Here is a 57,671-nt window from a genome sequence, read left to right as displayed (position 1 = left end):
TGCAGCAGCTCGGGTTCGGCCGTGGTCAGCAGGTCGAACGGGGCGGTGAAGGCGGGCAGGCCGCCGCCGGCCATCTCCGCCGGGAAGCCCTCGGGCGGATGGGCGAGGAAGTGGCCGAGCAGGCGCTCGGGTTCGAGACGGGTCACGAAAGACATGTGCAAGGTTGGCCGGCTAGAGTCCGCCATGGGCAGGGCCGGCCCGGCCGCGTCTCGCGCCGGGCCCGGACCGCCGAACGCGAGCCCCCGCAAGCGACACCAGGAGCGTCAGCATGAACGAATCCGTCGAACGGCAGTTGTACGAGATCATCGCCAAGCAAAGCGGCATCGACGTGGCGACGATCACCCCGCAGTCCACGCTCAAGGACTTGGGCGTCGACTCGCTGACCGCGATCGAGACCATCTTCGAGATCGAAGAGCACTTCGGCGTGACCCTGCCCGACCGCGATCCCAACTTCGACACCGACTCGGTCCAGGGCCTGGCGACCGCGTTGCAGCAGGCGCTCGACGGCGCCGCCGCGGCGCCCGGTGCGGCCTGAGCGGCGGCAAGCCGAATTCAGGCGCGAACCCAGATACAGTACCGACATCGTCCGCCGGAGACCCGGATGCGCAGAGTAGTCATCACCGGCATGGGCGCGATCGGCGCGCTCGGCCACACCGCGGCCGAGACCTGGCGCGAAATGCTCGCCGGCCGCAGCGGCATCGGCCCGATCCAGGCGATCCCGGCCGAGAAGCTGCGGGCCAAGGTCGCCGCCGAAGTGCGCGATTACGATCCGGCCCGGCACTTCGACGACAAGCGCCTGCCGATGCTGGACCGCACCTCGCAGTTCGCGCTGATCGCCGCGCGCGAGGCGGTGCGGCAGTCCGGCATCGACTTCGACCAGGGCGACCTGCGCGAGCGCAGCGCGGTCATCGTCGGCACCGGCGTGGGCGGCGAGACCAGCCACGACGAGGCCTTCCGCCGGCTCTACGGCGACAACAATCCGCGCGTGCATCCCTTCACCATCGTGCGGGTGATGGCCAATGCGCCGGCCTGCCAGCTGAGCATCGAATTCGGCCTGACCGGCCCGGCGTTCGGCGTGGTCAGCGCCTGCGCCTCGTCCAACCACGCCTTCGCCCAGGCGCTGCAGACCATCCGCGCCGGCAGCGCCGACGTGGCCCTGGCCGGCGGCGCCGAGGCCTGCATCACCCTGGGCCTGACCAAGGCCTGGGAAGCGATGCGGGTGCTGGCCGACGACACCTGCCGGCCGTTCTGCCTGCAGCGGCGCGGGCTGGTGCTCGGCGAGGGCGCGGCGATCTTCGTGCTGGAAGAGTACGAACATGCGCGCCGCCGCGGCGCGCACATCCTGGCCGAACTGGCCGGCGCGGGCCTGTCGGCCGACGCCAGCGACCTGGTCCTGCCCTCGCAGGCCGGCGCGGTCGCGGCGATGCGCCGCGCGCTCAAGGACGCGCAACTGCCGCTGGAGCAGGTCGGCTACATCAACGCCCACGGCACCGCCACGCCGGCCAACGACCCCAGCGAAACCCGGGCGATCCGCGAGACGTACGGCGCGCTGGCCGGGGTGATCCCGATCAGCTCGACCAAGGCCGTGCACGGCCACGCGCTGGGCGCGTCCGGCGCGCTGGAGATGGTCGCCGCGCTCGGCGCGCTGCGCGAGCAGATGGTGCCGCCGACGGCGAACTTCCTCGATCCGGACCCGCAGTGCGACCTGGACTACGTGCCCAACGTGGCGCGCGAGGCCAAGGTCGGCGCGGTGATGTCCAACTCGTTCGCGTTCGGCGGGTTGAATGCGGTGGTGGTGGTGCGCAGCTTGCGCTGAGGGTTGCGCGTTGAACGGGGGGGTAACGTCGCCCCCCCGGCCCGAACGCAGAGCGTTCGGGCGTTCGCGGTCGCGCGAGCCAGTGGCTCGCAAGCGCGACCGCTCACCCCGCAACGCGGGAGAGGGAAATGCGAGCGCAGCGAGCGATGGTGAGGACCGCGCGCCCCTACGCCGCGACGCAACCGCCGCGGCGACCGGTAAACGAGGAAACACGGTCGCCGCGGCCATCGCGAGCGGTTACAGCGAGCGCTTGGCGCGCGTCAGCAACTGGTCCAGCAGCGCCAGCGCCTGGTCGATCTCGGCGCCGGAGATATGCAGCGACGGCGCCAGGGTGATCACGTTCTTGTAATAGCCGCCGACGTCCAGCACCAGGCCCATCTTCTTGCCGTTGTGCTCCAGTTCGCCGGCCAGGCCGATGTCGCACATGCGGTCGAGCAGCTTCTTGTTCGGGGTGAAGCCGTCGGCTTCGCAGATCTCCGCGCGCAGCGCCAGGCCCAGGCCGTCGACGTCGCCGATTTCCGGATGGCGCGTCTGCAGATCCTTCAGCCCGGCCAGGAAGTGCGCGCCGGCGCGCATCACCCGGTTCTCGTAATCGCCTTCGGCCAGCATCTTCATCGTCTCCAGGCCCACCGCGGTGCCGAGCGGGTTGGAGGCGAAGGTCGAATGGGTCGAGCCCGGCGGGAACACGGTCGGGTTGATCAGTTCCTCGCGCGCCCAGATGCCGGCGAGCGGGTTGAGCCCGTTGGTCAGCGCCTTGCCGAACACCAGCACGTCGGGCTGCACGCCGAAATGCTCGATCGCCCACAGCTTGCCGGTGCGGAAGAAGCCCATCTGGATTTCGTCGACCACCAGCAAGATGCCGTACTTGTCCAGCACGCGCTTGAGGCCGGTGAAGAAGTTCGGCGGCGGAATCACGTAGCCGCCGGTGCCCTGGATCGGCTCGACATAGAACGCGGCGTACTCGCACTGGCCGACCTTGGGATCCCACACGCCGTTGTATTCGGTCTCGAACAGGCGCTCGAACTTGGCCACGCAGTGCTCGCCGTACTCTTCCTTGCTCATGCCCTTGGGGCCGCGGAAGTGGTACGGGAATTCGATGAACTGGGCGCGGTCGAAATGGCCGTAGCGGCGGCGATAGCGATACGAGGACGTGATCGCCGAGGCGCCCAGGGTGCGGCCGTGGTAGCCGCCTTCGAAGGCGAACATCAGGCTCTTGCCGCCGCTGGCGTTGCGCACCAGCTTGAGCGAATCCTCCACCGACTGCGCGCCGCCGACGTTGAAGTGGACGCGGCCCTTGCGGCCCCACTTGTTCTGCGCGTCGACCGCGATGGTCTTGGCCAGCTCGATCTTGGTCGGATGCAGGTACTGGCTGGCGACCTGCGGCAGGGTGTCGATCTGGCGCTTGAGCACTTCGTTCAGGCGCGGGTTGCGGTAACCGAAGTTGACCGCCGAATACCACATCTGCAGATCGAGGAATTCGGTGCCGGCCGAGTCGTACAGATAGCTGCCGTCGGCGCCGGTGAAGATCTTCGGCGGATCGCTGTAGTGCACGGTGTCGCCGAAGGAGCACCAGGTCTCTTCGTCGGCGAGCAGCGCGGCGTCGGAACCCGGCGCGGCGGCGTCGGACAGGTCGGTGGTTTGGGCGGCGGCGTCGCGGAAAGCCGCGTCGTCGGCGAGCAGAGCGGAGTGGGTCATGGAGTGCTAGCCCGGGAGGGGAGGGGGAGGACGGAGACGGTTTCGCGCGGCGTATCGAGCAGCCCGTCGAGCAGGCTCGGCAGCAGCGCCAAGGCTTCCAGGAAGCCGCCGATCGGCGCATGGGCGATGCGCTGCTGGCGGCAGTGTTCGATCAACTTGGCTTTGGCGAAGACGTAATCGGCGCGCGCGGCGACGCAGAAATCCGACTGGCCGTCGCCGATCAGCAGGTTGCGCAGGCGCGGCGGCGCGGCCGCGGCGACCGCGCATTTGCAGGTGCCGCTGCCGACCCGGCAGTCCTGACGCGAATGCGGGAAATCCAGGCGCCAGCCGCGTTCGCCGTCGGCGACCAGGCGGTTGGCGATCACCGGCAACGGGCCCAGGCCGTGGCGGGCGAGGATGCGTTCGATCGCGTAGTCCAGGCCGTCGCTGACCACGGTCAGGCGGCAGCCGGCGGCGTGCGCGGCGCGCACGAATTCGGGGAATGCGGGATCGATGCGGATGCCGTCGAGCAAGGCGTCGAGCTCGTCGCGGCCGGCGTCGAGCAGGGCGACCTGCTGGCCCATGCACTCGCGCGAGGTGATGCGGCCGGCCTTCCACGCCGCCTCGATCAGCTCCCAGCCGGGCCGGGCGTAACGCACCAATACGGCATCGGTCACGTCCTGCAACGCGATGGTGCCGTCGAAATCGCAAAGGATGTTCCAGCCCAGGCTCATGCGCGGTCCTGCGGATAGTCGTTGGCCGCAGCCTAGGGGGCTTTCCTTTCGCAGCCCTTTCGCCGGGCGCCAGCGGCGGACGCGGCGTTCAGCCGCGGTGGGCGGGGCCGGGCGCGCGCCTCGTCATCGCGCTGCCATCGCATTGCGACCGTGCCCCGACCTCGCCGCCGCCACCCTGGGCCGCACGCGCCGCCGCCCGCCGCGGCGGCGCGCTCCCCCGCCGTTCCGGTTCGGATTCATGAACGAAACGTTTTCGCCGCCGGCCGATGCATCGACGGCCGACACGCGCCGCGCGCCGTTGCTGCCGCGCTGGCTGCTCGCCGCCGTCTGCCTGGTCCTGGCGTTCGGTTTTCTCGACGCGCGCGGCATCTGGGACCCGGACGAAGGCCGCTATACCAACATCGCCCTGACCATGCTCGACCGCGGCGAGTGGCTCACGCCGATGCGCAATCTCGAGACCGGGCACTGGACCAAGCCGCCCGGCGCGTACTGGCTGATCGCCGCCAGCGTGTCGGCGTTCGGCGAAACCGCCTGGGCCGCGCGCCTGCCGATCGCCTTGTCGTATCTGGCCTGCGTGTTGTTGGCCGCGGGCTGCGCGCGGCGGCTGGCGCCCGGCAGCGGCCGGCTCGCGGCGCTGATCTACGCCACCTGCTTGCTGCCGGCCGGCGCGGCGCAACTGATCACCGCCGACTATCCGCTGGCCGCGGCGCAGGCGTTGGCGATGTACGCGTTCGTGCGCTATCGCTTCGCCGATGCGGGCGCCAGCGCGGCCGCGCGCGGCGCGTGGCTGCCGGCGATGTGGGCCGCGTTCGCGCTCGGATTCATGATCAAGGGGCCGCCGGCGCTGTTGCCGCTGCTGGCGGTGGCCGCGCTCGGCGCGCTGGCGCCGGGGCCGGGCGGCGCGTGGCGCTGGCATGCGTTGGGCGCGGCGCTGTTCGCGGCGCTGGCGCTGCCGTGGTATCTGACGATGGGGCTGCGCCACGAAGGCCTGATGGAGTATTTCCTCGGCGCCGAAGTGGTCGACCGCGTCGCCAGCGACCGCTTCGGCCGTCATCCCGAATGGTACGGCTGGCTCAAGATCTACCTGCCGACCTTGCTGTTGGGCACGCTGCCGTGGACCGGCGAACTGCTGCGCTGGGCGCGCGCGCTGCCGGCTCGCGCGCTGGCTTGGCGCGCACGCCAGGCGCGCGTCGGCGAGGCGGGAGCGCTGTTCCTGGCGTTATGGATCGCGCTGCCGCTGCTGGTGTTCTGCCTGGCCCAGTCGCGCCTGCCCTTGTACCTGCTGCCCACCTTCCTGCCGCTGGCGGTGGCGATGGCGGCGACCCGCCACGCCCGCGGCCGCGGCGTACCGGACCTGCGCTGGCTGCTGCTGTGGGCCTTGCTGCTGCTCGGCCTGCGCTACGCCGCGGCGCAGTGGGACACCCACAAGGACGCCAGCGAATGGGCGCAGGCGATCCGCGCGCGCAGCGCGGCGCCGGTCGAGGAAGTGTTGTTCGTCGAAGACATGGCTCGCTACGGCCTGCGCCTGCATCTGGGCGCGGAGGTGGAGAAGCTCTCGCGCCAGCCGCGCGAGCAACCGCGCTTCAATCCCGAATACGACGAACCGCTGCGGCGCGAACTCGAACACGCCGGCGACGCGCCCGGCTCGGTGTTCGTGGCCAAGCAGGCGCTGTGGCCGCCGCTGCGCCGGCAGATCGCCGGCTACGGCTATCGTGCGCAGGCGCTGGGCGCGCCTTATCGCGGCCGGGTGATCTTCCGGGTCGAACGCGCGCCGCCCGCCGCGCCGTCGCCGACCCGCGAGTGAGCGCGCGGCTCAGCCGCGGTCGAAGCCGAACATCAGATCGTGGAACCAGCCGATGCCGAGATAGGCGGCGACCATCGCCAGCGCGGACAGCAGACAGGTCGCGAAGACGGCGATCCAGGTGAACCTGCGTTCGTTCATGCGCGCCCTCGTCCGTGTCGCCACGACGATAGCGCCTGAGCGCGGACGCGTCGTCGACGCCGGTCAAGCGCGAAGCGTGGCGCGCTGCGCATCGAAGCGCTCGCTCACTCCCGCTCACCGCCACAGCGAACGAGCGTTCGCACGCGACGCCCTTACCTGGCCCCCTGTAGGAGCGGCGCAAGCCGCGACCGCGCCACCCCACCTACCGCGCCCCGCGCCAACGCCCGCGCCAACCGCGCCCGCTCACTCGTCCCCGCGCACCGTCGCCAGCCGCAGAAAGCTCTCATGCTGATACCGGCTCATGCGCAAACGCTGCCCATCGTCCATCGTCACCACGTGGTAGCCGTTGAACCACGGCTGGATGCTGCGCACCCGGCGCACGTTGACGATGGCCGAGCGGTGCACGCGGGCGAAATCGCGCGGGTCCAGGCGCGCGGCCAGCGCGCTCAGGGTCTCGCGCAGCTCGTGCACGCGGCCGCCGGCGTGGATCTGCACGGTGTTGCGGTTGGCCTTGATCCAGACGATGTCCTCGACCGCGATCAGCACCACTTCCTCGCCGTCGCGCACCGGAATGCGTTGCAGGTGATCGTGCTTCTGCCGCAGCGCGTCCAGCGCCTGCAGGATCTGGCTGCCCAGCCCGGCCTGTGCGGCCAGGCGCAGCTTGGCGCGCTGCACGGTGGCGGCGAAACGCTCGCGGCTGAACGGTTTGACCAGGTAATCGACCGCATTGGCCTCGAACGCGCGCACCGCGTACTGCTCGTAGGCGGTGACGAACACCGTGGCCGGCATGCGCGCCTCGCCGACCGCGGCGATCACGTCCAGGCCGGTCATCGCCGGCATCTGGATGTCGAGGAACACCAGGTCCGGCCGCAGCTGCGCGATCGCGCGCACCGCGCTGGCGCCGTCGCCGCATTCGCCGAGCAGGCGCAGCTGCGGGTCTTCGCGCAGCAGGCGGACGATGGCCAGCCGCGCCAACGGCTCGTCGTCGACCACCAGCACGCCCGGACTCATGCGCGCGCGGCTCCGGCGTCGGCGGGCGGCGCGGCTTCGCCGTCGGCGATCTCAACCTCTTCGTCGATGTCGCGCGCCGGCAGCGCGATGCGGCAGGCCACGCCCTGCGGCCACAGCGCGTCCAGGCGCAGTTGCGCCCGCTCGCCGTACAGCTCGCGCAGGCGCAGGCGGGTGTTGGACAGGCCGATGCCGTGGCCCTGCGCGCTTTCGCCCGGGACCAGTTCGCTGTTGTGGTTGCGCACTTCGATGCGCAGCTCGCCGTCCTCGCGCCGGCATTCGATCTCGACCCGGTCGGCGCCGACCCGGCGGCCGATGCCGTGGCGGATCGCGTTCTCGACCAGCGGCTGCAGCAGCAGGCTCGGCACCGCGCAGTCCAGCGCTTCGGGATCGGCGTAGATGCGCGCGTCCAGACGGTCCTGGAAGCGCTTGCGCTGGATGCCCAGGTACAGCTCCAGCAAATCCAGCTCGCGCCGCAGCGAAATCTCCTGGCCGTCGTAATCCTCCAGGAACGCGCGCAGCAGCTCGCTCAGGCGCAGCAGCATGTCTTCGGCCGAACGCTGGTCCTCGTCGAGCAAGGTCACGATGGCGTGCAGGGTGTTGAACAGGAAGTGCGGCTGCAGCTGGGTCTTGAGCACCTGCAGGCGCGACTGCGCCAGCTCGCGCGCGAGCCGGCTGGCTTCCAGCTCGCGCCGGCTTTGCTCGGCGCGAAAATGCAGCGAGTGCTGGATCGCCAGCAACGCCCAGTAGGTCAGCAGGCCGGTGGCGGCGTGCTGGCCGACGAAATACACCAGTTGCTGGGCGAAGCCGCTGGGTTCGAACAAGGTCGATACCGCCGAGCCGATCGCCAGCGCCAGCGCGGTCACGCCCACGCTCAGCAACGCCTGCCGGCCGAGCCCGCGCAGGCGCAGCGGCGGGCGGATCGGATGCCGCGCCGACAAGCGGAACACCCACGGCGCCAGCGCGGCCCAGGTGAACCACTGGATCAGCGACCAGCGCAGGTAGTCGAACGGCGACCACACCTCGGGGCCGACCACCGCGTCGAAGAGCATGTGCTGCACGGCGAAGGCCAGCGCCACCACCGACCACAAGGTCAGGTAGCGGCCCAGGCCGATGGAGGTGTCGCCCAACTGGATCTGCATCGGCGCGGCCCGGAATCGCTTCGCCGGCATCGTAAGCGCGGCGAAGCGCGCGGCAAAGCGCAGGCGCCGGCGGCGACGATCCGTCCCGCCGCGGCGACGATTCGTCCCGCAGCCGTGGCCGCGCGCGCCATCGCCGCGCTGGGATGTGCGCGAACCGGTCCGCGCGCGCGGGTCGGGCCCGCCCACATCGACTCCGGAGCACCGTCATGCCCGCGATCCGCACCGCCGCCCTCGCTGTCGCCGCGTTGGCCGCCGCCTCCACCGCGCAGGCCCAGGCGCGCTATTTCGAACTGAGCAACCGCGGTGGCGACAGCATCGTCGCGGTCGCCGCGTCCCCGGCCGGTGCGGCCGCGTTCGTCGACAAGCCGATCGGGGCGTCGCTGCCCGGCGGCGGCGCGGCGACCACGATCCAGCTGGCCGGCCCGGATTGCCGCTACGACCTGCGCTTCTCGCTCGCCGACGGCCGCGTGCTGGAGTACGCCGACATCGACGTATGCCGCCACCGCGGCCTGCGCGTGGCCGCGCCGCGGCGCGCGCCGGCGCCGGCGGCCGGGCTGGCGAAGGGGCCCTGAGCGGCCGTAAGCGGCAGCGCGTCACTGTCCGCGAACCCGCGCCTCGACAGCGCCCCGCGCCGGGGTTAGAGCGGAGCGCAGCGGCCGCGCGCCATCCCGGCGCGCGCCGCCTCCAGGGAGAAGGACATGCGCAAGTTGGGTAGCAGGGCAAGGCTCGCCGCGGTCGCGGCGCTGTGTTCGCTGGCAGTGGCCGGCGCGGCGTTCTCGCAGACCGGGCCGGGCGGCCCGTACGTGGAAATCCGCACCTACACCGACGCCGCCGGCGAGGTGATCGGCATGCAACTGATCAGCCGCGGCTGCGCCGACCCGCAGCCCGCGGGCTGGGGCGTGTGGAACGGGCGCTATACGGTCGATCGCGGCCGTTGCTTCGTGATCGCGCCGCCGGGCGGCGGCGAGCAGAACTGAGGCCGGCCGCAGATCGCGGCCGCAGCCGGGCGCCGAGCGCCCGGCTGCGGAATCTTTACATTCCGCATGCGCGGCGGTGCCAGAATCGGCCTTCGCCTGAACGCTAAGGAGTGGTGTCATGGGTGATCCGAACCGCGATCCCAACCGCGTCCCGCCGCCCGCGCCTCCGCCGGCCAACCGGACCGCGCCCGACGCCGACCCGGTCGACGCCACCGTCGGCCCGGTGCTCGGCACCGTCTCGGGCGCGCGCCCGATCGCACCCGGCCCCGGCGGCACGTCCACCGGCATCGTCTGGGACGCCAACCGCCCGTTCCAGTCCTATAACGAGCGCCAGAGCTTCACCGGCCCGGACGGCGCCGGGCTGCGGCTCGGCGGCAGCCTGTCCACGCCCGGCGTGGCCGAGCAGCGCCTGTTCATCGGCACCGCGGTCGGCGGCACCTCGCTCGGCTTCGCCGGCGACCAGGCCACCGGCGCGTTCGCCTTCGGCCTGCGCCAGCACAACGACAGCAACGGCCTGGCCCTGGGCTACGCGCTCAATCCGCAGACCCGCACCCAGGCCGGCTTCCTGCGCCTGGACGCGGACAACCTGCAGGTCACCGGTACCGGCAGCATCGCCCCGGCCGGCGGCCAGTTCGGCCTCGACGCGAACCTGCGCCTGCAGGGCGACCGCACCATCACCGGCACCGGCAGCTACAACCTGGGCACCGGCGAAGGGCGCGTGGGCGCGGGCTACAACGGCGGCGCGGACGGCATCCGCGCCAACGGCGCGGTGATCTTCAACCCACAAGGCGTCGGCGGCACCGCTTCGTTTTCCGGCCCGTTCGGGGAGCCCGGCAGCGGCCTGCGCCTGGGCGCGCAGGGCACGATCCAGCCCGGCGGCCAGGTCTGGAACCTCGGCGCGAACCTGGAGCTGCAGCGCAACAACTGGAACCTCACGGCCGGCGCCGACTACGGCCGCGACGCGCAGCAGCGCCTGGGCGCCAATCTGCGCGCGGGCGCGGGCTACACCGATCCGAACAACGGTGTGCGCCTCGGCGTGGAAGGCAATTACGACACCCGCACCGGCGGCGTCGGCGGGCGCGCCACGCTGACCGTTCCGATCGAAGCGATCTTCGGCGGCGGCCGCCGTTCGCTGCCGGAGCCGCGCGGCGGCCTGAGCGAGCCGCCGTCGCTGCGTGGCCTGCCCGGCCACAGCGCGCTGCAGCCTACGCCCGGCTCCGACGCGGCGTTGCCGCGCACCGCCAGCGTCAGCGATACCAACGCGCTGCTCGACGGCCTGATGGCGCGCCAACCCGGCGCGATGGCCGCGGCGCGCAATCACCCGGAGGCGCAGGCGATGGTCGCCGGCGCCAGGGACGAGGCCAATCGCCTCGAAGCCGCGCGCGCACCGACGCCGGCCGCACCGACGGCCGAACAGGCGCCGGAACAGGCCAATCCGACCCGCGGGGCGCGCGCGCTGGGCTGAGGCTCGCGCGCGTGACGGCTTCGCGCGAACGCGGGCTGCGGCGGGCGCCGCGGCGCCGCGCGTGGCAGCGCGTACGGAAGGCATCGAAAAGGCCGTTGCGGCTGCCTGCCGGCGCAAGAACCGGCCGCAGGATCCGCGCGGCCGCCGTGGCCGCAATCGGCCCGCGGCAATGACAGCGGCAAACGCGGCGCCGCGCGAAAGGCTGGCAATACCGACAGTGCGAACGTACGTCCGCGCGAAACATCGAAGCGGTGTCTCATTCCCTCCGCGAGCGCGGTGCTAGCGTGCGCTGGCCCGGTCCTGGGCCTCTAAGGAGAGAGGTCATGACCCGTACCACCCGTTGGATGGCGCTGTGCGCGTTCGCGTTCGGACTGAGCTTCGCGTCGGTCGCGTTCGCCGCCTGCAACAGCCGGTGTTTCGAAACCTGCAAGGACAACGCCATCGCCAACTGCGTGGCCAGCGGCGGCGGCGATCGCTGCTACACCGATGCGACTTACGGGCGCTGCTACCGGCAGTGCGGCTGCATCATTCCCTGATCGCGCATCGCCGCGACTGCGACGCCCCGTCCGCACGGGCGGGGCGTTCTTGCCGGCGCCGGCGCACAGTCGACAAGTCCCGCGCTTGGGCGGACCATGCACTGGCCCTCCCCGCCGAGACCCCACGATGAACGCAGATCGCAAGACGCTCACGTCCCGCGCCGCGCCGATGTTGTTGGTCTGCGCCTGCGCGCTGGCCGCCGCCTGCTCGCAGGCGCCGTCGCGTCCCGACCTCGGCGGCCGCTGCGACGCCAGCGCGCTGGGCTGGGCGGTCGGCAAGCCGCTGGACGAAGCCGCCGGCCGCAAGCTGTTCAAGCAAAGCGGCGCCGGCCTGTGGCGCGTGGTCGCGCCGGACAACACCTTCAGCAACGACCAGCGCGACGACCGCCTCAACGTGCGCGTCGACGCCGCCAACGTGGTGACCGGCGTCGACTGCGGCTGAGCCGGCCCCGCCGGCAACGCGCGCCGCCGCGTCGCGCGCGGCGCCATTTCATCGCCATCGCTTTGCCTTGCCGCTCTGGGCTGCGGATCGCGGCCCGCGAACGCTCGTGCGCTTCGGCGATCCGACGCCAGCGTTCGCAGCGCAGCGGCCCGCGCGCCGCATTGCCGAATCGTCGCGATGTTGAGCGAATTCATATTCGCAGATGAACGAAAGCGGCAGGCGATGGTGGGGTGACGAGCGAAAACAGCGTTTTTGTTAGTAAACGGACACGCATTTTTTGTGACTCGATAATCGGCCGAGCGCCCAGGCGCAGCGGTATCGGCGCGGCGTGCGCGGCTCCGGCGATGCGCAGATCCGGCGAATCGCGGATTCGACGACGCACGCATCCGGCGATCCGCGGGCAGCGATCAGCGGGGAGAGCGCGAATCCGCGCGCGGTGTCCACGAGGACGCCGCCGCGTGCGCGTGCGCGCCGTCGGCCGCGCGAACGCATCCGTCGGACGCTGCAGCCGCAGCGCGGAAGCAGCGCCCGCGGCGAGCCCGCGGGCGCGGGGAGGACATGAGGACAGCGCGATGCGGATAGAACTGAGCCTGTGGCAGTGGCAGCGGATCGCCGACCGGCTGCCGCCGACCTTGCGGCGGCGCGCGGATCGCAATGCCGCGCGCTACAAGCGCTTCGTCGAAGAGGTGCTGCAGGTGGCGACCGGCGACATGCGCTGGCGCGAACTGAAATCGCCGAACGGAAGCTGGCGCACGGTGTATGTGCGCTTCCATCGTTGGAGCGAGGACGGCGTGTGGGATCGGGTGATCGCCGCGCTGGAACCGAGCCCGGAGCTGTCCGGCGCGTTGCAGCGGCGCGTGGGCGAGCACCGGCGCGCCAGCAAGCGGCGCAAGCAGCGTTCCGCGGAGCCGGCGCGCGACGAGCCTTAGCGCCCCGCGCATGCGCCCGGCACCGCCGGCGCGACGCTGCGCCGTGCAACGCTGCCGGCGCGCACGCGAATCCAAGGTCGCTATTCATCGCCTGCGGCGCCGCCGCACAGGCCGATCGAGCTATCGCCGCTGCCGCCGCGCAGCGCGCGCTCGCATGCGCCGCCCGCGCAAGAGCGCAAATGTTACCCGGACTACATTTGCGCGCGATGCGTAGGGACACCGCGCGATCGGCGCGTTTGAGTTAGCGATGGCTCGCGCACCGCGCGAACCTCCTTCGCCTCGCACGCAGCTGCATGCAGCGCCCGGGCGCGCCGCAACCGGCGCGCCACGGCCCGCGGCGGTTCGCGGCGCGGCGCTCACCTTACGTTTCGGAGCATACGAATGAAGCGAGTTTCCGCCTTGCTGTTCGCCGTCGCCCTGGCCGCCCCCGGCCTCGCCCTCGCCGCCGACGGCACCGTCCACTTCGAAGGTTCGGTGATCGCGCCGACCTGCGTACTCACCAACGGTCCGACCCCGGCCGACATCCGGGTCAAGCTGCCCGCGGTCGCGGTGTCGGCGCTGTCGGCGTCGGGCCAGACCGCCGGGCGCACGCCGTTCTTCATCCGCGTCGCCGATTGCGGCGCCACCGTCGCCCAGGTCCAGACCTTCTTCGAGCCGGGCCCGACCATCGACACCAGCAGCAACAACCTGACCCTGCAGGGCGGCACCGGCATCGCCGGCAACGTCCAGCTGCAGTTGCTCAACGCCGACCACTCGCAGGTGCTGCTCGGCAATCCGCTGGGCCTGCAGAACACCCAGTCGGTCGCGGTGGAAGGCGGCGGCGCGGCGCTGCGCTACTACGCGCAGTACGTGGCCACCGGCGCGGCGACGGCCGGCTCGGCCAACAGCAGCGTCACCTTCACCATGATCTACCAGTAAACCCATCCCCCAACGTGCGTGCGGCCCGCGTCGGCCGGAGCGAGCGCTCCGGCCGCGTCGGGCGCGGCATGCCCGAAGAACTTCAGGAGTCGGCGGTATGCATCGACACATCGGCAAAAGGACGGTCCTCAGCGTGGCGACTTTGCTCGCCCTCGCGGCCGGCGCGGCGCAGGCGCAGCAGAACGACCCGCTGTATCGCTATCAGTGGCACCTCATGAACTACGGTCAGAGCGTGCTGGGCGACACCAAGCCCGTATCCAGCGTCGATCTGGGCATCGATGACCTGCACGACTACAACATCCGCGGCAAGGGCGTGGTGATCGGCGTGCTCGACGACGGGCTGGAGATCGATCATCCGGATCTGGCCGCCAACGTGGTGCCCAACGGCTCCAAGAACTTCTTCGTCACCGCCACCCGCGGCGAGCACGACACCGGCCCCAACAGCTTCGGCCAGGACGGCCACGGCACCGCGGTCAGCGGCATCATCGGCGCGGTCGGCTGGAACGGCATCGGCGTGCGCGGCGTGGCGCCCGCGGCCAAGCTGCGCGGGTTCAACTTCCTGGTGACCACGTTCTTCCTGGACTTGGGCCCGTTCGGCTCGTTCTCGCGCAACGACCAGGCCACCGACGCCAACATCCGCTACGCCTGGTGGGACGGCGCGGAGTCCAAGGACGTGCAGGTCTCCAACAACAGCTGGGGCGGCATGGGGCCGTGGCCGGACGCGTTCTCGGAAAACCAGATCGCCGCGTTCGAGCGGCCAATGTCGGCCACGCGCAACGGCCTGGGCATGATCTATGTCAAGGCCGCCGGCAACGACTTCAACAGCGTCAACAAGGACCAAGGCGCGGTCAAATGCAACGCCGACACCAAGCTGCGCAATGTCGGCTGCATGCAGGCGTTCCTGGATCCGCGCAACAACCTGTTCAACGTGATGACCATCGCCGCGGTCAACGCCGCCGGCCGCCGCGCCAGCTACTCCACGCCCGGCGCGGCGCTGTGGGTGTCGGGACTGGGCGGCGAGTCGGGCGTGCAGCGCCAGGTATTGCTGGACCAGGGCATCGCCCCTGAACGTATCGACCAGGTGCTCGGCCCCGAGGCGTTCGACCCGGCCATCGTCACCACCGACCTGGCCGGCTGCGCGATCGGCTTGAACACCAACGGGCTCGGCTTGAACCGCCTGGACAGCTCGCGCTCGGCGATCGACGCGAGCTGCAACTACACCGGCGCGATGAACGGCACCTCCGCGGCGACGCCGACGGTGAGCGGCGTGGTCGCGCTGATGCTGCAGGCCAATCCCAAGCTGACCTACCGCGACGTCAAGTACATCCTGGCCACCACCGCGCGCCGCATCCATCCGGATCAGCCCGCCGCCACCGCGGCCGATGGCACGGTGCTGGTGCCGGGCTGGACGCGTAACGCCGCCGGTTATTTCTTCAGCAACTGGTACGGCTACGGCCTGGTCGACGCCACCGCGGCGGTGACCCGCGCCAACAACTTCAAGTCGCTGGCGGCGCTGGTCGACAGCGGCTGGCAACGCAGCGCGGCGCAGCCGGCGGCGATCGGCAACGCCGCCGCGCCGGCGCGCCTGAGCATTCCGGTCGCCGGCATCCGCCGGGTCGAAAGCGTGCAGATCGGCCTGACCACCGACTACGCCGTCGCGGCGCCGCCGGTGAACCAGACCAGCTCGCCGCTGCCGCTGTCGGTGGCCCTGGTGTCGCCGCAAGGAACCCGCAGCGTGGTGGTGCCGGCGTCGATGGCCGTGGCCAGCGGCGGCGCGGCGTTCACCCTCGATCTGGCCGCGAGCAACGCCTTCCTCGACGAAGACGCCACCGGCAACTGGACCTTGGAAGTGGCCGACATTCCGCTCGCCGCCGGCGCCGCATCGGCCGGCAACCTGACCTCGTTCAAACTCCGCGTTCTGGGGCGCTGACATGACCAATCACAAGACTCTCATGTGCCTGGCGCTGACCGCGCTGATCGCCGCCGCGGCGCATCCGGCGCAGGCGCAGACCTACACCAAGCAGGCCGAACTCGAACTGGCCGCCACCGGCGATGCGTTCCAGGTCGGCAGCCGGCGTTTCCGCGTCGCGCCGTCCGCGGTGCCCGCACCGGTCAGCGACCGCACCGACCCGGCCAAGGACGTGATCGTGGCCGGCTACGAAGTGAAGCTGCGCGCGCCGGACGCGGCCGCGCCCAAGAGCCGCAGCAAGCGCGATCTGAGCGCGACGGCGACCACGGCAGCGGCAGGGCCGGTCGCCGACGGCGGCGCGCTCGGCGTGGCCGTGGCCGAAGAAGGCGGGCGCGCCGTGCTGGTGACCCAGCGCCTGAATGTCTACGTCGGCGACATCGGCGTGGTCGCCGGCCTGGCCAGCGCCACCGGCGGCAAGGTGACCTATTCCTCCGCGCTGGGCGGCAATGCGGTCATCGAATACGCCTCGGTGGATGCGGCGCTGGCGGCGATGAAGCGCATCCAGGGCGCGCGCGGGGTCAAGGAAGTCAGCCCCGAAATCATCCAGAGCCGGATCATGACCCGCTAAGCCCGCCGCGCATCCGCGCCGGCGAGCGTTCGCCGGCGCGGATGCGCAACGCGACGCGCGCGCTTGCCTCGCCGCTTGCGCACGCACGCGGCTGCGGCGATCGCCGCGCCGCCCACCTTCGATGCAAGGAGTCTGCGACGATGACCCCCGTTTCCCTCCCGCGCGCTGCGCTGTGCGCGGCGCTGCTCGCCGCGCTGCCGTCGGTCGGCCTGGCGCAACAGGCGAACAACGACCCGTTGTACCGCTACCAATGGCATCTGATGAACTACGGCCAGAGCGTGCTCGGCGACGCGCGGCCCGCGTTCGGCGTCGATCTGGGCATCGACGATCTGCACGACTACAACATCCGCGGCAAAGGCGTGGTGGTGTCGGTGGTCGACCAGGGCGTGGAGATCGCCCACCCGGATCTGGCCGCGAACGTCGTGCCGAATGGTTCCTGGAACGGCCTGGACGGCAGCCACGATCCCACGCCCGTCAGCGGCGGCAAGGCGCACGGCACCGCGGTCGCCGGGATCATCGCGGCGGTCGGCTGGAACGGCATCGGCGGGCGCGGCGTCGCGCCGGCGGCGCGTCTTAAGAGCTTCAACTATCTCGACGGCGGCGGAACCCAGGAAGAGGTCTGGTTGACGCGCCCGGAGCTCGCCGATGTGCAGGTGTCCAACAACAGTTGGGGTTCGTACGCCAACTTCCTGCCGACGGTCGTCGATGAACTCGACATCGCGGCGTGGGAGCGGGCGCTGTCGGCGACCCGCGGCGGCTTGGGCACGATCTATGTCAAGTCGGCCGGCAACGGCTTCGCCAGCTGGCGCGCCAGCGACGACGGCGTCGACGTCTGGGACGTGTGCAACGACGCGATCAACCGCGCCGGCGTCGGTTGCCAGCAGTCGATCTGGGAAGAGTCGAACGGCTACTTCAACGTCATGGTGATCGCCGCCGGCGATGCCTCCGGCGTACGTTCGAGCTATTCCACGCCGGGCGCGTCGATCTGGGTCACCGGCCTGGGCGGCGAGTACGGCTGGCAGGCGCAGGGCCTGCGCAACGGCGGTTATTCCGAAGCCGTCGCGGTCGGGCAGTTGCCGGTGCGTTACGAGCCGGCCATCGTTACCACCGACCTGTCCGGCTGCGTGCGCGGCTACAACACCAACGTGCGCGGGGGCTTCCGCAACGTGCTGGACGGCGATGCCTCGCTGCTGGACAACACCTGCAACTACACCGGCACGATGAACGGCACCTCCGCCGCCGCGCCGACGGTCTCGGGCGTGGTCGCGCTGATGCTGCAGGCCAATCCCAAGCTCAGCTACCGCGACGTGAAATACATCCTCGCCACCACCGCGCGCCAGATCGATGCGGGCCAGGCGGAAGTGCGCGACGCCAACGGCACCGTGATCGCGCCGGGCTGGACCGCCAACGCGGCGGGGCGCAGTTTCAGCAACTGGTACGGCTTCGGCCTGATCGATGCGACCGCGGCGGTGACTCGCGCCACCGGCTTCAAGTCGTTGCCGGCCTTGCTCGACAGCGGCTGGCAGCGCGCCGTACTCGCCGCGCCCGTGGCGATCGGCAACGCCGCCGCGCCCGCGCGCGCCAGCGTGCGCATCGCCAACCGGGTGGGCCGGATCGAAGCGGTGCAGATCGGTCTTTCCACCGACTACCGCCACGCCGGAACCTGGGGCAACGGCGGCGGCGCGGTGGCGAGCCCGTTGCTGGTGACGCTGACCTCGCCCGCCGGCACCCGCGCGTTCGTGCTGCCCGCGCACTCCGGCTACGGCGGCGACGTCCTGACCATTCCGTTCACCGCCGTCAACGCTTTCCTCGACGAAGCCGGCGACGGCGACTGGACGGTGGCGGTGAGCGACGTCGATCTGGCCGCGGGCGCGGCATCGGCCGGCAACCTCACCTCGTTCAAGATCCGCATCCTGGGGCACTGACCATGAAAATCCGACCCATGCAAGTGTGCGCGGGACTGCTGTCCCTGATCGTTGCGCCCATCGCGCTGAGCCAGACCTACACCGCGCGGGCGCAACTGGACCTGGCCGCCACCGGCGAATCCTTCGCCATCGGCGACAAAACCTTCCGCCTGGCGCCGTCGGCCGTGGTGCGCAAGGCCGGGCCGGCGACCGATGCCGGCCAGGTGCGCGTGGCCAGCTATGCGATCGACCCGGCGCCGGTCGCGTCGCCCGCGTCGCGCACCCGCAGCGCGCGCTCGGTCGACGCGGCGCCCGCCGCGCCCGCCGAAAACCTGGCCGCGGCGATGTCCGCCGACGGAACCGTGGTGGTGCTCAGGCCGCAGTTGAACGTGTACTTCAACGATGCCTCGGTAGTGGCGGCGCTGGTGAGCGATACCGGCGGCACCTTGGTCTATTCCTCGGCGGTGGGCGGCAAGGCCATCGTGCGCTACGGCTCGGTGGCCGAGGCGATGCAGGCGCGGCAGCGGATCCAGGGCCGCGCCGGCGTGAAGCAGGTCAACCCCGATCTGGTGCGGCCGCGCGTGCATCCGATGTAAGCGAGGTCGCGGTTGCTGCGGCGGGTTCGCCCGCCGCAGCGGATTGGAAACGCTCAACGAACGAAGTTGTTCCTGCGGCGATGAACGATGCGGACGCAACGCGCGTGTGGGTGCGCGACGAAGAATGGGCGGCGATCCGCTCGATCGCGAGCGAGATCGTCCTGATGCGTGCGGTGCACGACGGCAACGACCGCCGTTTCGTCAACGCCGCGCTGTCGGTGATGGTGGGCAACTGCTATTGGATGTCGCTGCCGCCCGAGCAGTTCGGCGACTGGAAAAGCAATCGCAGCCGCAACGACCGCTGGATCGAGCGCGGCGTGTGGGCGCACCTGGTCGAGCGCGGCGCGGTCGCCGAGGAATGGTCGCGCAAGATCGCCGAGCGCAGCGACCGCCACCGCAGCCAGAAGCAGCGTCGGGCGACGCGGCGGCGGGTGAAGCTCCTAGACGACGATCGCTGGGATTGAGTCGCCCGTGGATACTGCGAGTTCCGAGCCGATGCGCGTGGTCGCGCCTGCTCGGCGCGTAGGTCCGCTGCAGCGCGCTGCAATCGCGGCGCATCCGCCGATTCGGCCGCGCGCTGCCGCGGTTCGGGTGCGGCCGGGAAACCCGCTTCGCCGGTAGGTTCCTGCGCCGGGCGCTTGATACGCTGGGCGCTGGCGATGGAGCGGACGATGCCCGCAAGGCAGCGCATGAACTCGAAGCGATGGTGGTGGTGGGCGTGGCTGGCCCTTTGCCTGGGCGGGACGGGCGGCGTGTCCGCGACGGAGCGCGCAGCGTCCGAGGCCGAGCTCAAGGCGCAGATCCAGGCGGTGCTGGTGCCGTCGCCCTATCGCCTGTCGCCGGCGGCGCGCCGCGGGACCATCCGTTATCGCCTCGGCGAGCGCGACGCAGCGGTGGATTGGCCGTGGCCGCAGACCGGCGAGCAACACGCATCGCGCACGACCGCAGGGCTGGAGGTGACCGTCTGCCGCGGTTGCGGCCATGAAGCGCCGCCCGATGCGGACGCGTTGCGGCGCTACCTCGCGCCGACGCCTTGGTTGCAGAGCGACGATCGCGCGATCGCCGGTTTCGCGCGTTCGGCCGGCGTCGGCAGCGTCGATACGCGCATGCGCCGCCTGGTCGCGGCCGTGCAAGAGCGACTGTCCGGGCCGGTGATCTACGCCGACTACCACAGCGCGCGCGAGGCTTTGGCGCTGCGCGCGGGCGACTGCACCGAGTACGCGCTGTTGCTGGCCGCGGCCGCGCGTGCGCGCGGCATTCCGGCGCGGGTCGCCGCCGGTGTGGCCTACGGCAGCCGTTTCGTCGGCCGCGCGCATGCGTTCGGGCCGCATATGTGGGTGCAGGCGTGGAACGGCGAGCGTTGGGTCAGTTACGACGCGGGCCTGGGCGAATTCGACGCCGGGCATCTGGCGTTGGTGGTGGGCGACGGCAGCCCGGACAGTCTGCGCGGCGCGCTGCGGGCGATCGCCGGGCTGCGCATCGAGGATGCGGTCGGCGTGCTGGGCGAGGCCCGCGCTGCGGACTGAGCGGCCGCTGCGGCTCAGTCGCGCGGCGGCGGCTCGTAGCGCATCGGCAGCTCGGGCAGGCTGGAATCGTCGTCGACCCATTCGGCTTCGCCGGGCCGGCTGACGCCGCCGACGAACACCATCTGCAAGCCGGGTTCGGTCAAGCGTTCCGTCGCCACCACCGGCATCTGCGTCTGCGAGGCGGCGGCAGGCGCGGCCAGCGGCGCCGTCTGCGCAGGTGCGGCCGGTGCGGCGGCATCCACGGATCCGGCCGCGGCGGGCGCGGCGATCGACAAGGCCAGGGCCGTGCCCAGGGCGATCCGGTACGAAACGCAGATCGGCCCGCCGGCCTGCCGCAGCAGCGCCGCGCGTTCCTCGTCGCTGCGTCCGTCCAGGCAGTGCACGGTCTTGCCGCACTGGCTGCAGTCGCCGTTGATGTTGCGGCGCGCCGAGGCGTCGAGGGGGCAGGGTTGGTCGATCCGGGGATAGCGGGCCATGAGCGATCCTTTGCGCCGGGTGATGGGCCCTTGTATCACGCCGGCGAAGGCGAATGAATCGGCGGCAGGTGCCCGCGGCCGAAGCCGCGCGCGGCCGCGAACGGCGCGGCGGAGCCAGGCAAGAAAAAACCGCCGCGCACTCGCGTGCGCGGCGGCATCGGCAGGCGGCTTACTTGCGCGACGGCGCCGAGCGCGGCGCGCTCTTCGGCGCGGGCGCGGCGGTTTTCGCGGCGCCGGATTTGCCGATGGCGGCGGACTTCGCCTGGATTTGTTCGTAGCCCATCGGCGGCTGGCAGAACGGCGGGCCGGTGAACGGCGGTCCGCACACTTGCAACAACGGTTCGCGGGCGACAACGGGTGCGCTGAACGCGAGCGTCGCGGTCAGCGCGATAGCCAATCCAACCATGAAACGCATGAAGGCTCCTTGCTGGCGGGAGAGGTGGGGGTTACCAGCCGCGGCGCTCCCGATGCGCGCTGCGCTCGCTGCGCGGCGCGCACTACGGTCGCGCGCCGCTGCAGTTCCTGATCGATGATGAGTTCGCAATGTGACGGCCGAATCCGTCATCGCCTGTGCGCGCAGCCGGATTGCGTTCATCTTGCGGTCCGCTTGAGCGCCGCATCGCCGGCGGACGCGATGCGGTGCAGGTCCTGCTCCAGGCGCGCGGCTTCGGCCAAGGCCGGCGCGCGCGCGCGCAGTTCCTGGCGCAGCGGCGGCGCGGCGCGTTGCAGCAGTTCGCGCGCGCGGGCCGGGTCGTTGCGGTCCAGGGCGATGCGCGCGGCGGCGAGTTCCACCAGCGCGATCGGCGGCGTGCCGGCGAGGTAATGGCGGCGGGCCAGTTCCAGCGCCTCGCCGATGCGCTGCGCGGCCGCGGCCGGTTCGCCGCGTGCGGCCGCGACCTGGGCCTGCAGGGTGCGCAGGGCGACGGTGGATTTGGGATCGAGGTCGCGGTATTTCGTCACCGCCTCGGCGTCGCGCAAGGCCGCGGCGGCCTCGTCGAAACGCCGCGCCAGCACCAGCCCTTGCGCCTGGCGCAGACGCACGAAGGCCGGGCCGACGAACACGTCGCCGCTGTGGCCGCGCGCGATTTCCAGCGCGCGCTCGAAATCCGCGCTGCCGCGGGCGTAGTCGCCGCCGGCGCCGAGCGACAGCGCGCGGGTGTAGTGGGCCTTGATCCGCCACTCGGCATAGGCCGCTGTCGCCGGCATCCGCGTCAACGCCGCGCTGGTCAAGGTCACGGCGCGGGGATAGTCGGCGAGGTTGGCGTAGGCCATCGCCATGCGCACGTCGTCGCGGGCGAGCACTGCGTCGTCGAGTTTCAGCGTGGCGGCGATGGCCTGCGAGCGCTGGTAATGGTCGATCGCCGCGCGCGAACGGCCGATGTCGTCCAGCAGCAGCGCCATGTACAGCTCCATGTCGGCGGTCAGGCGGCTGTTCTCGCCGTAGACGCGATAGGCCAGGCGCAGCGCTTGCTCGGCGTTGGCCAGCGCTTCGGGATAACGGTGTTGCGAGTAGCGCACCATCATCGCGATGCGGCGCAGTTGGTAAGCGGGCAGGCCGTCGTGGGCGGGGCGGTCGCGGTCGATGGCTTCGGCCACGCTCAAATGCCGGGCCGCCGCGTCGAGGTCGTTCTGGTAGTACAGGCTGCGCGCCAGCCCCAGCTCGATCTTCATCCGCAGTGTCGGATCGTCGCGGCCGGAGGCGTTCAGGCGCTCCAGCGCGCGTTGTTGATAGCGCCCCGCGGCGACGAAGTCGGCGCCGTGCAGCACCGCGTTGGCGTAGTCGCTGTACAGCCGCGCCAGCGCCAACGGCGCGGCGTCCTGGCGTTGGCGCAGGGCGATGGCGCGCTCCAGCGCGGCGCGCGCCTGGTCGACGCGTTCGAGCTGGAGCAGCAGCAGGCCGCGCGCGTGCCAGGCGCGCGCGCGCAGCTCCGGATCCGGTTGCGGCGTGCGCGCGAACAGCGCCATCGCTGCATCGACCGCGGACAGGCCGGCTTGCGGATCGTTGAGGTCGGCGTAGACCTCGGCGATGGTCAGCCACGCCACCGCGCGCGCGCGCGCGTCCTGGCTGCGGTCCGCGCGCAGGCGTTCGGCGGCCTTGGTGAGCAAGGTGGCGATGGCGATGGGCTGGCCGCGCACCGCTTCGGGCGAGGTTTCCGCCAGCACCGAGGCGAGGAAATCGCGCGAGGCCTTGGCGTTGGCCGCTTCGGTCGCGGCGACCCGCTCGGCGGCCAGCGCGCGCTGGCGCTCGGCGTTGAGCTGCCAGACCGCGAGGCTGCCGGCGACGACCAGCAGCGTGCTGGCGGCGACCGCGGCGCGGTTGCGGCGGACGAACTTGCCGACGCGATACCAGATCCGATCCGGCGCGGCGGCGATCGGCCGGCCCTGCAGGTAGCGCGACACATCGTCCATGAGCGCGGCGACGGTTTGATAGCGTTGTTCGGGATCGGCGGCGGTGGCCTTGCGCACGATCCGGTCGAGATCGCCGCGCAGCAGGCGGCGCTGGGTCGGATCGGCGACGCAGGCGCTCGGCGCGGGCACCGCATCGGTGTTGCGGCACAGCGTCGACAGGCGCTGCCCGGTCAGCAGGTCGAACAGCAGCGCGCCGAGGCTGAACACATCGGTGGCGGTGGTTTCGGTCTGGCCGCGGTATTGCTCCGGCGCGCTATAGCCGGGCGTGAACGCGCGCGTCGCCGGATGGGTGGGATTGTCGCCTTCCTCCAATAGCGCGCCGACGCCGAAATCCAGCAGCACCGGCGATCCGTCGGCGCGCACCACCACGTTCGACGGCTTGATGTCGCGATGCAGGACCAGGCGCTGGTGCGCGTGCTGCACGGCGTCGCACAGGCTCAAATACAGGCGCAGACGTTGCGGTAGCGGCGGCGCGGCCGCGGCCAGATACTCGGGCAGCGGCCGGCTGTCGATGTAGTCCATCACCAGATACGGCTGGCCTTCCTCGCTCTCGCCGCCGTCGATGTGGCGGGCGATGTTGGGATGGTTCAGCCCGGCCAGCATGGCGCGCTCGCGTTCGATCCGGCGCTTGCTGGCCTGGGTGGGCACGCCGTGCAGCAGCTTGACCGCGACGTGCTGGGCGCGTCCGGCGACGTCGCGTTCGGCCAGGAACACCGTGCCCATGCCGCCGCTGCCGAGTTCGCGCAACAAGCGATAGGGGCCGACGGTGCGCAGCGGCAGATCGCGCGCGACCTCGGTCAGGCGTTCGGTCACCGGGTCGTCGCCGCCGTCCTGGTCGCAGGCCAGCAACCGCTCGACCGCGGCGATCAGTTCGGCGTCGCTTTCCTGTTCGCGCAAAAACTTCGTGCGTTCGGCGGCCGGCCGGTCGAGCGCGGCGTGGAACAGGAGTTCGACCCGGCCGAACTGCGCCGGGGTCATGAGAGATGTTCGCGCAGCCAGGCTTTGGCGAAACGCAGGTCGCGTTCGACTGTGGTCAGCGAAACGCCCAGGGTATCGGCGGTCTCCTGCTGGTTCAGGCCGACCAGGAAGGTGAGTTCGACGATCCGGCATTTGCGCGGATCTTGCTGCTCCAGCGCGCGCAGCGCTTCTTCGACGTCGAGCCAGCGGTCGCCGGCGGCCGAGAGGGTTTCGGCGCCCGACAAGGTCACGTCGACCGCGCCGTTGCCGCGCTTGTCGGCGTGCTGGCGGCGAATGGTGTCGACCAGCACATAACGGATCGCGGTGGCGGCGATGCTGAAGAAGTGTTGGCGGTTCTGCGCGTCGAGGCTGCCGTTGCCGAGCAGGCGCAGCATCGCCTCGTTGACCAGTTCGGTCGGGTCGAGCACCGGCACGCTCAAACGCGACAGTCGTCCCGCGGCGATGTTGCGCAATTGCCGGTACACCAGGTTCAACAATGCATCAGGAGCAGCGCTGTCGCCGGCGCGCCAGGCGGCGAGCAGGCGAGTCACATCACCCGTGTCCTCAAGCTGGGTCGGCTCCATGGTGTCCTTGGAAGAAGAATTGCTAAAAAAGCAGAATACAACGCGTTTATGGTGCCTACCAGTTCGCGTATTTAAGACATTTGCAGGTAAAAAAGGTGTCGGCGCTCGCATTTAGATAGTGCGCCAGTTCATGCGATTCACGCTTGGCCCGTTAATCGCGGCCCGGGCTTTCCGCGCCGCCGCCAGCGCCCGGGCTACGACGACACCATCGGCGAAGAAGGCGACGACGGCCTGACGGGTTTGTGCGCCGTCTTGCGAACTGTCGGTAAACACCCTCGGCGAAACCAGCGCGTGGCTGCGGCCCCGCGCTCGTCCGGCTCCTCGCCACCGTGGGCACCGCCACCGCTTCGCAGGTACGACGCCGGACAGCCCGCATGCAGGTTTCACAGGACGAACGCGCCGTGGCGTTCCCCGGGCGGGGGGCGCAACGCAAAGGAACTGCACCGACGCGGCAGGCGAGCGACGCCTTGCCGCGGGCGGCGGCGCTATCGATCGAACAGGTTCGCGCGGCGCGACCGGTGCCGCAGGTGCGTACGGAAGCGCGCCTGGGCACCGCCGCGCCGCCTCTGGTTACAACGCGGTCTGCGCCGGTGATGGCGGCCGCCGCGGAAACGACGCGCGCGCCTGCGCCTGCGTTGGCCGCGTGCGCCGATGCGCTCGGCAGTCAGGCGTTCCGCAGTCGTTACGGACTGCGCTACGCCGATACGTCTGTGTCGATCAAGGAAGCGCCACCGGCGCGCGGGCGCGACGTGGCCGACGGCGCTGCCGAAGGGTTCTGCCTGTCCGGCCCTTCGCCGGACGCGTTGGCGCGCCAAGCCGGCGCACGGCAGCAGTGTTTGCGATCGCCGGCCGCGTCCGCGGCCGGGATACGCGACTTGTGCGGCGTCGCCGCACGGCGGCCGGGACTGGCCCACCGCTCGGCGGTGGTGGCGCACGGATGCGCCGACTTGGCCGCGGCGCCAGCGCGCGCGGATCGAGTCGTCCGCGCCCGTTTCGCCGAACGCGGTTACGGCTACGGCGCGCGCTCACGCAGCTTGGGCGTCAGCCGCAGCGCGCACGGCATCGAACTGGCATCGACCGCGAATGCGCGCGGCTCGTCGGCCGGCTCGATCAAAGTCGGTTTGCGGACTTTGCTGGCGGCGGCCCGCGGCCGCAACGAACTGGGGGGCCCGGTGCCAGGGACGGCACTGTTGGTCCTTTTCGCGATTGAGCGTTTGCCACATGGGAACGACGCCCATCGGGCGCGGTCGCTGAGCGAGCAGGACAATCTGCCGATCGCGCCGCCGAGGCCGGGGCGGGTTACTCCGCCGCGCCGGCCCGCGGGTGGCCGCGCGTGGTGGCGGCCCGCTTGAGCGGGCGGCAGCGCGTGGCGATGGCACGGAGCGCGGAACCGGATGCCGCCGCCGACGGTTCATACATCGATCCCGACACCGCGGCCGCGTTCGCCGTGCTGGGCGCGAACACACGTCGTGCCGCCGATCATCGCCGGCTACTGTGCGCGGCCCTCGAGCAGGCATTGAACGACCGCCCCGGCCGCGTCGTGCGCCTGCTCGAACTGGGCGCGGGCTACGGCGAAGGGATCGAACGCGCGCTGCCGGCGCTGCATGCGGCCGGTGCGCACGTGGAGTACTTCTACGCCGATCCATCGCCCGCGCGCGCCGCCTTCGTCGCCAGCCGTTTCGCCGACCGACTCCGTTTGCGCAGCATCGCGCTCGATCCCGACGCGCTCGCCGCGGCTGCGCGCGAGCGCGGCTTCGACCTGATCCTCGCCGATTCCGCCAGCGGCGAAGCCGCCAATCCGTTGCGCGTGCGTGCGGCGATCGCCTGGCTCGCCGCCGACGGCGAACTGCTGCTGGCCGAGCGCGACGACGCAACACGCGACTGGACCGCCACGCTGGTTGGCGCCGGCCTGGCGCCGCTGCACGGGCGCGCCCCCACCGAGCCGGCCGCGGTGCGCTTGCACCGGCTGCGGCGCGTAACGTCGCCTTCTTCCACGTCCACCACGACAACGCCCGGCGACCACGACGATATCGACGATCGCGACCGCCGCTGCGCTATCTCAACGGAAGAGCACGCCACGTCGGTCATGTGGAGATAGGCGAACCGCGACGAGCTCGCGAAAGCGAACCGGCCGACAGAGCACTGCTCGCTGACTGGCGCATGACGCCTGCTTGGTTATGTCGCTAAAGTCTCAGGAAGATATCGCGACGAATTTGCCACGGGCATATGTGTCCGTTGCGCCATGCCTGAGCGGGGCCCTCCGCAACCCGCGTCGGCGCATGACGACGACCCGCCGATACAACTCCAGCCATCTCCGCGTTGTTGCGCACGTTGCGTTTTCTTGCGCGTGCATCACGCAACACCGATCGGATATCGGGCAATTCTGCAAATTTGCAGGCTTTGCACCAGTACCCGGCATCAAGAGGTCGGTGCGCATGCTAGGGTTCCCGGGCCGGGACCCCATGAGCGCTCTATTTCTCTGATGAAGCAAGTGGAGCGGGGCAGCCGCCACGCCCGCATTCGCGCGACAGGCAGCACAGAGCGGTCCGAGTCCCGGTTTGGACTATCCACGGCGTCTGGACTATCACAGTCGTCACGATCATTCCGCAGCCTTCAGACTTCACTCGCAAGGAGCACGTATGAAGACGAACAAGTATCGCGCCGTCGGCGCTGCCTTCCTGATGTCGATTGTGTTCAGCGGCGCCGCCCTTGCGGCTCGACACCACTACCAAGCCATCGGCGAGGGCTACGGCCACGACCGCGACCAAGCGTACGAAGCCGCCTCGTACTACGCGTACCAAGCCTGCTATTTGGGCTGGGGCGAGTCGACTCAGGAGGAAACCATACTGGTCGAAGAGTTCCAGCCGACGACTGGCTACTGGTACGTGAAGCTGGCTCAGGGTTGTTTTTCCGACGACTGAGCCAGGTGCGGCCAACGTGATGCAAGCGGCGAGCCGGGCGATGCCCGGCCCGCTGTCTGCTTGCTCGGCGGCGTTGCTCTTGTCGCCGGGCCGCGCGGCCTCCCTCTGGATGCGGTACACCCGCTCTTCCTTTCCTTAGTAGAGGTCAGCCGCTAGCCCTTCTTGCGGACTATGCCGGCGAAGAACCCGCGCACCGAGTGCGGCTGTCAGTTCGCCGCCGCCATGATCTGCGGGATAGTCGCGCCCCCTGGGCGGCTCAGCAGGCAGTCGGCGAGTTCGCTGATCGTGGCGGCCTACGTGGCCGTCGTTAGGTAACGGCAAGGCAAACGCAACGCTGACATCGTGCTTGAGTTGGACCTGACGGAGTCGACCATCCGCACCGTGCGGGCGAAGGTGATGTTCAAGCTGGGCGTACAGACTGACATCGCGCTGGCGCGGCTGGCGATGGACTGCGGGCCGATTCCGCCGGCTGGCGACGGCGGCGCGCTCTGCTCGAATCGCTCCGGATAACTAATCCGTGAAGCGTCCCGTGATAGCAGCCTCGGCGATAGGGTCGAGGCTGCTGTGTGTAGGTGGGGGAATCCGATGGACAACAACAAGCAAGCGCAGTCTATCGGTGAAGTGGGGTTCGAATCGTCCAGCGTTGCGTTGATATCTCGCAGTCATAAATTGGACTGCCCGGGGAATGACTTATTCAGTCGAGGCCGGAACTACAGAAATTGTGGCGCGCACAACGATTTATTGGTACTTGTATCGACGCCCAATGCCGGGCAAGGATGGGAGTCGACATGAAAGTCACGCGAAAGGTACCCCGTTTAGTCGTGCTCGCGGCGTTCTGTTGCGGTGCAGCGCTCTCGTTGAGTGCGTTCGCCGATGGTCCCCTTAATCCCTGGGAAGTTTGCCAAAACCGTTGCGAAGTGACTTACTTCGCATGTGGATCCAGCGCTACGTGCGTTGCTGAGTACAAGGCTTGCAAGCGGCGTTGCGGCATTCCTCCTTAACCGCGGGGCGCAAGCCCGAATAAGCTGAGGCCCGCGGGGGCATTTCGTCCCTGCGGGCTTTCTAAAAACAAGCAAGTTGCGTTGGAAATTCTGCGCCTGTGGCCGGCGGCATCTCAGTGTGTAGGACATATGCTCAAAGAGCATCGAGTCGGTTCAATCACCGTACCGCGCGACGACAACATCGTGGTTCCCGTCTTCGCCTTGCATCGCCATTAAAATGAATGGCATGACCGGCGCAAGTTTGAACCGATGCGCTGGCAGAGCACTCCCAAGCCCTCTGCATTCATGCCGTCTTTTTGCGGTGTTGGAAACGCAGTGCGACATGCGCATCGTGGATGAAGCCACGAATGGCGGGGACGTGCTGGCCGCCATCGCGTGCCGCTGGCTGATGTGGTGTTGTGCAATTACCACCTACTGGACAACGCTGACATCACGCTGATACGGCTGGTGATGGACTGCGGGTTGATTCCGCCCGCTGGCGACGACGGCGCGTTCCGTTGTAATCGCTCTGGGTGACCAGAACCCCAATCCAACCGCGAACCCCCCTTCTCAGATCCGCCTTGTTTTTGGCGCTTTGCGCACTCGAGCGTTTGGTTTCAGAACCAACCGACCGGAGAAAAGGGGGAGAGAGAGGAAAACGGTCAAATTCGACGCGGCGCCGAAACCCCGAAAACCAAACGCCCCTCGCAAACGCCCGCCAGTAACGGGGCTCGCAAAGGGGTGTACGGACAGCGGAGAAAGTTTCCCGCTGAGAATTGGCGCGCCCACGGCGCCCGGATTCGAACTAGTAGGTTCACAAAGAGCCACCTCCGTCGACAAGATGCGACCTTGCGAAGGCTCAAATCTGCCGCGCCTTCGCTTGGCTCGCATGCGTGAGCATTGGGCGCCGGCACGCTCCAGTGTAGACGCAGCCAGTGATTGAACCAGTGCCGATACGTTGAGGTCGGCGTCTTTCTCGCTTTGGGACGGCGGTTCTCGGCCTCAGTTATTCACCCATGGCCGTTGAGCCAGGAAAGCCCGCCATGCTTTACGTATACGTCCCCGATAAAGTTTGAAAAGCGGCATGCACTAAACGGCTGACGACTGTCTAGAAAAACTGGGCGATTCACCCTGCGGCGGCCAATCAAGCCAAAACGCGAAGCGGTTTCGGCTTGCTTTCCATTTGCTGCCGGGCAGCCAGACTTTGCCGAGCTTAGACGTCCGGCAGCTAGTTCCGGCTTTAGTTGGATCGCACGCTTGAGGATTGGCCCCTCTGCAGCCGGGTCGGTGGCGGCCGCCGACGCGAGGGCATCGGCTGGAGGTCGTCATTGGTGTGCAGCTACTGTTCCAGGCATGAATCGAAAACGGTGTTGCGGTGGATAGTAGGATTGTATATGATGATCGTCATATGGCTAGAACGCCCGCCCGCTCCAAAGAAGCCACCCGTGATCGCATCGTCGATGCCGCCGCGCGCGCCATTCGACGCAGCGGTTACAACGGCACCGGTGTCGCGGAAATCATGAAAGCCGCCGGTCTCACGCATGGCGGGTTCTACGCCCATTTCGACTCCCGCGAGGCTATGCTCGCCGAGGCCGCCGATCGCGCGGGCAGGGACGCCGTGGTGCTGATGGAACGCGTCGCCACTTCGGTACCGCCACAACAGGCGCTGCAGGCGATGGCGCAGGCTTATCTGTCCGAAGCCCACGTAAAAAACGTCGAAACCGGGTGCGCGACTGCCGCGCTCGGCTCCGAGATGCCGCGTCAGGCGCCCGATGTACGGCGTGCCGCCACGCGGCGGATCAAGGAAATGATCGATCTCGTCGCCCGCCATTCGCCCGATTGGGGGCAGGCCGGCGCGCATGAGCACGCCCTCGTCGCGGTATCGACGATGGTCGGCGCACTCGTGCTGGCTCGCGCGGTCGATGACGCACGACTCTCCAACGCGCTGCGCGAGGCAGCGCTGAGCCACCTCACTCCGGCCGACTGATATGGCTTGCCGTATCGGCACTCTTTTCGCCAATTATTATGATGATCGTCATATTCGGTTGGGCAACATCTACCCGCCATTGCGCGGAGGCACTGCATGAAGCTTAAAAAATCCATAGCGCTGGTTACCGGCGCTTCCTCGGGCATCGGCAAGGGCACGGCGGAGCGGCTGGCGGCCGCGGGCTACACGGTCTATGGCACCAGCAGGCGTGGAGCTCAAGCGGGCCAGTTGCCTTTTTCGATGCTGCCCCTCGATGTGACCCGCGATGAATCGGTCGACGCCGTCGTGAAGGACGTGCTGCGCCTTGAGGGGCGCATCGACCTGTTAGTGAACAACGCTGGATTCGGCGTCGCTCCGGCCGGCGCGGAAGAAAGCTCCATCACGCAGGCTCAGGCCATCTTCGATACCAACTTCATGGGCATCGTGCGGATGACGCGCGCCGTCGTCCCGCACATGCGGCGCCAGGGCGGCGGACGCATCATCAACATCGGTTCCGTGCTCGGTTTCCTGCCGATGCCTTACGGCGCGCTCTATGCCGCGACCAAGCACGCCGTGGCAGGCTATTCGGAATCGCTCGACCATGAGCTGCGCACGCGAGGCATTCGTGTTTCGGTGATCGAGCCCGCGTACACGAAGACGCAGTTCGACGCGAACTTCCTCGAGCCCGACGCGAAGCTCGAGGAGTACGATCAGATCCGGGCGTCGCTTGAGGTAACGCTCAAAAACGTGATGACCGCTGCCGACCCGCCCGAGGTGGTAGCGGACGCGGTGCTCACAGCCGCCACCGCGGCGCATCCGAAGCCGAGGTACACCGCCGGCAAGCTCGCCGGGCGCTTGCGGATGCTTCGTCGGTTCGCGCCGGCCGCGGTATTGGATTCGGGAATCCGTAAAGACCTGCGTCTCGATGCGGGGAGCGCACCATGAAAGCCTTTATTCTTGATCGCTACGGAAAAACGACCGGCTTGCGCCTGGGCGACATGCCCGAGCCAGAGGTGCGTGAGGACGACGTCTTGGTCCAGATCCACGCCGCCAGCGTGAACGTTCTGGACTCCAAGATCAGGAACGGCGATTTCAAGCTGATTTTGCCCTATAGCCTGCCGCTGGTGCTGGGAAACGACCTGGCTGGCGTCGTGGTTCGCGTCGGCCCCAAGGTGCGACGGTTCAAGCCGGGCGATGAGGTCTATGCCAAGACCGACAGCACGCGGATCGGCGCGTTCGCCGAAATGATCGCGATCAACGAAGATGCGGTAGCGCACAAACCCAAGACGCTCAGCATGGAGGAGGCTGCGTCGCTTCCGCTGGTCGCGCTGACCGCGTGGCAGGTTCTCGTCGAACGGGCGAAGCTGAAGCGAGGACAGAAGGTCCTCATCCACGCCGGTTCCGGTGGCGTGGGAACCGTTGCCATCCAACTGGCGAAACATCTCGGGGCCTTCGTGGCGACCACCACCAGCGCGGCCAACGCGGACTGGGTGAAGCGACTGGGTGCGGATGTAGTCATCGATTACGGCAAGGAGGATTTCGAGCAGATCCTTCAGGGCTACGATGTCGTCCTGAACAGCCTAGGCGCGGATGTGCTCGAAAAATCGCTAGGTGTGCTGAAACCCGGCGGCAAGCTGATCTCGATCTCCGGTCCGCCCGATCCCGAGTTCGCGAACGAGATCGGCGCTTCCTGGTTCATGAGGCAGGTGGTTCGCCTTCTGAGTCGTCGCATCAGGAGGAACGCCAAGCGCCATGGCGTGAGCTATTCATTCCTCTTCATGAGAGCGAGCGGCGATCAACTGCGCGAGCTTGGTTCTATCATCGACTCCGGAGCGATCCGCCCCGTAATCGACCAGATATTTCCATTCTCGTCGACGAACGAAGCGATGGCGTACGTCGACAAGGGGCGGGCAAAAGGCAAGGTCGTCATCAGAGTAGGCTAGGAACATTGCCAGAGTATGTGCGTGCTTCGGGTCGCAGCCGGTTAACCGCCATGGATGGCAACCGCGCACAAGCCGGTGGTTCGAACTGATGAACCCGCGAGATTGAGCCGCGCATTCGAGCCGAAGCCGCTTCGCGGCTCGGCTTAGTTCAGTGGTGAGCCGCTACTTACGGGTCTTAAGCCACCGGCGAACGAGCAGTTGATACGCGGCTGGAATGACGAGCATCGAGAGCAGCGGCGCGCTCAACATGCCGCCGATCATAGGCGCTGCGATGTGTTGCATAACCTCTGCGCCGGCTCCGCTACCGACCAAGATAGGCAATAGACCAGCAAGGATGACGGCGACTGTCATTGCCTTCGGTCGTACGCGCTGCACCGCACCCTCGCGAATCGCCGTATCTAGCTCTATTACACCGGAATCCGGATTTTCAGCCAGTTGACGCTCCCATGCATGTCGCAGGTGTAACGGCATGATGATGCCGAATTCCGCCGCGACGCCAGCTAGTGCGATAAAACCGATCAACGTGGCGACCGATACCGCGTGGCCCATCGCCCAGATCAGCCACAGGCCGCCGACCAGCGCGAACGGCAGGCTGAGCATGATGATCCCGGCTTCCGAGACACGGCGGAAGACCAGATAGATCAAGCCGAAGATGATGATCATGGTCATTGGCGCCACCACGCGCAGACGTTCGCTGGCGCGTTGCAGGTACTCGTACTGTCCCGACCAATCCGCCGCGTAGCCCGGCGGCATCGATACGCCCTTGGCCACGGCGCGTTGCAGATCCGCCACGACCGAACCCAGGTCGCGTCCGGCTACATCGACGTAGACGTAGTTGCTCAAGCGGGCGTTATCGCTGCGCAGCATCGGCGGACCTTCGCTAAAACTCAGATTGGCCACCTGGCTCAATGTCAGTTGCGCTCCGTTCGGTGCGATCAGCGGCAATTGTGCAAGCGCCGACGGCGAGTCGCGGATCGTTCGCGGATAACGCACCACCACTGGATAGCGCTCTCGACCTTGTATCGTCTCGGCCACTGGCTCGCCGCCCACCACTGTGGTGATCAGGCGCTGTACGTCGGCTTGGCTCAGTCCGTAACGCGCTGCCGCATCAGGGCGGATTTTCACGTCCAGATAGCGACCGCCCGCGATGCGCTCGGCCAGGGCGGAGCTTACCCCGGGCACAGTGCGTGCGACCTGCTCGATGCGACCGCCGAGCTCGGCCAGCACCTGGGTATCTGCTCCAGACACCTTGATCCCGATTGGGCTCTTGATGCCGGTCGCGAGCATGTCGATGCGATTGCGGATCGGCGGTACCCACAGATTCGTCAGGCCGGGGACCTTGACCGCGTTGTCGAGTTCACGGCGCAGTTTTTCCGGAGTCATTCCTGCGCGCCACTGGCTGCGTGGCTTGAACGTTACCGTGGTTTCGAACATCTCCAGCGGCGCCGGATCAGTGGCGGTTTCGGCGCGGCCGGCCTTGCCGAACACATGCGCGACCTCGGGCACGGTCTTGATCATCCGATCAGAGAGTTGCAGCAGTTGCCGGGGCTTGTCCGCCGACAGGCCTGGCAACGCGGTGGGCATGTACAGCAGCGTGCCTTCCTCCAGCGGCGGCATGAACTCGGTGCCGACGCGGGCGTACGGGATCAGAGTCAGTGCCAGAAGCACACCGCTCAAGCCCAGGATCAGGCGGGGATACCGCAGCACCCAATCCAGTATCGGCCGGTAGCTTGCGATCAACACTCGGTTAATCGGGTTCTCTTTCTCCGGGCGAATACGGCCGCGGATCAGGTAGCCCATCAGCACCGGAATCAGCGTGACCGACAAACCCGCCGCGGCGGCCATCGCATAAGTCTTTGTGTAAGCCAGCGGCGAGAACAGACGACCTTCCTGGGCCTGCAACGCAAACATCAGGCACAGCGCGCCTGCCTGCAAGCGCTGGCGTCGGTTGCTGATCGCGTGGGGTTCGATGTCCCGCTCGCGTAGTACTCCCAAGCGCAGGCAGCCCAAGTGATCGAGGCGGTGACCTGCGCGTATGAAGCGTCGATACGCCAGCGCTCCAATCCGCGCCTTTCCGATGATGCTCCATTCAACGACCTGTTTCCCTACGTCGACGATCTGAGGCCATACGCCGACTGGCTGGAGGAGTAGGCTGTTCTGATATCCCAGCTACTAGGAGGGTCGTATGGAACGTCCGCTTACTGTCGATGAACTGATCGAGAAGCTGCGGGAATACTCTGAGAGCGGGTACGGAGGTGCTTTCGTAATTACCGCGCCGGCGGGTTCGGCAGTCGAGAGTACGCATGGCCCCGTGCGTGAGGCAGATGCGTTCGCTCTCCGGCATGCCGCGCAGGCAGTCGGCGAGTTCGTCGTTAGCGCTGATCATGGTGGCCTCCGTGGCCTCCGTGGCCGTCGTTGGGTGACGGCATGAACGCTTCCTTCGGAGGTGAATCCATGTGGTTTTCGCGAAGAAGAATGGATGCTCTCGTTCGCGGACAGCTGCCGGACAGGAACGCGCGCGCTGCAACGAGAACGCCCCGCAAGTGCGGGGCGTTGGCGGCGTCCGGTGGCGGCAGAGTTGCAAATTTGCAACTCTGCGAGAGCCTTGCCCCGCAGGGGATTGCATCGAAGAATGGTCAAAAGGTCGCTAGATCGTGCTCGATCAGATCGGCAAATGTGCCTATCTCGAACGTGGCCGCGATTAGCTTGGTGGCGCCGATGCAAGTCGATCTCGCAAGTGCAAACCTCTTGAGTGCAAACCCGATTCGCGAATCTGGCGCTAGCGAGGTTTTGCGGCGTCGCCCCCCGCATCGAAATATGCTCGGGAAGGACCCGCCGGATTTCATCCGCCGAAGTCGCGTCGTGTCGGCGCGTGTGGGCCGCGTACTACGAAGGTGAGGCAATGGCAGCAGCTCGCATGCGCGCCGTACGTTGCGGCTGTGTCGCGTCGTCGCTGCGTCGAGCTGTTCGAAGACAATGCCGTTCTTCGTCAAGCTGGTGGCGCGGGTCTGAGTTCGACCGGCGCAATCGTTCTTGCAGATGCGGCCTGCGGCCGCGGTCCCGGTGGTTGCGGCCATCGCGGCAACCGCCGGGCAGGGCGCCGGAGCGACCCTCAGACCGGGGCGAAGCCCTTGGTAGTCTTCTTTTCGTTCTTCTCGGTGCGCTTTTCCTTCTTGGTCTTGGCCGGTTTCTTCTTGGTTTCTTTCTTGCGGTCTAGGCCCTTGCTCATGATGTTTTCCTCGCTGGATGATGGTGCGGTGCGGCGGATGCTGGGCGCCCGGGCGCATTATGGGCCCAGGCAGGCGTTCGTGTGCGGGAGAGGGCTGGGGCGCGCCTGCCGGAGGGGGGGATACCTTACTGTTTTCACGCGTAGTTGAAGGTCGGAATACGTCGTCACAAGCGTCACGACCGTCACAGCGGCGATACCTACGGCGACCTTCTCTTTCCTGCGCGTGGTGTCAGGTCGGAATACCGCGTCACGAGCGTCACAACCATCACACCATCGCGAAAGCGCTTGAGCTCCTGCGTGGTCGGCCGCATCGTGTTCGCAGGTCAAGTACAAGCACGAAGTAGCATGAAGATCACGAAGCGCAGGCAACCGCGTCGCGCGGTGCGGACATTCACAGAGGCGGCCGGCCTGCACGAACGCATGGAGACGAAGCTACTCCGCATCTGCGCCGACATCGGCTGGATCTGCGGATGGCGGGAGGAGCGACTGGAGCCGGCACCGTCGGCACGTCGGTCGTCGCGGAAGCGGGTCATGCTCGGCCGTGCGCTGGCGGAGGAAGCCAGGGCGCAGGAGGCCGAGGCGTTCCGTCCCATCGAGGCGACGTTCGTATCGAGCGGGCGAACCGCCTACGCCCAGTCGGAGCCGGCGGCCGAGGCGAGCGGTTTGGTCGACATCGTCATCGACCTGCAGGATGAGTTGGCACGGCTCGGGCACATGAGCATCAGCACCAGCGAAGTAGTCGGCGCGCTCGGTGATCCGAGAGTGCGCTCGCCCGGCCGACAACTGTGGGAGCAACGACGGTCGATGATGTAGCAAGCACTCAAAAAGAAAGGCCCCGTTGCCGGGGCCTTCAAGATAGCTGCGAATATTCACGAAACCCTGGGCGATTCAATGGAGGAGTCACACTATGACTGCAATTGAGGTTTTGAAAATACTTACTGGGGTGAAGGTGAGAATGTTTCGTCGTAAAGTATCTTAATTATTCTTCCAGTTGCGATGTTTCGCCCTTCCCATAAGGCGATTTCCTGATCGGTCGCTAAGAAGGGCTGCGCAAGTTCGAGATTCAAAAATTTAACCGTAAGCTCATAGGTCATTCCAGGGAGGATGACGGTCCCATCAAGAAAGATCCGGCAATCAAATGCATTGCCTTGAATGAACATCGGGCAGTTGTAGTGGGTGCCGTCAATCGATTTGGTTCGCCCCCCTTCATTGGGTTTGAGAAAGTACACTCTAATTGCTACGTCTGGAATCATCGTTCTCAATGTCCGTTTTGGGGTGGCGCAGGGTGATCAGGAATCCGCGGCACAAGCTGTGGGAGCCGGTTATCGGGGATGACCCATGCGGGAATGCCTCGATCAACGGTCACTGGGACTAAGCCCTCAAGTACAGCCTCGGACACTTCGGTGCTTACGATTGTGTAAGGTGGATCGCCAAAAGCACTCTCTGCCTGTCTCGCATACGAAGCTGCGTGTTCAGCCGAGGTAGTAAAATATTTTCCCTCAGCGGAGCCTCTATTCAAAAATGCGCCCGTATGCAAGATGTCTGAAAGTTCATCAGGGCCAACAGCGCGATACAGAGTCGTGGGGTTCGTATTGCAAATCGCGTTTACCCCAAGCGTAACACCTCCAATAGCTTCTGCTGCTCCCTCGGCCGCAACGGATGCAATCCTATTGGCTGTGAACGGGCGGGTAAGCCATAAAAGCCCAAATTCGCCTGCCCCATAAAAAACAGCGGGCGCCGAAACGACAGCAAGACTCCATCCAATTACCGGTCCCAGCCAGTCGTCGGGGCTTCGTGGCGGGGCTTTAACTTTATGGATGTATTTGTTCTCCCAATTGTCAACGCTAGAGAGACCACGCGCATCGCTGCGCTGGAGCGGATTGCCCCCGGTGTACGCATAGCTGCTAACACCGCCTCCCAAGCCAATCGGATCGCTTTGGATGTACCGGCCTGTGGCCGGATCGTAGTCGCGAAAGTAGTTGTAGACCAATCCGCTAGCAGCATCGAACCGCTGCCCCGGAAACCGCATATTGAACACGAACGCAGTGCCGTCCAGGTCGGGATCCTGGTTCGGCGGGCTGTTGCCGAACGTTTCGCTCTTCGCGTCCCAGGTCCAGACCGCGACGTTGCGGGTCGGGTCGATCACCGCACGCGGCGTACCTAGGTGGTCGGTCTGCACGTACATCAGGGACTGCGTCGCCCCGCTACCAACTAGCAGGCCGGCAGGCGCATCGTCGAACCACACCGCTTGCTGCTTGGCCGCGCCGGCGGCGTCGTAATCGCCGATCCAGTTACCGCCTTCGTCGTATAGCGTGTAGGTCTCGACCGCGCCGGCACCGTTCGCAACGGACACCCGTTCGCCGAGCGCGTTGTAGCGATAGCTGGCTTTGACGATGCCGTTCTGCTTGGCTTGGCTCAGCCGGTCGTTGGCGTCGTACACGAACTCTCGCGCCGTGCCGCCGATGCTGATCGTGTTGCCGACCGCGTCGTAGCCTCTCGCGACGCTCGCCACCTGGGTTAAGCGATGGGTGCCGGACAGGTAGCCGTAGGTCTTCTCACCGCCGCCATCGACCACGCTCGTACGGTTGCCGGTCGGGTCGTACTTGTACTTCTCGATCGAGTTCGCCCCATCCAGGGTCTGGGTCAAGCGGCCGAGCTCGTCGTACTTGTAGTTCGCCAGACTGGTGCTCAGCAGGCCGTCCTTGAGCTCCTTGATCTCGCCGACTTCGTTGAAGACGTAGCCGAGGGACAGGCCACCGCTGGCATTGTCGCGGATGGACTTGACTCGATAGTCCAGATCGGAATCGATTAGAAGGTTCCGGCCATTGCCATATGACCAGCCTAGGGAGGGGCCAAATGGCTGATAGAACGCGTACTCGATCAGCTTGGTTTTCGTTGAGCCCGTTGGAGTGACGTCGATATCTGTGATTCGGCCGTCGCCGCCACGGGTGTAGTTCGCGATCGCACCGTCCGGGTAGGTGAGGGCGATAACGCGGCCTGCGCGGTCATAGCCGTACTTGAGTGTGAAGCTGCGGCCCGCAACGGTCTGGACCTTGCGAGCGATGTCGCCGAAGCGGTTGTAGCAATACTGCAACTCGGTACCGTTGTACCGCATCGCCGTCACGCGGCCCTTGGCAAAGGTCTCGTCGGCCGCGCAAGCAGAACTGGCGGTGTCGTAGTCGTACTCGACATCGGCTGGTCCGGTCGCGGTGTAGAAGATCGCTTTGGGACGGCCCAGCGCATCGTAGGTATAGCGATGGGCGACGGCGTCGTTGGCGTCCTTCTTGGTCGCCAGTTGGCCGGCGGCGTTGTAGGTGTAGTCGGTCACCCCGGTGTCCGGGCTGGTCAGCCGGGTCCGATCACCGAACCCGTTGTAGGCGTACGTGGTGGCCAGGGTGTTGGGATCGGTGACCTTCACGACCTGATCGAGCGCGTTGTACTCCACCTTGGTTTCGACCGGCGTCGCCACCGCGGTGTTGCTGCCCGGCGGCGTGATGCCGACCTGCTGCAGGGTGCGACTCAAACGGTTGAGCGGATCGTAGGATTGGGTGGACACCCGGCCCAAGGCGTCCGTTACCTGGTCGACGTTGTCGTTGTTGTCGTACCGGAACGTCGTGGCGTTCTGCGAGGCATCCTTGGCGGCGATGCGCTGGCCGAGCGTGTTGTAGACGTTCGACAGCGTCTGGGTGATCAGATCGGTGCTGTTCTTGGTGTTCTGTTGCTTGAGGTTGCCGGCGTTGTCGAGCGTGAAATTGACGAAGTTTCCATTTCCATCCGATATCGCCCTGACGCGCCTCGCATTGTCATAAGAGAAGCCGACAAAGTTTCCACCTCGATCAATGAATTGGACGACGCCATCCGCTTCGTACGCGATCTTGGTTGCCCGATCATCGTCCTCGGTCGTGTCGTTGGTCCCACGGACCTTGATGTCGGTAAGCCACCCGCGCGGGTTGTACGCGAACTCGGTCGGCACACCATTGGCGTCGATTACCAGCAGCGGTCGCCCCTGCGGGTCGTAGCCCATGACCTCGGCCGTCTGTCCCATCGCATTGATCGTCTTGCGCAGATCGCCTTTGCGATAGGTGCACAGCGCCGGATTGGTGGCGCAGGTGCTGTCGTCGCTTCCGTAGTACTCGAAGCGAGTTACGTCGCTGACGTCCGTGCGCGGCCCGTCCACCGACTTCAGCAGGCCTAGGATCGGGCAGGTGCTGTTGGCGGCGGCGACATCGGTGGCCTCGCAGTAGGCGTAGGTCGTGGTGCGGACCTCGTTGGTGACGGTATCGCGCACAGCCACGCTGACCGGTTGCAGCCGGGCGTTGCGGGTGATGCGGGCCTCCTGGCTGCCGATGGCCGAGCGGATCGCCCGGTTGGTGGCCACATCGGTCGTGACGGTGCTGACGCGCTGCTCAGGTTTGCCGTAGGCCTCGGTAATCGTCTCGGTCCGCGCCAACGCGCCGGTTACGGCGTCGTTGGCCTCCGTATACGCGTGACGGGTTTCGATCTGCTTGCGGTCGGTGGTGGTGGCCACGCGGCGACGGAAGTCGGAGCTCTCGTCGTTGTAGGTCGTGGCGGCCGTGCCGCGGCTGGTTTCGGAAATGCCGTTGATCCGGCGCGGAGCGCCACTGGCCGGCGTAGCGGTCAGGGCGAAGGTGGTCTGGTTGCCCAGCGCGTCGGTCACGACCGAGCCGCCGGTCGTCGGATACGTCAGGGTGACGCCGTCCGCACCGCCATCGTGTTGGCTGGAGATCACCCGGCCTTTGTCGTCGTAGGCGAAGGTGCTGTACCGCTTGTTGCCTTCGATGGTGACGCCGGTCAGATAGCGTGGGAACCGGGTGTCTTCGTAGTGATACTTGCGCTTGAAAGAATTGGCGTAGGCGATGGTCTCGACTTGGCCGCCCGCCGTGTAGTTGTACCTCGCGACCGCCAGTCCGGCCGAACGAATGACCGAGATCGGGGCGCTGCGGTTGGTGCCGGCATACTCGAAGCTCAGGCTGCGGCCGGTGCTGTGGGTGATGGTGCTTAACCGCCGCATCGGGTCGTAGGCGTAGGTCAGCGCGGTGCCGTCCTCGAACTGCTGCTCAAGCAGGCGGCCGTCCGGGCCGAACAGCAGGGTGCGGTCGCTCCGGAACAGGCGCCAGTTGCTGCCGTTCTGAACGACGCGGTCGCCGCGCCCGTTATCGCCTTCGTAGGCCGTGCCGACCTGGGTAAACGACAGTTGCGAACCGTCGGCTTCGACCAAGCCGACATACAGCGTGTCGCTGGTGCTGTCCGGATCCTTGCCCACGGTCAGGCGGAGGTTGTGCGAGTGGGTCCAGCCGTCGCCGAACCCGCCCATCGGCGCCGTGGTGAGCGAGTGGAAGTATCGGACGAAGCTGATCCAGCCCAGGTCGAAGTCGAGCTCGGGCTGCATCTTGTCGCCGGTGCTGGGATCGCACGGATTGCCGACAGGGCACTGGCCGGTCGGCAGCACCGAGGTGGTGTATGGCTTGCGATGGTCGAAGCTGGTCGTGGTGGAGCCGACGCAGGCCTTGACCTGGTTGTCCCAGCGGGTGGCGGCCGGGTTGGGGCAGTTGCCGTCGCGGGTACGCGCGAACGAGGACGATACCTGCCTGGGGTTGCAAGGTCCCAGATTGGAGTACTGGTAAGTCGCGGTATAGGAGACGAATTCGTAGATGGGACTGGTGCCGTCGGGTGCGTACTGGACCGGCTGGGTCGCTCCCTGGACGATGGTGGTATTGGGCGTGCAACCGGCCTGGATGCTGCGCTGGTCGTAGCGGGCCTTCTCTTTGGCGAGCGCATCATCCAGCGAGGTGCCGCCGTTGCCGTACGTCCAGGGGCTGAACGCCAGCGCCTCCGGGCTCAACTCGTACTGCACCACCGTCCGGTTCCGCAGGATGGTCATGCCTGCGACGTAGTAGTTCAGCGGTCGGCTGTCGCGTACCGCGGGCAACAGGTTGGCCTTGGTGGCTTCCTGGATCGCGAACTCGCTACGGAACGGGCCGCCCGGCGCATGGATGGTGTTCCACAGTTTGTCCGTTTCCTGGGCCGAGGCGCCCAGCGAGATGGCAGCGGCGAGTGTAGACAGCAGGATGGTCCAGATCTGTCGCGATGGGCGCTGGGGTGGTGGGCTTGAACCGGAAGCGGGGTGTCGCGCTGTTGAGGGCGAGGGTCTTGCAGTCACGAGACAACTCCTTTTGGCACGGTGCAGCAGCGCAGGCAGCAAGCCTGCGCCTAGGGAGGCGATTCGGGCGAGCGCAGTCGGCCGCCTGAAGAAGGGCGGCGACAGGAGTGGGAGAGGTTGATCTGCACGGTAGGGCACTTCCATGTCGGTGCCGGACAAGGCCACAGCATCCGTGTGGCGGTTAGGAATATCATTCGCTAGCCGAGTGTTGCTGGCAAGCATCTCGCGCTGCGAGACCATTGGTCGGGTCGTCAGCGGTGCGAATGTGACTTCATTCAGCGTGTTGTGGCTGTAACAATTTGTGCGCGCAAACGTGCCGTCCACGTCGACGATTCGCACCTGTGTGGGTAACCCTCGGTACAGGTAGAACTGCCGGGCTTGCGCGCGAGCTGCCGCTGCTGCGCCCTCGCGGCTGGTAAACGGAACCGGCGACCGAGTGCCATCCACGACGACGCACCAGTGCTTCGACCCGAACGGAACAACGTCGAAGTTGATGACGGATGGATCGTCTGAATCTTCCATCTAGGACTCCTGCTCGGAGAGAGGTGGAAGACGCTAACAAAGGCGGAAGCAGCAGGGCTGTAGGAAAGCTCTGATTTTGTTTGCGCGTTTGCCGAGATTATTTCAGCGCTCGTCTATCACTGCCTTGCGCTACGCCGAGATTCGACTCGGCGAAAAGCAAAATTGAAATGATTGAGTTGATGGCGGCGAGGGCGTGTTGGTGTAGTGCGTCCCCGGAGCGTTATGCCGGGAACGAAAATGATTCGTGTGTTCGTGATCGACGACCATCCGTTGGTGCGCGTCGGGCTGACGTGGGTGTTGGAGACGCAAAAGGATCTGCGTGTGGTGGGCGAAGCCGACAACGGCATGAGCGCGCTGACGGCTGTCGCACGGCATCATCCTGATGTCGTGATCTGCGACTTCCACCTGCCGGACATGGATGGCTTGGAGGTCACCCGCCGGTTGCTGGCGGAGCACCCAGACCTGAAGGTGCTAATCGTCTCGGTGGTTGATGGTGGGCCGGTGCCGCGTCGTCTTCTCGCGGCCGGCGCGATGGGCTACGTCTCGAAGGCCCGCGACGGCAGCGCGGTCGTGCGCGCGGTGCGTGAGGTCGCCGCTGGTCGGCGTTATCTGGACGACGCGCTGGGCGCACGGGTGCTGTTCGAGACGACGCCGTTCGACCACCTTAGTCCGCGTCAGTTGGAGGTCGCGCTACTGATGGTGCAGGGCAAGCGTAACGCGGAGATTGCGCTGGAGTTGAACCTGATGGAATCCACTATTCGCACCGTGCGGGCGAAGGTGATGACCAAGCTAGGGGTGCAGACCGACATCGCGCTGCCGCGGTTGGCGATGGACTGCGGGTTGATTCCGCCTGCTGGCGATGGCGGCGCCTTCCGTTCGAATCGCTCCGGATAACCGCGACCGGCGCCGCACAGTCACCGCGCATCGGCCCGCTGCGGGGCCGATGCGCGTGTGTTACTCAGATGCAATCAACTTAGAGAACGGTGCACCTGCCCTGTCTGTCGCAGATTGCATAGACGGACCATCTTTCGCCGCTGCACTCGTAGATCCTGAGGCCCACTTGTACTCGGGAGCCTTCTTCCTCAACGGTGCATGCCCTGCCTGGGCCAGGAGTCGACGCGTATGCGCTGCACAAGCCCACGCCCACTGCGAGCAGCCCGACCGCCAAACCTTTCACCATGTTCATGCTCATGAGAATTCCTTGTTCGAGGGGGCGCTGCTGGACTACGCGTGGTTCCTTCCCGGACGTCAGCAGCTTCCCGTCGGGCCACAAGTCAGCCTAGAGTCGGCAGCTCCATTGTGCTTGGCGATGACCTAGGTTTCGACGACTTCCGCGGGTTGACGTGCGCCATCAGGAGTCGCGAATCCGGTTTCTGCGGCAGCGCCAAATCGGCTTGCCTCGGAAGTTCATCGAACTGGTTGGCTACGCAGGAACCACTGTTCGAATCGCTCCGGGTGACCAAAAGACCGAACCAACCGCGAAAACACCCCTTCTCAAATCCACCTTGTTTTGGCCCTTTGCGCACACGAGCGTTTGGTCTCAGGACCAACCGACCGGAGAAAAGAGGGCGGGAGAGAGAGGAAAACGGCCCGATCCGGCGCCGAGCCGAAACCCCCAAAACCAAACGCCCCTCGCAAACGCCCGCCAGTAACGGGGCTCGCAAAGGGGCGTACGGACAGCGGAGAAACTTTCCCGCTGAGAATTGGCGCGCCTGGAGGGATTCGAACCCCCGACCAACGGCTTCGGAAGCCGCTACTCTATCCGGCTGAGCTACAGGCGCTTAGAGATCGCGCACGGCCGGGTCGCGGCGTGCGGCCGTGCATCATAGCGGAATCCGGTGGCCTGGGTGAATCCGTGTCGTCGGGGCTCCGGGCGGTTCCGGGGATGTCCGCTGGCATCGTCGCCGGTCGGACCTTGCCGGCCCGGCCGGTCGGCCAGGCCGCATCGACAAGTACGGTTCTATCGGCCACCGCAACGGCCCGATAAGGCCGGCGCTCGGCCACGACCAAAGCCCGCGCCGCGCCAATCCGCCGCTGCGCTTTCCACTCGGCGCCCCCAGTCCGCGCCGCCCGCCAGCCCGACTCGGCAAGCCCGCGAACCCACCCCGCCCAGGCGCCGCTCCCCTGCCGCGTTACTCTATTGCGCTATGGATCACGCCCATCCCCATCTGCCCGCGCCGGACTGGCGGCGGCGTCTGTCGCTGTATTGGAAGCTGACCCGCGGCGACCGGCCGATCGGCTGGCTGTTGCTGCTGTGGCCGACCTGGTGGGGGCTGTGGATCGCGGCCGGCGGGGTGCCGCCGTTGTGGACGCTGTTCGTGTTCTCGGCCGGGGTCTGGCTGACCCGCGCGGCCGGTTGCGTGATCAACGATTACGCCGATCGCTGGCTGGACCCGCACGTGGAGCGCACCCGCAACCGTCCGCTGGCGACCGGCGAGCTGCGCGGGCGCGAGGCGCTGGCGGTGTTCGCGGCGCTGATGCTGGCGGCGTTCGCGCTGGTGCTGACGATGAACCGGCTGACCGTGCTGATGAGCGTGGTCGGGGTGGTGTTGGCGGCGAGTTATCCCTACCTCAAGCGCTACACCCATCTGCCGCAGGTGTACCTGGGCATGGCGTTCGGCTGGGGCATTCCGATGGCGTTCGCGGCGGTGCGCGGCGAGGTGCCGGCGGTGGCGTGGCTGCTGTACGTGGCCAACATCCTGTGGTCGACCGCGTACGACACCTGGTATGCGATGGTCGATCGCGAGGACGATCTGAAGATGGGCTCCAAGTCCACCGCGATCCTGTTCGGCGATCTCGACCTGGTCGCCATCGGCGTGCTGTACGCGCTGATGTTCGCGGCGTTGGCGCTGGCCGGGCAGCGCGCCGGGCTGGGGCTGTGGTACTACGCCGGGCTGGTCGCTGCGCTCGCGCTGGTGGTTTACGAATTCATGATCGCGCGCGGACGCGAACGCGAGCGCTGCTTCCGCGCGTTCCTGCACAACCATTGGGTCGGTCTGACGATCTTCGCCGGCCTGGCGCTGGACTATCTGCTGCGCGGCGCGCACGCGGCGGCCTGAACGGCAATCTGAACGATAGTCGGGCCGCCGCGTCGGCCCGTGCATTTCAAGTGGCGTTGACAGCTCGACTGGCACACTCCGGCCACGTCGAAGCGGAGGGCGCGGCGTAGTCGGCCCCTTCCGCGCGCGGCCCGGCCGCGCGGCGTAGTCCGTCGCCGTTTGGAAGTCCGCATGTCTTCAGTCCTGTCTGCGCGCCGCCGGCGCGTGCGTTTCTCTCGCCTGTGTCCGGCCACGCTCGCGCGCCGCATCGCCGCGCTGAGCTTGATCTGCGTGGCCTTGCCGCTGACCGCGCAGGCGCAGTTCGCCACCGGCGGCGCCGGGCGCTTCAAGCAGAACATCTACTGGTTCGACTGGGGCACCGCGCCCAACACCATCGCCCAGTCCGGCGTCAGCGTGACCAATGTGATTCCGCTGTCGGGGCAGGAACTGCGCGTGACCTGCTCGTTGAGCAACATCAGCGGCGGCACCGCGCCGTCGCTGCGCATCTACCGGCCGGGCGACTGGACCGGCGACGGCCTGGACGATCTGTACAACATCGGCGGCACCGGCACCGCCAACACCATGGACATCGGCCTGCGCAACAACGTCAACGGCACCACGGTGAACTTCGACTTCACCTGTTCGGCCACGCTCGGCGCGCCGGGGCAGCCGAACCCGCCGGCGTACCAGCTCGAGGGCCTGGTGGTCGCCGACGCCGAGCAATCCTCGAACTCCGAATACCTGCAGGCGACCATCGCCACCAGCAACGCCGGCCAGCCGACGGTCTGGCGGGTCATCGACCGCTTCCGTTCCGCCAACTGCACCAGCAGCACGCCGGCGCTGCTGACCGAAACCGCCACCACCCGCACCCTGCGTTTCGGCGCGGCGCCGTTCTGCTCGTCCGGCCCGATGGGCGTGGGCTTCATGGAGAACGCGACCAGCGCCAGCGTGCAGTTCTTCGGCGGCGGCGGTTCGGCGGTGGCGCTGGGCGTGGTGGTGGTGGATTCCACCGACCACGGCGACGCGCCCAGCAGTTACGGCGATGCCATCCATCTGGCCCAGTTCGCCTGGAGCGGCGGTACGTTGACGCCGGGCGTGAGCGCCAACATCAACGACAGCAGCTTCGCCCTGGCCGAGCTGGTGCCGCCGAGCACGCGCCTGGGCACCGCGCTGGATTCCGAATCGGCCGCGCAGTACTCGGCCAACGCCGACGGCGACGACTTGCTCGGCAGCGACGACGAAGATGCTTTTGCCGCGCCGCTGGGCAGCGTCATGGCCTTGCCGGGCAACACCTACACCTCGCCGCCGATCGCCTGCACCGGGCCGGGCACGGTGCGCGGCTGGATCGACTTCAACCGCGACGGCGACTTCGCCGATGCCGGCGAAGTCTCGACCAACAGCCCGACCTGCAACGGCACCACCACGGTCAACCTCAGCTGGACCGTGCCGGCCGGCGTGCGCACCGGGCGCAGCTACATGCGCCTGCGCATCGCCAGCAATGCTGCGCAGATCGCCGCGCCGAGCGGCTCGGCCAACGACGGCGAAGTCGAAGACCATGTGCTGACGCTCGCCGATGCGCGCATCGCCCTGGTCAAGCAGGTCGACGCGCGCGCCGATGCCGCCGATCAATTCACCGTCAGCCTGTTGCAGGGCGCCAGCACGCTCGCCAGCGCCGCCACCAGCGGCGCCGGCACCAGCGCGAACACCGGCGCGGTGTTGTTGGCGTCGGGCACCGGCTACACCCTGCGCGATGCGCTCAGCGCCGGGCCGACGCCGTTTGCGCGCTATCTCAAGAGCATCGCCTGCGTCGCCAACCCCGGCAGCAGCGGCGCGCTGCCGGCGCCGGCCGGGCCGAGCGGCACCGGGCCGGTCGACTGGACGCTGACGCCCAACGCCGGCAACGACCTCACCTGCACCATCCGCAACCGCGCCGCGCTGACCGGGCTGCGGATCAACAAGACCGACAGCCAGACCACCTACACCCCGGGCGTGGACCGCGAGTACACCCTCATCGTCAACAACGACGGCGCGGCCGCGGCGGTCGGGGCTCAAGTCAGCGATACGCTGCCGCCCGGCGCGACCTTGTCGGCGCCGTGGCGCTGCACCGCCAGCGCGGGTTCGGCCTGCGGCGCCGCCAGCGGCGGCACGGTCGGCGGCAACAGCGTGGCGTTGACGGTGGACCTCGCGGCCGGCGGCAGCGCGACCATCGTGGTGCCGGTGCGCTACAGCGCCAATCCGGGCGATTACTGAGGCGGCGCGGCCTTGATGGGCGCCGATGCGGGCCGCGGCATCAGCGCCCGCATCGTCCGATCGCAGCGAGGTCGCCGAACGCGAGCCCGCAACGCCGGCACAACGCAAGCGTGATCCAGAGCAACGACGCCGTCGCGCCGACAGTGCGCAATGGCCGCCTTGCCCTTGCGAGTAACGCCGCCATGCTCCGATCGCTCTTGCCGCTGTGCGTGTCGTTCGTCTGCTGCGGCGCGATCGCCGCGCCGCCCGCGCCCCAGGCCGCGCCGCCGACGCGCGAGCACTTCGCGCCGCCGGGCTGGGAAGGCTCCTACCACGACCTGCACTACTCGCCGGTGGTGCGCATCGGCGACCGGGTCATCGTCTCCGGCATCCCGACGCCGGACGAGGGCGACGACGAAGCCAAGGCGCGCGCCTTGTTCGTCGCGCTGCGCGCGCACCTGCGCAGCGCCGGCGCCGACCTGGACGATGTGATCGAGCTGCAGAGCTTCCACGTCGCCCGCGACCAGGCCGAATTCCGCCAGCGGATCGAGCCGGTGCTGAAAGTGCATCGCGAATTCTTCAAGGACCATTACCCGGCCTGGACCGCGGTGGCGGTGAGCGGCCTGTACTCGAAGAGCGCGACGTTCGAGCTGCGCGCCGAAGCGGTGATCGGCTCGGGCAAGGCGCCGCGCGCTCAAATCGACAAGCGACCTTGAGGCGACCTATCTCCCTGTAGGAGCGGCGCGAGCCGCGACTGCGACAACGCAACTACGCCGAAGGTTTCGAGGCAGTTGCGTTGTCGCAGTCGCGGCTCGCGCCGCTCCTACAGGGATACTCCCCAGCACCACCACGGCGTTTGCGACTAAAGTCCAAGTGGCCCGCGCACCCCCGGCTCGGACAATGCCCCAGCCTTCGCAGGACTTCGCCACGCCATGACTTCCGCCGCTCCCGCCGCCGACGGCCCGCTCGCCCGTTTCGCCCTGCGCAGCGCCGCCTGGGCCGAACGCTGGTTTCCCGATGCCTATGTGTTCGCCGCGCTCGGCGTAGTCGTGGTCGCGCTCGCCGCGCTGGCCTTCGGCGCCACGCCCACCGCCACCGCGGCCGCGTTCGGCGACGGCTACTGGAGCCTGATCCCGTTCACCATGCAGATGGCGTTCGTGGTCATCGGCGGCTACGTCGTCGCCACCGCACCGGCGGTGGCGCGGCTGATCGACGCGCTGGCGCGCGTGCCGCGCACCGGCCGCGGCGCGATCTGCTACGTCGCCCTGGTCAGCATGCTGACTTCGCTGCTGAGCTGGGGCCTCTCGCTGGTGTTCGGCGGCCTGCTGGTGCGCGCGCTGGCGCGGCGCGAAGACCTGGACATGGACTACCGCGCCGCCGGCGCCGCCGCCTATCTCGGCCTGGGCGCGGTGTGGGCGATGGGCCTGAGCTCTTCGGCCGCGCAGTTGCAGGCCAATCCGGCGAGCATGCCGCCGGGGCTGCTGGCGATCACCGGCGTGATCCCCTTCAGCGAAACCATCTTCCTGTGGCAGTCGATCGCGCTGACCGCGGCGCTGATCGCGGTCTCGCTGCTGGTGTGCTTCCTGACCGCGCCGCGCGGCGCTTCGGTCAAGCGTGCGCGCGAATTCGAAGGCGCCGACCGCCTCGCTGCCGAGGAAACCCACGCCGCCGCGCTGCCGCCGCGCACGCGCCCGGGCGAGTGGCTGGAGTACAGCCCGCTGATCACCTTGCTGCTGGCGTCGATGAGCGTGGGCTGGCTGGTCTACGAATTCGCGCAGAAACCGGCGGTGGTGGCGATCGCCAACCTCAACACCTACAACTTCCTGTTCCTCACCGCCGGCCTGTTGTTGCACTGGCGCCCGCGCAGCTTCCTCAACGCGGTCGCGCGCGCGGTGCCGAGCACCGGCGGCGTGCTGATCCAGTTTCCGCTCTATGGCGGCATCGCCAGCCTGCTGACCGCGGCCAAGGGCGCCGACGGCCAGACCCTGGCCCATCACCTGTCCAGCGTGTTCGTGCGCATCGCCAGCACCGAGACCTTTACCCTGGTGATGGGCGTGTATTCGGCGGTGTTGGGCTTCTTCGTGCCCTCCGGCGGCGGCAAGTGGATCATCGAGGCGCCGTATGTGATGCAGGCCGCCAACGACCTGCAGGTGCACCTGGGCTGGGCGGTGCAGGTGTACAACGCGGCCGAGGCGCTGCCGAACCTGATCAACCCGTTCTGGATGCTGCCGCTGCTGGGCGTGCTGGGGCTGAAGGCGCGCGATATCGTCGGCTTCACCTTCCTGCAGTTGCTGGTGCATATCCCGTTGGTGCTCGGCTTGCTGTGGCTGCTTGGAATGACCTTGAGCTATCACCCGCCGGTAATGCCTTAAGCCCATCGCCGCGCCCGGCGCAAGCGGAAAAATCCTACCCTCGCGCGCGCCGATGGCCGACTGACGCAGTCGGCCGCGCCGCGCGATCCTGTGCGCCGTGGAGACGCCGCGCAAACCGAGCGGCGACAGCGGAAAGGAGGCCGCGCCGCTCCACGATCGCGTTCCCGGCAATGTCGTTCGGCGGTCGTCGTCGCTGCGGATTCTCAATGTGCGAGAACCGCTACAGCGATAATGGCAGCACGCGGCGGGAAGGGAATCCAGGCCGATAAAAGGCGCTCAAGGACGCAGCGCCGCAGGGGCTAGGGAAGCGCATCGCAAGCGACAAGCATCCTCGTCGGTGGAGAACTTGCGATGCCGGGCCCCGAGCACGGCAGGGAACGTCGGCCAAGCGAACCCGCCCGATTCGATCAGGCGCGCCAGGAGGCGCAATGCAGGGAGCACCGCCAGGGACGGCGGGCGTTCGGAATCGGGGATGCGCCAGGATGGCGCGCGTGGCGGCACGGATGCCGCCACCGGGTGGGGGCCAAGGAGGGCCGGCGGGCCGCGCGCGCTGCGCGGCCCGGTGGTTTGCGCAGCGCGCTGCATGCGCACTGCGCCGCGCGGCATGCGCAGCGCGAGGGGAGGATCTTCAGTCCCGACGCTTTCGGCTCCGAGCGGGTCGAAGCCGCGTCGCGGCCGATTGAAGGCGTCGGGCCTGAAGGTCTTTCCCGGGATGAGATCGGTGTTGCGGCGGTGTGGATCGTGCTTGCCGAAGCCACGTTGTTACACAGTCCAGCGCAACTCACCGACCGTCATCCCCGCGAAGGCGGGGATCCAGAGCCTTCAGCGCCATGTTTCGACAAAGCCTCGAATCCGCGCGTCCGCAGGGGTGACATCGGCGCGTTCCGCCGCGCCCTTCGAAACGTCGCAGCGCGCGACAGCATATCCATAGCCGCCACCCCAAGCGCCCAGTTGCATTTCCGCAATCGCGCATCACAAAACCGCCCACGCCGCACCCACGAATACTGTGACCGCGCCGACGCTCGCCGCCGCGGACGTGGAGTAGCGTGCTGACGTCGCCGCACGCGCGATCGTCGCCGATCGCGCGCGTTCCGTCGCCACCGCCGCAGGCTCTCATCGACGTCGCCGCCGAGTCGTGCGCGGACGTTGGCGCGGGCCCGTCCGTCGCTCGCAGGGGAGCCGCCATGAGACTGTCCACGTTGCTGTGCGCCGCCGCCTTGTCGTTGGCGGCGGCTTGCGTCCACGCCGCGGTGCCGGCGCACTACGTCGTGTTCGAAATGGACGCGCAGGGCCGCGCCGAACCGGTGTTCTACACCCAGGTGCAACTCAACGACCCGCAGCGCGATCTGCGCGGCAGGCAGCCGGCCGAGCGCGGGATCGAGCGGGTCGAATACCGCGTCTCGCGCGACGGCGCCAAGAGCGCGCAGGTGTTCGAGGCGCAGGTGCCGCAGTTCCTGCGCGCCGAGTTCGCCGCCGACCCGGAGCACGGCGACGGCCGCATCGAACTGCACCGGCCGCTGCGCGATGCGCATCGCGCCTTCGTGGTGCGGGTGCCGTTGGACGCCGCCGACGCCATCGAGCTCGGCGGCGGCGCGGCCAAGGCGGCGCAGCGCTTCGACCTGCGCGAACTGGCGATCCGCGCCGCGCAACTGCCGCTGGCCGCGAGCGCGCGCGGCGCGATGCCGCTGGCGGCGCCGTTGTCGGGCGATGCGCAGGCCAGCGCCGTCAAGGCCGCCAACTCCGGCAACCGGCTCGACATCCTGGTGCTCGGCGACGGCTACACCAGCGCCGAACAGACGACCTTCGCCAATCACGCCGCGACGTTGAAGACGGCGCTGTTCAACGTCAGCCCGTACAAGGACTATCAGAACTTCGTCAACTGGCAAACCGGCTTCGTCGCCTCGAGCCAGTCCGGCGCCGACCATCCGCCGTATCAGGCCGGTTGCACCGGCACCAGTTGCTGCGCCGACACCGCCGCGCGCACCGATCCGCGCGCCGGCACCTTCGTCACCACCGCGCTGGACGCGACCTTCTGCACCAGCCAGATCCACCGCCTGCTGACCACGCGTTCGTCCAAGGTCATGGCCGCTGCGGCCGGGTTTCCGGACTGGGACAAGATCCTGGTGACGGTCAACGACCCGGTCTACGGCGGCGCCGGCGGTTCCTACGCGACGATTTCGGCGCACACCAGCGCCGCGCTGATCGCGATCCACGAATTCGGCCACAGCTTCCACGGCCTGGCCGACGAGTACGACTCGCCGTATCCGGGCTTCCCGGCCTGCAGCGACCTCGGCGGCAGCGCGCCGTGCGAGGCCAACGTCACCAACCAGACCAACGCCAGCCTGGTGAAGTGGCGCAGTTGGTTCACGCCCGGGCTGCCGATCCCGACCCCGGCCGGCACCAGCGGCACCGGCTTGTTCCAGGGCGCGCGCTATCTGAGCAGCGGCATGTACCGGCCGGTCGACAACACCTGCCTGATGCGCGCGTTGGGCAATTCGTTCTGCCCGGTGTGCCGGCAGGAGTATGTGCTCAAGCTCTATCGCGGCGGCTTCGGTTCGCCCGCGGCCGGCATCGACTTGATCGAGCCCGGCACCGAAGCGCCGTCGCCGGCGACGACGGTGAGCTATGCGCGCGGCAGCACCCGGCGTTTCTCCGCGACGCTGCTGCAGCCCAGCCTCGGCGCAGTGGCGGTGCAGTGGTATCTCGACGGCGTGGCGATCTCCGGCGCGACCGCGGCCAGCTACGACTTCCGCCAGGACGCGGCGACACCGGCCACGCGCACGCTCGAATTGCGTGTCACCGATCAAACCGCGTTCGTGAAGGCAGCGATGGCCGGCAACCTGCTGCAGCATTCGCGCACGTGGACGATTCGGGTGGGTGCGGCGCCGGTGGCGCTTGCGCCGAGTGCGGCTGCGCCGGTGGCGCGGCTTGCGGTTTCGCCCTGAGCAGGTGCCGGCGGCTATCGGGTGCGGTGATCGGTTGGTTGCGCTCGGTGTAGGGGGCGGGAGGATGTCACCGTTGCTGCGGGTTGCATCGACGTAGCGGTAGCGCTTCGATGTCGTTGCCGCCGTTGCCGCCGTTGCCGCCGTTGCCGCCGTTGCCGCCGTTGCCGCCGTTGCCGCCGTTGCCGCCGTCGCGGCGGCATGGCGCGTCGATGCGATGACGCTCGGGCCGGCAAGAAATGTCGCGATGAAGCCCTGGGTTCCCGCTTTCGCGGGAACGACGTCTGGTGGGAGCGTCGGTTTGCGCTGTCGTGTAGGCGACTTCTGGCGAGACGCCGGTTTCCTCCCAGAACGTCATCCTCGCGAAAGCGGGGATCTAGAGCCTTCAGCGTGGGGTTTCCGCCTTCGTGTGAGCGACTACAAGCAGGTCGCCGGTTTCCTCTCAGAACGTCATCCCCGCGAAGGCGGGATCCAGAGCCTTCAGCGTGGGGTTTCCGCCTTCGCGTGAGCGACATCAAGCAGGTCGTCGGTCTCCTCCAGAACGTCATCCCCGCGAAAGCGGGGATCCAGAGCCTTCAGCGTGCGCCTGCCCGACTTCCAGCGCCCCGCCTCTTGTACCGAAGCGTCGTTGCCGCATAGCGACGAAAGCCCGCAAGCGATTCACAACGTGCGCGCACACACCCACGCATCGACCCGCTGCGCCCCCGCGCGCTGCAGCGCTTGCGCCGCCGCGTGCAAGGTGGCGCCGGTGGTCATCACGTCGTCGATCAGGATCGCGTGCGCCGGCGGCCGTGCGTCGGCGGTCCAGGCGAAGGCGTCGCGCAGGTTGCGGCGGCGTTGTGCGGCGTCCAGGCGCGACTGCGGCGGCGTGTCGCGCGCGCGGTGCAGGCCGTTCGCGCGCAGCGGCAGGCCCAGGCGGCGCGACAGCGGGCGCGCCAGCTCCAGGGCCTGGTCGTAGCCGCGTTGACGCAGGCGGCTGCGGTGCAGCGGGACTGGGATCAGCGTGGCCGCGCCACGCCCGGCCAGGGGCGCGAAGGCCGCGGCCATGGTCGTGGCCAGCAGGCGCCCGGCAGCGAGGTCGTGGTGGAACTTGAAGCGCGGCAGCAGGCGGTCGAGCGGGGCGCGGTACAGGCTGGCGGCGCGCACTTCGCGCAAGGGCGAGGCGCGGGCGCGGCAGGCGCCGCAGCGGTCGGGCGGGGTGGGTGCGGGGCTTGTCGCCTCGGCGTCGTGCGTCGCGACGGCCGTGGGAGTCGCTTGCGCGCGAGTCGGGTCGGTCGTGTCCGCGGCAGTCGACAACGCGAGGATCGATGTCGAGAGCATCGGCTTCGCAATGGCCGATATCGCTGGAGCGGGTGTCGCCACCGCCGGCGTTGCCGCTGTCGGCGTAGCGATGGCGGGCAGTGCTATGGCGGGCAGCGCCACCGCACGCGTCGGGTCCATCGACGCGGGCTCTATCGACTTCGGATCCATTAGCCCCCAATCCACCGACGCCGCGACCATCGGCATAGCGCACCCCAGGCAACTTCGCTCCGCGCGCGGCCACTGCGCCCAGCAGGCCGCGCACAGATCGCAGCCGGACAGCCCGGGCTCGGCGCAGACCAGGCAGCGCGGCGGCCACAGCGCCCAGGCCAGGCGCGGCCAGAAGCCGGTTGGAGCGGGCAGGGCGGCGAGGGCAGCAGTCATGCGGCCAGTGTCGAAGCCGCGGCGCGGCATTGCCATCGGCGCGCGGCCCGTGCGTCGGGTCGGAAAAGACCTCGCTGCGCCGCTGCGAACGCCTGCGCGACCGGCCATGCCCCCAACCAAGCCCAAGCGACCTTGCCCATTCGGGCCAACCCACCGAAATCGCGGCCAAACCCGCGCCATCCCGCCACCGCACACGACCTGCCTGCCGCGCCACTACCGCCGCCGCCCACGCAACCCACCGCGATTGCGCCGCCAACGCGGCCCCAACGTGGCGAACTCGCCGCAAACATCGCGCAAGTTGCGCTCATTTCGACCCTGGGCGGCTGTCAACCGAATTGGCTGGGCGACGGTTGACAGCCATCCGCCCGCTTCCCAGACTGCCCGCTCCGGCCGCGCCCAGCGCGTCCGGTTCCCTTCCGCCCGCCGTCAGTGCAGTCCGCTGGAGCCAGCCCGGTGCCCAACGCCTCCCCCGAAACGATCCTGCGTCACGACTGGTCCCGCGCCGAAGTCCGCGCGCTGTTCGACCTGTCGTTCCCCGAATTGCTGCACCGCGCCGCGAGCGTGCACAAGGACCACTTCGACCCCGCCGAGGTCCAGGTCAGCACCCTGCTGTCGGTCAAGACCGGCGGCTGCCCGGAAGACTGCGCCTACTGCCCGCAGGCCCAGCGCTACCACACCGGGGTCGACGCGACCAAGCTGATGAGCACCGAGGCGGTGCTGGAGAAAGCCAAGCAGGCCAAGGCCGCCGGCGCCTCGCGCTTCTGCATGGGCGCGGCCTGGCGCTCGCCCAAGGACCGCGATATCCCGAAGGTCGCGGCGATGATCCGCGAGGTGAAGTCGCTCGGCCTGGAGACCTGCGCCACCCTGGGCATGCTCTCCGGCGATCAGGCACGCGCGCTCAAGGACGCCGGCCTGGACTACTACAACCACAACCTCGACACCGCGCCGGAGTTCTACAACGAGATCATCCGCACCCGCGAGTTCCAGGACCGCCTGGACACGCTGGAGCACGTGCGCGATGTCGGCATGAAGACCTGCTGCGGCGGCATCGTCGGCATGGGCGAGTCGCGCGAGCAGCGCGCCGGCCTGCTGCAGACCCTGGCCAACCTGCCCGCGCACCCGGATTCGGTGCCGATCAACCGCCTGGTCCAGGTCGAAGGCACGCCGTTGGCCGGAACCACCGAGCTGGATCCGTTCGAATTCGTGCGCACCATCGCGGTTGCGCGGCTGATGATGCCCAAGTCGATGGTCCGTCTCTCTGCCGGTCGAGAATCGATGAGCGACGAACTGCAGGCGCTGTGCTTCCTGGCCGGCGCCAACTCGATCTTCTACGGCGAGAAGCTGCTGACCACCGGCAACCCGGACACCGAGCGCGACCTGGCGCTGTTCGCGCGCCTGGGCCTGCGGCCGATGCAGATCGTGGAGACCGCAGGCACCGTCCATGCGAGTATTGAGGATCATCAGGACCATCCCGCCCACACCTGCGCCGCCTGAGCGGCGGAGCCACCTGCCATGAGCAGCAGCAGCCAGCGAATCCTTTGGCGCGACCGGATCCACGCCGCACAGGCACAGCGCGTGGCGTCGGCGCGCAGCCGCACCCATCGCGCGGTCAGCCACCGGGACGGCGCGCGCTGCGAAGTCGACGGGCGTTCGCTGGTCAATTTCTGCGGCAACGATTACCTCGGCCTGTCGCAGCATTTCGCCGTGATCAACGCGTTCCAGGACGCGGCCTCGCGCGAAGGCACCGGCGGCGTCGCTTCGCATCTGGTCTGCGGGCATCACGCCCAGCACGAGGCGCTCGAGCGCGAGCTGGCCGACTGGCTGGAATCGCCGCGCGCGCTGCTGCTGGGCAGCGGCTTCATGGCCAACCTCGCCGCGGTGCAGGGCTTGCTCGGCGAAGAAGACGTGTGCGTGCAGGACCGGCTCAACCACGCCAGCCTGATCGACGCCGCGCGCCTGGCCGGCTGCCGTCTGCGCCGCTATCCGCACGCCGATCCCGAAGGCGCGATCCGGCAGTTGCGCAACGTGCCCGACGGCCTGGCGATGCTGGCCACCGACGGCGTTTTCAGCATGGACGGCGACATCGCCCCGCTGCGCGACCTGGCCCTGGTGGCGCGCGCGCAGAAAGCGGTGCTGTACGTCGACGACGCCCACGGAGTCGGCGTCACCGGCCCCGACGGGCGCGGCACGGTCGCCGCGGCGCGCTTGTCGGTGCAGGAAGTGCCGCTGCAGCTGGCGACCTTCGGCAAGGCGCTGGGCAGCTACGGCGCGGCGCTGCACGGCGATGCCGACCTGATCGGGCATCTGGCCGAAACCGCGCGCAGCCACCTGTACACCACCGCGCTGCCGCCGGCGCAGGCCGCGGCCACGCGCGCGGCGATCAAGCTGGCGCGCAACGACCATTGGCGGCGCGAGAAGCTGGCCGAACTGACCGCGCTGTTCCGCGAGCGCGCCACCCAGCTCGGCCTGGAACTGCTGCCCTCGGGCACGCCGATCCAGCCGGTGATGTGCGGCGACGACCGCCGCGCGCTGGCGATGGCGCAGGCGCTGGAGCAGCAGGGTTACTGGGTCGCCGCGATCCGTCCGCCGACCGTGCCGGAAGGCCGCGCGCGGCTGCGGGTGACGTTCTCGGCGCTGCACACGCGCGAGCAGGTCGAGGGCCTGATCGAAGCGCTGGCGCGCGCGGCCGAACGGGTGGCGATCGAGCGCGCCGACGAGGCCGCGCTGGCGACGGCGGGGGTTGGGCGGTAAGCCCTGCGGCTCGTTGCGGCATACGCACCACAACCCCGTCATTCCTGCAAAAGCGGGCTCAGCTTTACGAGGAACGACGGGCGAGATAAGCACCACCCCGTCATTCCCGCGAAAGCGGGAATCCAGGGCTTCACCGAGGCATGTCTCTGAAGTCTCTGGATCCCCGCCTTAGCGGGGATGACGAGCAAGAAAGCAAAAGCGCCAGGAACGGCGGGCGACATAAGCACCACCCGTCATTCCCGCGAAGGCGGGCTCTGCTTTACTTCGGCGGAGCCGAACATTCAGGGCTTTAACGAGGCATGACTCTGAAGTCTCTGGATCCCCGCCTTCGCGGGGATGACG

The 57,671-nt window shown here is 68.2% G+C and carries 44 protein-coding genes, 1 tRNA gene and 4 pseudogenes (1 of these 49 only partly in view); 32 read left to right on the top strand and 17 right to left on the bottom strand.

Annotation, left to right across the window (positions count from 1 at the left end; genetic code table 11):
• On the bottom strand, nucleotides 1-155 hold the start of the coding sequence (locus BLU84_RS21535; RefSeq protein WP_074871963.1) for a peptidogalycan biosysnthesis protein. The gene continues 961 nt to the left of window position 1, outside the view; only the first 155 of its 1,116 coding nucleotides appear in the window; it begins with the start codon at nucleotides 153-155; its stop codon lies beyond the left edge, outside the window.
• Between the two features lie 113 nt (nucleotides 156-268).
• Between BLU84_RS21535 and BLU84_RS21530 the strand changes: the two genes are divergently transcribed.
• Together BLU84_RS21530 and BLU84_RS21525 are read left to right on the top strand one after the other, a co-directional pair.
• The gene (locus tag BLU84_RS21530; protein WP_074871961.1) at nucleotides 269-535 is read left to right on the top strand and encodes an acyl carrier protein; all 267 of its coding nucleotides are present in this window, start codon (nucleotides 269-271) and stop codon (nucleotides 533-535) included.
• A 66-nt stretch (nucleotides 536-601) separates the two neighbouring features.
• Nucleotides 602-1,816 (top strand): beta-ketoacyl-[acyl-carrier-protein] synthase family protein, encoded by a 1,215-nt coding sequence (locus BLU84_RS21525; RefSeq protein ID WP_074871959.1) that lies wholly within the window; start codon nucleotides 602-604, stop codon nucleotides 1,814-1,816.
• 237 nt (nucleotides 1,817-2,053) lie between these two features.
• On the opposite strand, the gene BLU84_RS21520 is transcribed toward BLU84_RS21525, so the two are convergent.
• Together BLU84_RS21520 and BLU84_RS21515 are read right to left on the bottom strand one after the other, a co-directional pair.
• A complete protein-coding gene (locus BLU84_RS21520) occupies nucleotides 2,054-3,511 on the bottom strand; it encodes an aspartate aminotransferase family protein (protein ID WP_083382993.1) in 1,458 nt (485 codons plus the stop codon).
• Nucleotides 3,508-4,218 carry an MtnX-like HAD-IB family phosphatase gene (locus tag BLU84_RS21515; RefSeq protein ID WP_211664592.1) on the bottom strand — a complete coding sequence of 237 codons (711 nt, stop codon included), beginning with the start codon at nucleotides 4,216-4,218 and terminating at the stop codon, nucleotides 3,508-3,510. Before BLU84_RS21515 ends, BLU84_RS21520 begins: the two co-directional genes overlap by 4 nt.
• A gap of 244 nt (nucleotides 4,219-4,462) precedes the next feature.
• Here BLU84_RS21515 and BLU84_RS21510 point away from each other — a divergent pair, with 244 nt between their 5' ends.
• Nucleotides 4,463-6,028: an ArnT family glycosyltransferase gene (locus BLU84_RS21510; protein ID WP_074871955.1), complete on the top strand. Its 1,566-nt coding sequence runs from the start codon at nucleotides 4,463-4,465 to the stop codon at nucleotides 6,026-6,028.
• Nucleotides 6,029-6,037: 9 nt separating this feature from the next.
• Here BLU84_RS21510 and BLU84_RS27975 read toward each other — a convergent pair whose 3' ends face one another.
• From BLU84_RS27975 to BLU84_RS21500, 3 genes are all read right to left on the bottom strand, one after another.
• On the bottom strand, nucleotides 6,038-6,166 hold the full coding sequence (locus tag BLU84_RS27975; RefSeq protein WP_267889196.1) for a hypothetical protein: 129 nt from the start codon (nucleotides 6,164-6,166) through the stop codon (nucleotides 6,038-6,040).
• A 243-nt stretch (nucleotides 6,167-6,409) separates the two neighbouring features.
• Nucleotides 6,410-7,177, bottom strand: a complete 768-nt coding sequence (locus tag BLU84_RS21505) for a LytR/AlgR family response regulator transcription factor (protein ID WP_074871953.1) — start codon at nucleotides 7,175-7,177, stop codon at nucleotides 6,410-6,412.
• The gene (locus BLU84_RS21500) at nucleotides 7,174-8,316 is read right to left on the bottom strand and encodes a sensor histidine kinase (RefSeq protein WP_074871952.1); all 1,143 of its coding nucleotides are present in this window, start codon (nucleotides 8,314-8,316) and stop codon (nucleotides 7,174-7,176) included. The genes BLU84_RS21505 and BLU84_RS21500 overlap by 4 nt, the downstream gene beginning before the upstream one ends.
• A gap of 206 nt (nucleotides 8,317-8,522) precedes the next feature.
• Between BLU84_RS21500 and BLU84_RS21495 the strand changes: the two genes are divergently transcribed.
• From BLU84_RS21495 to BLU84_RS21435, 13 genes are all read left to right on the top strand, one after another.
• On the top strand, nucleotides 8,523-8,888 hold the full coding sequence (locus BLU84_RS21495) for a hypothetical protein (protein ID WP_074871950.1): 366 nt from the start codon (nucleotides 8,523-8,525) through the stop codon (nucleotides 8,886-8,888).
• Nucleotides 8,889-9,014: 126 nt separating this feature from the next.
• On the top strand, nucleotides 9,015-9,293 hold the full coding sequence (locus BLU84_RS21490; protein ID WP_139175178.1) for a hypothetical protein: 279 nt from the start codon (nucleotides 9,015-9,017) through the stop codon (nucleotides 9,291-9,293).
• A gap of 118 nt (nucleotides 9,294-9,411) precedes the next feature.
• Nucleotides 9,412-10,758 carry a hypothetical protein gene (locus BLU84_RS21485; protein WP_074871945.1) on the top strand — a complete coding sequence of 449 codons (1,347 nt, stop codon included), beginning with the start codon at nucleotides 9,412-9,414 and terminating at the stop codon, nucleotides 10,756-10,758.
• Nucleotides 10,759-11,081: 323 nt separating this feature from the next.
• A complete protein-coding gene (locus tag BLU84_RS21480; RefSeq protein ID WP_139175177.1) occupies nucleotides 11,082-11,294 on the top strand; it encodes a hypothetical protein in 213 nt (70 codons plus the stop codon).
• 127 nt (nucleotides 11,295-11,421) lie between these two features.
• On the top strand, nucleotides 11,422-11,736 hold the full coding sequence (locus BLU84_RS27330) for an I78 family peptidase inhibitor (protein WP_074871941.1): 315 nt from the start codon (nucleotides 11,422-11,424) through the stop codon (nucleotides 11,734-11,736).
• A gap of 572 nt (nucleotides 11,737-12,308) precedes the next feature.
• A complete protein-coding gene (locus BLU84_RS27325) occupies nucleotides 12,309-12,665 on the top strand; it encodes a transposase (RefSeq protein WP_074871939.1) in 357 nt (118 codons plus the stop codon).
• 381 nt (nucleotides 12,666-13,046) lie between these two features.
• Entirely contained in the window at nucleotides 13,047-13,583 is a 537-nt protein-coding gene (locus BLU84_RS21465; protein WP_198420008.1) for a fimbrial protein, read from the top strand.
• 97 nt (nucleotides 13,584-13,680) lie between these two features.
• Entirely contained in the window at nucleotides 13,681-15,513 is a 1,833-nt protein-coding gene (locus BLU84_RS21460; protein ID WP_074871934.1) for a S8 family serine peptidase, read from the top strand.
• Between the two features lies 1 nt (nucleotide 15,514).
• Nucleotides 15,515-16,120, top strand: coding sequence for a hypothetical protein (locus BLU84_RS21455; RefSeq protein ID WP_074871931.1), 606 nt, complete (start codon nucleotides 15,515-15,517; stop codon nucleotides 16,118-16,120).
• Nucleotides 16,121-16,260: 140 nt separating this feature from the next.
• Nucleotides 16,261-18,045: a S8 family serine peptidase gene (locus BLU84_RS21450; RefSeq protein ID WP_074871929.1), complete on the top strand. Its 1,785-nt coding sequence runs from the start codon at nucleotides 16,261-16,263 to the stop codon at nucleotides 18,043-18,045.
• A gap of 2 nt (nucleotides 18,046-18,047) precedes the next feature.
• Nucleotides 18,048-18,620, top strand: a complete 573-nt coding sequence (locus BLU84_RS21445; protein ID WP_139175175.1) for a hypothetical protein — start codon at nucleotides 18,048-18,050, stop codon at nucleotides 18,618-18,620.
• A gap of 80 nt (nucleotides 18,621-18,700) precedes the next feature.
• Nucleotides 18,701-19,084 carry a transposase gene (locus BLU84_RS21440; RefSeq protein ID WP_074871924.1) on the top strand — a complete coding sequence of 128 codons (384 nt, stop codon included), beginning with the start codon at nucleotides 18,701-18,703 and terminating at the stop codon, nucleotides 19,082-19,084.
• A 225-nt stretch (nucleotides 19,085-19,309) separates the two neighbouring features.
• Complete coding sequence (locus BLU84_RS21435) at nucleotides 19,310-20,146, top strand: transglutaminase domain-containing protein (protein WP_170849223.1); 837 nt, start codon at nucleotides 19,310-19,312, stop codon at nucleotides 20,144-20,146.
• A 14-nt stretch (nucleotides 20,147-20,160) separates the two neighbouring features.
• Here BLU84_RS21435 and BLU84_RS21430 read toward each other — a convergent pair whose 3' ends face one another.
• The 4 genes from BLU84_RS21430 to BLU84_RS21415 form a co-directional block, all read right to left on the bottom strand.
• Entirely contained in the window at nucleotides 20,161-20,622 is a 462-nt protein-coding gene (locus BLU84_RS21430) for a hypothetical protein (RefSeq protein WP_074871920.1), read from the bottom strand.
• Nucleotides 20,623-20,791: 169 nt separating this feature from the next.
• Nucleotides 20,792-21,217, bottom strand: a complete 426-nt coding sequence (locus BLU84_RS26775; RefSeq protein ID WP_139175174.1) for a hypothetical protein — start codon at nucleotides 21,215-21,217, stop codon at nucleotides 20,792-20,794.
• Complete coding sequence (locus tag BLU84_RS21420) at nucleotides 21,214-24,009, bottom strand: serine/threonine-protein kinase (RefSeq protein ID WP_074871916.1); 2,796 nt, start codon at nucleotides 24,007-24,009, stop codon at nucleotides 21,214-21,216. Before BLU84_RS21420 ends, BLU84_RS26775 begins: the two co-directional genes overlap by 4 nt.
• Nucleotides 24,006-24,539 (bottom strand): ECF-type sigma factor, encoded by a 534-nt coding sequence (locus tag BLU84_RS21415; protein WP_170849222.1) that lies wholly within the window; start codon nucleotides 24,537-24,539, stop codon nucleotides 24,006-24,008. Before BLU84_RS21415 ends, BLU84_RS21420 begins: the two co-directional genes overlap by 4 nt.
• Before the next feature lie 407 nt (nucleotides 24,540-24,946).
• Between BLU84_RS21415 and BLU84_RS26770 the strand changes: the two genes are divergently transcribed.
• The 7 genes and pseudogenes from BLU84_RS26770 (at nucleotide 24,947) to BLU84_RS21385 (ending at nucleotide 32,382) form a co-directional block, all read left to right on the top strand.
• On the top strand, nucleotides 24,947-25,924 hold the full coding sequence (locus tag BLU84_RS26770) for a hypothetical protein (protein WP_139175173.1): 978 nt from the start codon (nucleotides 24,947-24,949) through the stop codon (nucleotides 25,922-25,924).
• Nucleotides 25,906-26,670, top strand: coding sequence for a class I SAM-dependent methyltransferase (locus BLU84_RS21410; protein ID WP_139175172.1), 765 nt, complete (start codon nucleotides 25,906-25,908; stop codon nucleotides 26,668-26,670). The genes BLU84_RS26770 and BLU84_RS21410 overlap by 19 nt, the downstream gene beginning before the upstream one ends.
• Nucleotides 26,671-27,211: 541 nt before the next feature.
• Nucleotides 27,212-27,493: a hypothetical protein gene (locus tag BLU84_RS21405; protein ID WP_074871908.1), complete on the top strand. Its 282-nt coding sequence runs from the start codon at nucleotides 27,212-27,214 to the stop codon at nucleotides 27,491-27,493.
• Between the two features lie 330 nt (nucleotides 27,494-27,823).
• Nucleotides 27,824-28,003 (top strand): annotated as a pseudogene (locus tag BLU84_RS25870) (hypothetical protein); the annotation flags it as partial.
• 1,878 nt (nucleotides 28,004-29,881) lie between these two features.
• The gene (locus tag BLU84_RS21395; RefSeq protein ID WP_074871906.1) at nucleotides 29,882-30,460 is read left to right on the top strand and encodes a TetR/AcrR family transcriptional regulator; all 579 of its coding nucleotides are present in this window, start codon (nucleotides 29,882-29,884) and stop codon (nucleotides 30,458-30,460) included.
• Nucleotides 30,461-30,556: 96 nt separating this feature from the next.
• A complete protein-coding gene (locus BLU84_RS21390) occupies nucleotides 30,557-31,384 on the top strand; it encodes an oxidoreductase (protein WP_074871903.1) in 828 nt (275 codons plus the stop codon).
• Nucleotides 31,381-32,382: an NADP-dependent oxidoreductase gene (locus tag BLU84_RS21385; protein ID WP_074871900.1), complete on the top strand. Its 1,002-nt coding sequence runs from the start codon at nucleotides 31,381-31,383 to the stop codon at nucleotides 32,380-32,382. The genes BLU84_RS21390 and BLU84_RS21385 overlap by 4 nt, the downstream gene beginning before the upstream one ends.
• 162 nt (nucleotides 32,383-32,544) lie before the next feature.
• Here the strand turns inward: BLU84_RS21385 and BLU84_RS21380 are convergent.
• A pseudogene (locus BLU84_RS21380) lies at nucleotides 32,545-34,293 on the bottom strand (efflux RND transporter permease subunit); the annotation flags it as partial.
• A gap of 1,663 nt (nucleotides 34,294-35,956) precedes the next feature.
• Between BLU84_RS21380 and BLU84_RS21375 the strand changes: the two are divergent.
• Nucleotides 35,957-36,424 carry a hypothetical protein gene (locus BLU84_RS21375; protein WP_074871897.1) on the top strand — a complete coding sequence of 156 codons (468 nt, stop codon included), beginning with the start codon at nucleotides 35,957-35,959 and terminating at the stop codon, nucleotides 36,422-36,424.
• A gap of 122 nt (nucleotides 36,425-36,546) precedes the next feature.
• Here the strand turns inward: BLU84_RS21375 and BLU84_RS26765 are convergent, their stop codons facing one another.
• Both BLU84_RS26765 and BLU84_RS21370 read right to left on the bottom strand, forming a co-directional pair.
• The gene (locus BLU84_RS26765; protein ID WP_139175171.1) at nucleotides 36,547-36,864 is read right to left on the bottom strand and encodes a hypothetical protein; all 318 of its coding nucleotides are present in this window, start codon (nucleotides 36,862-36,864) and stop codon (nucleotides 36,547-36,549) included.
• Nucleotides 36,865-36,869: 5 nt separating this feature from the next.
• Nucleotides 36,870-42,314, bottom strand: a complete 5,445-nt coding sequence (locus BLU84_RS21370; RefSeq protein ID WP_083382987.1) for an RHS repeat-associated core domain-containing protein — start codon at nucleotides 42,312-42,314, stop codon at nucleotides 36,870-36,872.
• Between the two features lie 237 nt (nucleotides 42,315-42,551).
• Between BLU84_RS21370 and BLU84_RS21365 the strand changes: the two genes are divergently transcribed.
• Entirely contained in the window at nucleotides 42,552-43,208 is a 657-nt protein-coding gene (locus BLU84_RS21365) for a response regulator (RefSeq protein WP_074871891.1), read from the top strand.
• A gap of 810 nt (nucleotides 43,209-44,018) precedes the next feature.
• Here BLU84_RS21365 and BLU84_RS21360 read toward each other — a convergent pair.
• Nucleotides 44,019-44,095, bottom strand: a tRNA-Arg gene (locus tag BLU84_RS21360).
• Nucleotides 44,096-44,461: 366 nt separating this feature from the next.
• On the opposite strand from BLU84_RS21360, the gene ubiA reads away from it, so the two are divergent.
• The 5 genes from ubiA (at nucleotide 44,462) to BLU84_RS21335 (ending at nucleotide 52,898) form a co-directional block, all read left to right on the top strand.
• A complete protein-coding gene (ubiA, locus tag BLU84_RS21355; RefSeq protein ID WP_074871888.1) occupies nucleotides 44,462-45,373 on the top strand; it encodes a 4-hydroxybenzoate octaprenyltransferase in 912 nt (303 codons plus the stop codon).
• A gap of 171 nt (nucleotides 45,374-45,544) precedes the next feature.
• Entirely contained in the window at nucleotides 45,545-47,602 is a 2,058-nt protein-coding gene (locus BLU84_RS21350; protein WP_083382986.1) for a CshA/CshB family fibrillar adhesin-related protein, read from the top strand.
• Between the two features lie 182 nt (nucleotides 47,603-47,784).
• The gene (locus BLU84_RS21345) at nucleotides 47,785-48,297 is read left to right on the top strand and encodes a Rid family hydrolase (protein ID WP_083382985.1); all 513 of its coding nucleotides are present in this window, start codon (nucleotides 47,785-47,787) and stop codon (nucleotides 48,295-48,297) included.
• Between the two features lie 216 nt (nucleotides 48,298-48,513).
• Nucleotides 48,514-49,953: a short-chain fatty acid transporter gene (locus BLU84_RS21340; protein ID WP_074871883.1), complete on the top strand. Its 1,440-nt coding sequence runs from the start codon at nucleotides 48,514-48,516 to the stop codon at nucleotides 49,951-49,953.
• A gap of 1,184 nt (nucleotides 49,954-51,137) precedes the next feature.
• On the top strand, nucleotides 51,138-52,898 hold the full coding sequence (locus BLU84_RS21335) for a M64 family metallopeptidase (protein ID WP_083382984.1): 1,761 nt from the start codon (nucleotides 51,138-51,140) through the stop codon (nucleotides 52,896-52,898).
• Between the two features lie 67 nt (nucleotides 52,899-52,965).
• Here the strand turns inward: BLU84_RS21335 and BLU84_RS21330 are convergent, their stop codons facing one another.
• From BLU84_RS21330 to BLU84_RS27850, 3 genes and pseudogenes are all read right to left on the bottom strand, one after another.
• Complete coding sequence (locus tag BLU84_RS21330) at nucleotides 52,966-53,253, bottom strand: hypothetical protein (protein ID WP_074871879.1); 288 nt, start codon at nucleotides 53,251-53,253, stop codon at nucleotides 52,966-52,968.
• Between the two features lie 302 nt (nucleotides 53,254-53,555).
• Nucleotides 53,556-54,080: pseudogene (locus tag BLU84_RS27855) on the bottom strand (ComF family protein); the annotation flags it as partial.
• Nucleotides 54,081-54,401: 321 nt separating this feature from the next.
• Nucleotides 54,402-54,578: pseudogene (locus BLU84_RS27850) on the bottom strand (double zinc ribbon domain-containing protein); the annotation flags it as partial.
• Between the two features lie 477 nt (nucleotides 54,579-55,055).
• On the opposite strand from BLU84_RS27850, the gene bioB reads away from it, so the two are divergent.
• On the top strand, nucleotides 55,056-56,072 hold the full coding sequence (gene bioB / locus BLU84_RS21320; protein WP_074872113.1) for a biotin synthase BioB: 1,017 nt from the start codon (nucleotides 55,056-55,058) through the stop codon (nucleotides 56,070-56,072).
• 18 nt (nucleotides 56,073-56,090) lie between these two features.
• Entirely contained in the window at nucleotides 56,091-57,329 is a 1,239-nt protein-coding gene (bioF, locus tag BLU84_RS21315) for an 8-amino-7-oxononanoate synthase (RefSeq protein WP_074871875.1), read from the top strand.
• Nucleotides 57,330-57,671 lie beyond the last annotated feature (342 nt).

The organism is Lysobacter enzymogenes, assembly GCF_900106525.1.
In the GTDB taxonomy this organism is placed as follows: Bacteria; Pseudomonadota; Gammaproteobacteria; order Xanthomonadales; family Xanthomonadaceae; genus Lysobacter; species Lysobacter enzymogenes.
The sequence above is the reverse complement of the archived record's forward strand: the minus strand, read 5'-3'. Positions and strand labels throughout refer to the sequence as shown.

Coding starts and splice junctions, on each gene's coding strand:
- BLU84_RS21530 (WP_074871961.1), top strand. CDS start 269: ATGAACGAATCCGTCGAACGGCAGTTGTACGAGATCATCGCCAAGCAA.
- BLU84_RS21525 (WP_074871959.1), top strand. CDS start 602: ATGCGCAGAGTAGTCATCACCGGCATGGGCGCGATCGGCGCGCTCGGC.
- BLU84_RS21520 (WP_083382993.1), bottom strand. CDS start 3,511: ATGACCCACTCCGCTCTGCTCGCCGACGACGCGGCTTTCCGCGACGCC.
- BLU84_RS21510 (WP_074871955.1), top strand. CDS start 4,463: ATGAACGAAACGTTTTCGCCGCCGGCCGATGCATCGACGGCCGACACG.
- BLU84_RS27975 (WP_267889196.1), bottom strand. CDS start 6,166: ATGAACGAACGCAGGTTCACCTGGATCGCCGTCTTCGCGACCTGTCTG.
- BLU84_RS21505 (WP_074871953.1), bottom strand. CDS start 7,177: ATGAGTCCGGGCGTGCTGGTGGTCGACGACGAGCCGTTGGCGCGGCTG.
- BLU84_RS21500 (WP_074871952.1), bottom strand. CDS start 8,316: ATGCAGATCCAGTTGGGCGACACCTCCATCGGCCTGGGCCGCTACCTG.
- BLU84_RS21495 (WP_074871950.1), top strand. CDS start 8,523: ATGCCCGCGATCCGCACCGCCGCCCTCGCTGTCGCCGCGTTGGCCGCC.
- BLU84_RS21490 (WP_139175178.1), top strand. CDS start 9,015: ATGCGCAAGTTGGGTAGCAGGGCAAGGCTCGCCGCGGTCGCGGCGCTG.
- BLU84_RS21485 (WP_074871945.1), top strand. CDS start 9,412: ATGGGTGATCCGAACCGCGATCCCAACCGCGTCCCGCCGCCCGCGCCT.
- BLU84_RS21480 (WP_139175177.1), top strand. CDS start 11,082: ATGACCCGTACCACCCGTTGGATGGCGCTGTGCGCGTTCGCGTTCGGA.
- BLU84_RS27330 (WP_074871941.1), top strand. CDS start 11,422: ATGAACGCAGATCGCAAGACGCTCACGTCCCGCGCCGCGCCGATGTTG.
- BLU84_RS27325 (WP_074871939.1), top strand. CDS start 12,309: ATGCGGATAGAACTGAGCCTGTGGCAGTGGCAGCGGATCGCCGACCGG.
- BLU84_RS21465 (WP_198420008.1), top strand. CDS start 13,047: ATGAAGCGAGTTTCCGCCTTGCTGTTCGCCGTCGCCCTGGCCGCCCCC.
- BLU84_RS21460 (WP_074871934.1), top strand. CDS start 13,681: ATGCATCGACACATCGGCAAAAGGACGGTCCTCAGCGTGGCGACTTTG.
- BLU84_RS21455 (WP_074871931.1), top strand. CDS start 15,515: ATGACCAATCACAAGACTCTCATGTGCCTGGCGCTGACCGCGCTGATC.
- BLU84_RS21450 (WP_074871929.1), top strand. CDS start 16,261: ATGACCCCCGTTTCCCTCCCGCGCGCTGCGCTGTGCGCGGCGCTGCTC.
- BLU84_RS21445 (WP_139175175.1), top strand. CDS start 18,048: ATGAAAATCCGACCCATGCAAGTGTGCGCGGGACTGCTGTCCCTGATC.
- BLU84_RS21440 (WP_074871924.1), top strand. CDS start 18,701: ATGAACGATGCGGACGCAACGCGCGTGTGGGTGCGCGACGAAGAATGG.
- BLU84_RS21435 (WP_170849223.1), top strand. CDS start 19,310: ATGAACTCGAAGCGATGGTGGTGGTGGGCGTGGCTGGCCCTTTGCCTG.
- BLU84_RS21430 (WP_074871920.1), bottom strand. CDS start 20,622: ATGGCCCGCTATCCCCGGATCGACCAACCCTGCCCCCTCGACGCCTCG.
- BLU84_RS26775 (WP_139175174.1), bottom strand. CDS start 21,217: ATGAACGCAATCCGGCTGCGCGCACAGGCGATGACGGATTCGGCCGTC.
- BLU84_RS21420 (WP_074871916.1), bottom strand. CDS start 24,009: ATGACCCCGGCGCAGTTCGGCCGGGTCGAACTCCTGTTCCACGCCGCG.
- BLU84_RS26770 (WP_139175173.1), top strand. CDS start 24,947: ATGCAGGTTTCACAGGACGAACGCGCCGTGGCGTTCCCCGGGCGGGGG.
- BLU84_RS21405 (WP_074871908.1), top strand. CDS start 27,212: ATGAAGACGAACAAGTATCGCGCCGTCGGCGCTGCCTTCCTGATGTCG.
- BLU84_RS21395 (WP_074871906.1), top strand. CDS start 29,882: ATGGCTAGAACGCCCGCCCGCTCCAAAGAAGCCACCCGTGATCGCATC.
- BLU84_RS21390 (WP_074871903.1), top strand. CDS start 30,557: ATGAAGCTTAAAAAATCCATAGCGCTGGTTACCGGCGCTTCCTCGGGC.
- BLU84_RS21385 (WP_074871900.1), top strand. CDS start 31,381: ATGAAAGCCTTTATTCTTGATCGCTACGGAAAAACGACCGGCTTGCGC.
- BLU84_RS21375 (WP_074871897.1), top strand. CDS start 35,957: ATGAAGATCACGAAGCGCAGGCAACCGCGTCGCGCGGTGCGGACATTC.
- BLU84_RS26765 (WP_139175171.1), bottom strand. CDS start 36,864: ATGATTCCAGACGTAGCAATTAGAGTGTACTTTCTCAAACCCAATGAA.
- BLU84_RS21370 (WP_083382987.1), bottom strand. CDS start 42,314: ATGGAAGATTCAGACGATCCATCCGTCATCAACTTCGACGTTGTTCCG.
- BLU84_RS21365 (WP_074871891.1), top strand. CDS start 42,552: ATGATTCGTGTGTTCGTGATCGACGACCATCCGTTGGTGCGCGTCGGG.
- ubiA (WP_074871888.1), top strand. CDS start 44,462: ATGGATCACGCCCATCCCCATCTGCCCGCGCCGGACTGGCGGCGGCGT.
- BLU84_RS21350 (WP_083382986.1), top strand. CDS start 45,545: ATGTCTTCAGTCCTGTCTGCGCGCCGCCGGCGCGTGCGTTTCTCTCGC.
- BLU84_RS21345 (WP_083382985.1), top strand. CDS start 47,785: ATGCTCCGATCGCTCTTGCCGCTGTGCGTGTCGTTCGTCTGCTGCGGC.
- BLU84_RS21340 (WP_074871883.1), top strand. CDS start 48,514: ATGACTTCCGCCGCTCCCGCCGCCGACGGCCCGCTCGCCCGTTTCGCC.
- BLU84_RS21335 (WP_083382984.1), top strand. CDS start 51,138: ATGAGACTGTCCACGTTGCTGTGCGCCGCCGCCTTGTCGTTGGCGGCG.
- BLU84_RS21330 (WP_074871879.1), bottom strand. CDS start 53,253: ATGACGTTCTGGGAGGAAACCGGCGTCTCGCCAGAAGTCGCCTACACG.
- bioF (WP_074871875.1), top strand. CDS start 56,091: ATGAGCAGCAGCAGCCAGCGAATCCTTTGGCGCGACCGGATCCACGCC.